The sequence below is a fragment of the Sphingomonas sp. CV7422 genome, assembly GCF_027945725.1.
GTDB lineage: Bacteria > Pseudomonadota > Alphaproteobacteria > Sphingomonadales > Sphingomonadaceae > Sphingomonas > Sphingomonas kyungheensis.
Window position 1 is genome coordinate 283,877 of sequence record NZ_CP115900.1, and the last position, 57,671, is coordinate 341,547.

47 protein-coding genes (1 of these 47 cut by a window edge) are annotated in these 57,671 nt (G+C 68.0%); 21 read left to right on the forward strand and 26 right to left on the reverse strand.

What is annotated here, in order from left to right; genetic code table 11:
* The 4 genes from PBN85_RS01440 to recQ form a co-directional block, all read right to left on the reverse strand.
* Positions 1–504, reverse strand: the 5' portion of a protein-coding gene (locus tag PBN85_RS01440; protein WP_235199500.1) for a DUF1800 domain-containing protein. It extends 1,167 nt beyond the left edge of the window; the window shows 504 of its 1,671 coding nt (coding positions 1–504); its start codon is at positions 502–504; the stop codon falls past the left edge of the window.
* 143 nt (positions 505–647) lie between these two features.
* On the reverse strand, positions 648–1,082 hold the full coding sequence (locus PBN85_RS01445; protein ID WP_037531619.1) for a hypothetical protein: 435 nt from the start codon (positions 1,080–1,082) through the stop codon (positions 648–650).
* Positions 1,079–1,513: a TIGR01244 family sulfur transferase gene (locus PBN85_RS01450; RefSeq protein ID WP_037531621.1), complete on the reverse strand. Its 435-nt coding sequence runs from the start codon at positions 1,511–1,513 to the stop codon at positions 1,079–1,081. Before PBN85_RS01450 ends, PBN85_RS01445 begins: the two co-directional genes overlap by 4 nt.
* An 82-nt stretch (positions 1,514–1,595) precedes the next feature.
* Entirely contained in the window at positions 1,596–3,365 is a 1,770-nt protein-coding gene (gene recQ, locus PBN85_RS01455; RefSeq protein ID WP_037531622.1) for a DNA helicase RecQ, read from the reverse strand.
* A 90-nt stretch (positions 3,366–3,455) separates the two neighbouring features.
* On the opposite strand from recQ, the gene PBN85_RS01460 reads away from it, so the two are divergent.
* Entirely contained in the window at positions 3,456–3,749 is a 294-nt protein-coding gene (locus PBN85_RS01460) for a metalloregulator ArsR/SmtB family transcription factor (RefSeq protein WP_037531624.1), read from the forward strand.
* Positions 3,746–4,405, forward strand: coding sequence for an SdpI family protein (locus PBN85_RS01465; RefSeq protein WP_037531626.1), 660 nt, complete (start codon positions 3,746–3,748; stop codon positions 4,403–4,405). The genes PBN85_RS01460 and PBN85_RS01465 overlap by 4 nt, the downstream gene beginning before the upstream one ends.
* Before the next feature lie 3 nt (positions 4,406–4,408).
* Here the strand turns inward: PBN85_RS01465 and PBN85_RS01470 are convergent, their stop codons facing one another.
* The gene (locus PBN85_RS01470) at positions 4,409–6,250 is read right to left on the reverse strand and encodes an ABCB family ABC transporter ATP-binding protein/permease (RefSeq protein WP_271299917.1); all 1,842 of its coding nucleotides are present in this window, start codon (positions 6,248–6,250) and stop codon (positions 4,409–4,411) included.
* Between the two features lie 97 nt (positions 6,251–6,347).
* On the opposite strand from PBN85_RS01470, the gene PBN85_RS01475 reads away from it, so the two are divergent.
* Positions 6,348–6,578, forward strand: a complete 231-nt coding sequence (locus PBN85_RS01475; RefSeq protein ID WP_271299918.1) for a hypothetical protein — start codon at positions 6,348–6,350, stop codon at positions 6,576–6,578.
* Between the two features lie 162 nt (positions 6,579–6,740).
* On the opposite strand, the gene PBN85_RS01480 is transcribed toward PBN85_RS01475, so the two are convergent.
* From PBN85_RS01480 to PBN85_RS01490, 3 genes are all read right to left on the reverse strand, one after another.
* Entirely contained in the window at positions 6,741–7,688 is a 948-nt protein-coding gene (locus tag PBN85_RS01480) for a phytoene/squalene synthase family protein (RefSeq protein WP_271300818.1), read from the reverse strand.
* Positions 7,678–8,259: a TIGR00730 family Rossman fold protein gene (locus PBN85_RS01485; RefSeq protein ID WP_271299919.1), complete on the reverse strand. Its 582-nt coding sequence runs from the start codon at positions 8,257–8,259 to the stop codon at positions 7,678–7,680. Before PBN85_RS01485 ends, PBN85_RS01480 begins: the two co-directional genes overlap by 11 nt.
* A 79-nt stretch (positions 8,260–8,338) precedes the next feature.
* Positions 8,339–8,812 (reverse strand): winged helix-turn-helix transcriptional regulator, encoded by a 474-nt coding sequence (locus PBN85_RS01490; RefSeq protein ID WP_037531634.1) that lies wholly within the window; start codon positions 8,810–8,812, stop codon positions 8,339–8,341.
* Positions 8,813–8,938: 126 nt separating this feature from the next.
* On the opposite strand from PBN85_RS01490, the gene PBN85_RS01495 reads away from it, so the two are divergent.
* Positions 8,939–11,041, forward strand: coding sequence for a RelA/SpoT family protein (locus PBN85_RS01495; RefSeq protein ID WP_037531698.1), 2,103 nt, complete (start codon positions 8,939–8,941; stop codon positions 11,039–11,041).
* A 41-nt stretch (positions 11,042–11,082) separates the two neighbouring features.
* Here the strand turns inward: PBN85_RS01495 and PBN85_RS01500 are convergent, their stop codons facing one another.
* From PBN85_RS01500 to PBN85_RS01510, 3 genes are all read right to left on the reverse strand, one after another.
* Entirely contained in the window at positions 11,083–11,589 is a 507-nt protein-coding gene (locus tag PBN85_RS01500) for a hypothetical protein (protein ID WP_152542102.1), read from the reverse strand.
* 13 nt (positions 11,590–11,602) lie between these two features.
* Entirely contained in the window at positions 11,603–12,865 is a 1,263-nt protein-coding gene (locus PBN85_RS01505) for a pentapeptide repeat-containing protein (protein ID WP_271299920.1), read from the reverse strand.
* A gap of 343 nt (positions 12,866–13,208) precedes the next feature.
* The gene (locus PBN85_RS01510) at positions 13,209–14,462 is read right to left on the reverse strand and encodes a pentapeptide repeat-containing protein (RefSeq protein ID WP_271299921.1); all 1,254 of its coding nucleotides are present in this window, start codon (positions 14,460–14,462) and stop codon (positions 13,209–13,211) included.
* A 363-nt stretch (positions 14,463–14,825) separates the two neighbouring features.
* Between PBN85_RS01510 and PBN85_RS01515 the strand changes: the two genes are divergently transcribed.
* The 3 genes from PBN85_RS01515 to PBN85_RS01525 are packed head-to-tail and all read left to right on the forward strand — an operon-like array spanning position 14,826 to position 16,524.
* On the forward strand, positions 14,826–15,719 hold the full coding sequence (locus tag PBN85_RS01515; RefSeq protein ID WP_037531638.1) for a tetratricopeptide repeat protein: 894 nt from the start codon (positions 14,826–14,828) through the stop codon (positions 15,717–15,719).
* The gene (locus PBN85_RS01520; protein ID WP_037531640.1) at positions 15,716–16,339 is read left to right on the forward strand and encodes an LON peptidase substrate-binding domain-containing protein; all 624 of its coding nucleotides are present in this window, start codon (positions 15,716–15,718) and stop codon (positions 16,337–16,339) included. Before PBN85_RS01515 ends, PBN85_RS01520 begins: the two co-directional genes overlap by 4 nt.
* Entirely contained in the window at positions 16,336–16,524 is a 189-nt protein-coding gene (locus PBN85_RS01525) for a Trm112 family protein (protein ID WP_271299922.1), read from the forward strand. The genes PBN85_RS01520 and PBN85_RS01525 overlap by 4 nt, the downstream gene beginning before the upstream one ends.
* A gap of 146 nt (positions 16,525–16,670) precedes the next feature.
* Here PBN85_RS01525 and PBN85_RS01530 read toward each other — a convergent pair whose 3' ends face one another.
* The 7 genes from PBN85_RS01530 to PBN85_RS01560 form a co-directional block, all read right to left on the reverse strand.
* Positions 16,671–18,776 (reverse strand): acetyl-CoA carboxylase biotin carboxylase subunit, encoded by a 2,106-nt coding sequence (locus tag PBN85_RS01530; protein WP_271299923.1) that lies wholly within the window; start codon positions 18,774–18,776, stop codon positions 16,671–16,673.
* A gap of 81 nt (positions 18,777–18,857) precedes the next feature.
* Positions 18,858–19,865, reverse strand: a complete 1,008-nt coding sequence (gene bioB, locus PBN85_RS01535; protein WP_271299924.1) for a biotin synthase BioB — start codon at positions 19,863–19,865, stop codon at positions 18,858–18,860.
* 228 nt (positions 19,866–20,093) lie between these two features.
* Complete coding sequence (gene scpA, locus PBN85_RS01540; RefSeq protein WP_271299925.1) at positions 20,094–22,430, reverse strand: methylmalonyl-CoA mutase; 2,337 nt, start codon at positions 22,428–22,430, stop codon at positions 20,094–20,096.
* Positions 22,417–22,836, reverse strand: a complete 420-nt coding sequence (gene mce, locus PBN85_RS01545) for a methylmalonyl-CoA epimerase (protein ID WP_271300819.1) — start codon at positions 22,834–22,836, stop codon at positions 22,417–22,419. The genes scpA and mce overlap by 14 nt, the downstream gene beginning before the upstream one ends.
* Before the next feature lie 8 nt (positions 22,837–22,844).
* Positions 22,845–23,057, reverse strand: a complete 213-nt coding sequence (locus PBN85_RS01550) for a hypothetical protein (protein WP_037531646.1) — start codon at positions 23,055–23,057, stop codon at positions 22,845–22,847.
* Complete coding sequence (locus PBN85_RS01555) at positions 23,054–23,341, reverse strand: hypothetical protein (protein ID WP_037531649.1); 288 nt, start codon at positions 23,339–23,341, stop codon at positions 23,054–23,056. The genes PBN85_RS01550 and PBN85_RS01555 overlap by 4 nt, the downstream gene beginning before the upstream one ends.
* A 44-nt stretch (positions 23,342–23,385) precedes the next feature.
* Positions 23,386–24,912, reverse strand: coding sequence for an acyl-CoA carboxylase subunit beta (locus PBN85_RS01560; RefSeq protein WP_271299926.1), 1,527 nt, complete (start codon positions 24,910–24,912; stop codon positions 23,386–23,388).
* Between the two features lie 96 nt (positions 24,913–25,008).
* On the opposite strand from PBN85_RS01560, the gene PBN85_RS01565 reads away from it, so the two are divergent.
* Complete coding sequence (locus tag PBN85_RS01565) at positions 25,009–26,412, forward strand: helix-turn-helix domain-containing protein (protein WP_271299927.1); 1,404 nt, start codon at positions 25,009–25,011, stop codon at positions 26,410–26,412.
* Here PBN85_RS01565 and PBN85_RS01570 read toward each other — a convergent pair.
* A complete protein-coding gene (locus tag PBN85_RS01570) occupies positions 26,397–27,707 on the reverse strand; it encodes a glycosyltransferase (protein WP_271299928.1) in 1,311 nt (436 codons plus the stop codon). The two genes, PBN85_RS01565 and PBN85_RS01570, sit on opposite strands and share 16 nt — an antisense overlap.
* On the opposite strand from PBN85_RS01570, the gene PBN85_RS01575 reads away from it, so the two are divergent.
* Positions 27,706–28,497, forward strand: coding sequence for a DUF72 domain-containing protein (locus tag PBN85_RS01575; RefSeq protein WP_271299929.1), 792 nt, complete (start codon positions 27,706–27,708; stop codon positions 28,495–28,497). The two genes, PBN85_RS01570 and PBN85_RS01575, sit on opposite strands and share 2 nt — an antisense overlap.
* Positions 28,498–28,500: 3 nt before the next feature.
* Here the strand turns inward: PBN85_RS01575 and PBN85_RS01580 are convergent, their stop codons facing one another.
* Genes PBN85_RS01580 through hemC form a run of 3 tightly spaced genes read right to left on the reverse strand, consistent with a single transcriptional unit; the run spans position 28,501 to position 31,036 of the window.
* On the reverse strand, positions 28,501–29,430 hold the full coding sequence (locus tag PBN85_RS01580) for a hypothetical protein (RefSeq protein ID WP_271299930.1): 930 nt from the start codon (positions 29,428–29,430) through the stop codon (positions 28,501–28,503).
* Positions 29,427–30,125 carry a uroporphyrinogen-III synthase gene (locus PBN85_RS01585; protein WP_271299931.1) on the reverse strand — a complete coding sequence of 233 codons (699 nt, stop codon included), beginning with the start codon at positions 30,123–30,125 and terminating at the stop codon, positions 29,427–29,429. Before PBN85_RS01585 ends, PBN85_RS01580 begins: the two co-directional genes overlap by 4 nt.
* Positions 30,122–31,036 carry a hydroxymethylbilane synthase gene (hemC, locus tag PBN85_RS01590; protein ID WP_037531659.1) on the reverse strand — a complete coding sequence of 305 codons (915 nt, stop codon included), beginning with the start codon at positions 31,034–31,036 and terminating at the stop codon, positions 30,122–30,124. Before hemC ends, PBN85_RS01585 begins: the two co-directional genes overlap by 4 nt.
* Positions 31,037–31,121: 85 nt before the next feature.
* Here hemC and tsaD point away from each other — a divergent pair, with 85 nt between their 5' ends.
* The 3 genes from tsaD (at position 31,122) to PBN85_RS01605 (ending at position 36,331) form a co-directional block, all read left to right on the forward strand.
* Positions 31,122–32,150: a tRNA (adenosine(37)-N6)-threonylcarbamoyltransferase complex transferase subunit TsaD gene (gene tsaD / locus PBN85_RS01595; RefSeq protein WP_037531662.1), complete on the forward strand. Its 1,029-nt coding sequence runs from the start codon at positions 31,122–31,124 to the stop codon at positions 32,148–32,150.
* Positions 32,147–33,124, forward strand: coding sequence for an NAD(P)H-dependent glycerol-3-phosphate dehydrogenase (locus tag PBN85_RS01600; RefSeq protein WP_271299932.1), 978 nt, complete (start codon positions 32,147–32,149; stop codon positions 33,122–33,124). Before tsaD ends, PBN85_RS01600 begins: the two co-directional genes overlap by 4 nt.
* A 153-nt stretch (positions 33,125–33,277) precedes the next feature.
* Entirely contained in the window at positions 33,278–36,331 is a 3,054-nt protein-coding gene (locus tag PBN85_RS01605; protein WP_271299933.1) for a TonB-dependent receptor plug domain-containing protein, read from the forward strand.
* 59 nt (positions 36,332–36,390) lie between these two features.
* Here the strand turns inward: PBN85_RS01605 and purD are convergent, their stop codons facing one another.
* The gene (gene purD, locus PBN85_RS01610) at positions 36,391–37,650 is read right to left on the reverse strand and encodes a phosphoribosylamine--glycine ligase (RefSeq protein WP_271299934.1); all 1,260 of its coding nucleotides are present in this window, start codon (positions 37,648–37,650) and stop codon (positions 36,391–36,393) included.
* Here purD and xseA point away from each other — a divergent pair.
* The 5 genes from xseA to PBN85_RS01635 all read left to right on the forward strand — a co-directional run bounded on the left by xseA (position 37,649) and on the right by PBN85_RS01635 (position 47,097).
* Positions 37,649–39,070 (forward strand): exodeoxyribonuclease VII large subunit, encoded by a 1,422-nt coding sequence (gene xseA / locus PBN85_RS01615; RefSeq protein ID WP_271299935.1) that lies wholly within the window; start codon positions 37,649–37,651, stop codon positions 39,068–39,070. The genes purD and xseA overlap by 2 nt on opposite strands.
* A 12-nt stretch (positions 39,071–39,082) precedes the next feature.
* Positions 39,083–39,283, forward strand: a complete 201-nt coding sequence (locus PBN85_RS01620) for a DUF2093 domain-containing protein (protein ID WP_037531669.1) — start codon at positions 39,083–39,085, stop codon at positions 39,281–39,283.
* Positions 39,280–40,119 (forward strand): M23 family metallopeptidase, encoded by an 840-nt coding sequence (locus PBN85_RS01625; RefSeq protein WP_271299936.1) that lies wholly within the window; start codon positions 39,280–39,282, stop codon positions 40,117–40,119. Before PBN85_RS01620 ends, PBN85_RS01625 begins: the two co-directional genes overlap by 4 nt.
* Positions 40,120–40,398: 279 nt before the next feature.
* Positions 40,399–43,383 carry a TonB-dependent receptor domain-containing protein gene (locus PBN85_RS01630; protein WP_271299937.1) on the forward strand — a complete coding sequence of 995 codons (2,985 nt, stop codon included), beginning with the start codon at positions 40,399–40,401 and terminating at the stop codon, positions 43,381–43,383.
* 432 nt (positions 43,384–43,815) lie between these two features.
* Positions 43,816–47,097: a TonB-dependent receptor gene (locus PBN85_RS01635; protein ID WP_271299938.1), complete on the forward strand. Its 3,282-nt coding sequence runs from the start codon at positions 43,816–43,818 to the stop codon at positions 47,095–47,097.
* A gap of 51 nt (positions 47,098–47,148) precedes the next feature.
* Here the strand turns inward: PBN85_RS01635 and clpB are convergent, their stop codons facing one another.
* Positions 47,149–49,728 carry an ATP-dependent chaperone ClpB gene (gene clpB, locus PBN85_RS01640; RefSeq protein ID WP_271299939.1) on the reverse strand — a complete coding sequence of 860 codons (2,580 nt, stop codon included), beginning with the start codon at positions 49,726–49,728 and terminating at the stop codon, positions 47,149–47,151.
* A 185-nt stretch (positions 49,729–49,913) separates the two neighbouring features.
* On the opposite strand from clpB, the gene PBN85_RS01645 reads away from it, so the two are divergent.
* The 4 genes from PBN85_RS01645 (at position 49,914) to PBN85_RS01660 (ending at position 55,896) form a co-directional block, all read left to right on the forward strand.
* Positions 49,914–52,766 (forward strand): M16 family metallopeptidase, encoded by a 2,853-nt coding sequence (locus PBN85_RS01645; RefSeq protein ID WP_271299940.1) that lies wholly within the window; start codon positions 49,914–49,916, stop codon positions 52,764–52,766.
* A gap of 10 nt (positions 52,767–52,776) precedes the next feature.
* On the forward strand, positions 52,777–53,076 hold the full coding sequence (locus PBN85_RS01650) for a hypothetical protein (protein WP_037531706.1): 300 nt from the start codon (positions 52,777–52,779) through the stop codon (positions 53,074–53,076).
* A gap of 113 nt (positions 53,077–53,189) precedes the next feature.
* On the forward strand, positions 53,190–55,088 hold the full coding sequence (locus PBN85_RS01655) for a CocE/NonD family hydrolase (protein WP_271299941.1): 1,899 nt from the start codon (positions 53,190–53,192) through the stop codon (positions 55,086–55,088).
* A gap of 10 nt (positions 55,089–55,098) precedes the next feature.
* Complete coding sequence (locus tag PBN85_RS01660; RefSeq protein ID WP_271299942.1) at positions 55,099–55,896, forward strand: TonB family protein; 798 nt, start codon at positions 55,099–55,101, stop codon at positions 55,894–55,896.
* Positions 55,897–55,906: 10 nt separating this feature from the next.
* On the opposite strand, the gene PBN85_RS01665 is transcribed toward PBN85_RS01660, so the two are convergent.
* Entirely contained in the window at positions 55,907–56,962 is a 1,056-nt protein-coding gene (locus PBN85_RS01665) for a 5-(carboxyamino)imidazole ribonucleotide synthase (protein WP_271299943.1), read from the reverse strand.
* The gene (purE, locus tag PBN85_RS01670) at positions 56,962–57,438 is read right to left on the reverse strand and encodes a 5-(carboxyamino)imidazole ribonucleotide mutase (protein WP_271299944.1); all 477 of its coding nucleotides are present in this window, start codon (positions 57,436–57,438) and stop codon (positions 56,962–56,964) included. The genes PBN85_RS01665 and purE overlap by 1 nt, the downstream gene beginning before the upstream one ends.
* Between the last annotated feature and the right edge of the window lie 233 nt (positions 57,439–57,671).

Sequence of the window (57,671 nt, forward strand, 5' to 3'; positions counted from 1 at the left end):
GTCGACATAGGCGCCGACCGCGAACGGCCGCCAGCTGAGATTGACGCCGCCGATACCGACGACGAGCAGGTCGAGCAGCGCCATGCCGACGCGCTGGCGCAGCTGATCGGGCTCGACGATCATCTGCCGCCACAGGCTCGCGTCGAACCCCGCCTCGCTGTTGATGTTGGCGGAGGCGTTGTAGCCGTTGGCGACGAGCCAGTCCCAGTGGCTGGTCGCGCGCGGCATGGCGAACTGGTCGTCGATCCAGCCTTCGTAGCGCCGGCTGATCACACTATCGATCATCGCGCGGGTGCCGCCCATCGTCGCCTGGGCGAGGAACCGGCTCGCCTGCGTCGCGGTGATCGCGGCGGGAAGGACGGTGACGGGGGCGCTCGCCGTCGGGGTGCCGCCGCCGTCGCCGCTGCCGCCAGCGCAGGCGGCGAGCAGCAGCGCCGGTACCGCGGCCGCGCCCGCCTGCCATGGCGTCGCGGCGGCGATCGGCGCCGCGTCGTCGGCGGACACGCGGTCCACCCTGTCATCCAGCACTGGAACGGTCCCCCCTGCCACGCTCCCCACAAGCGTTAACGGCCATACGAGGGATATAGCCGATACGGTCTTAACGAAGAGGCTTAACGCGCTTCGCTTCGCCGCATCCCGGCCGGCGTCTATCGCCCGAGGTGCGAGACCAATCGCTTGAGATCGGCGGGTGCGAGGCGCCGGACGTCGAGCGCGTCGACGCCGGCGACGAGCACCGCGCCGAGCCGGCGTTCGCCGGTGTCGATCAGGATGCCGTCGGCGGTCGAGCGCAACGCGCCCCACGGTACCTCGCGCACCGCGATGCTCGCGCCCTGGCGGATCATCACCGCGACGCGCCCGGCGCGGTCGACCGCGAGCGCGCCGCCGCCGTCGGCACCGACCACCGCACCCTGCGTGTCGAATCCGGCGAGCGACCGTTCCGCCGCCTCCGCCGCCTCTTCGGGGCTGCCGATCCGCTTCGGCCGGCGGCGGCGCAGCACCATGACGATGGCGATCACGAGCAGCACCGCCACCACCGCGGCGGCGGCCGCGATCACGATCGTCTGGTCGGCAGGCGCGCTCATTGGCCGGCGGCGAGCGCGTCCAGCGTCGGCCGCATCGCGCCGAGATCATAGCCCGCCCCGCGCGCCTGCGCGACGAGCAGCGCCGGGTCGCGCCCCGCCTTGGCCGCGGCGAGCGCCCACAGGTTGCAGCTGCGCGTCCCCGAGCGGCAATAGGCGAGCACCGGCCCGTCGGCGGCGGTCAGCGCGGCGGCCATCGCATCGATCTGCGGGTGCGAGAAGCCGGCATGCGTGACCGGGATCGCGCTATAGGCGAGACCCGCCGCCTCGGCCGCGGCACGGATCGCGTCACCGGCCGGCTGGCCGCCCTCTTCGTCGTCGGGACGGTTGTTGACGATCGCGACGAACCCGGCTGCCTTGATCGCCGCCATATCGTCGGCGGTGATCTGCGGGGCGACGCTGATCCGGTCGTTGATGGTGCGAATGTCGGCCATCCGGTCTTATTAGGCGATCGGCGGAGATTCGTCAGCCTTTTTGGATGCATTTCCGCTTGGATGTGACGATTTCGCCGCCGGTCTAGCCGGCCGCGCGGATCACCTCGACGAAGGCGTCGCCATAGGCCTCCAGCTTGCGCGCGCCGATCCCCGACAGGTGCATCAGCTCGGCGCGGCTGGTCGGCCGCTGCGCCGCCATCTCGCGCAGCACCGAATCGTGGAAGATGACATAGGGCGGCACCCCCGCCGCCTTGGCGAGATCGCGGCGGCAGACGCGCAGCGCCTCGAACAGCGGATCGTCGGCCGGATTGGTGGCGATGCCCGCGTCGCGCTTGCGGCTGCGCGTCCGCTTCGGCGGCACGACCAGCGTCAGCCGCGCGCCTTCCTTGAGGATCGGCCGTGCGCCCGGCCCGAATTCGAGCCCGCCGTGCGCATTGGTGCGCAGCGCGTCGCGCAGCAGCAGCGCGCGCGCCACCGGCTTGATCAGCGCCGCCTCTTCGCCGTCGACGATCCCCCAGACCGACAGCGATTCATGGCCGCGATCGACGCTGCGTTCGGTCGACTGGCCGAGCAGCACCTGCTCGACATAGCCGGCGCCGAACATCTGCCCGGTGCGGAACACCGCGGAGAGGAATTTCATCGCGGTCTGCGTCGCGTCGACCGCATCGGGCGAGCCGAGGCAATTGTCGCAATTGCCGCAATCCTCCTGCCGGTCCTCGCCGAAATGCTTGAGCAGGATGCGGCGGCGGCAGCCTGCGGTCTCGACCAATGCGCCGAGCGCGGCGAGCCGCGCGCGCTCGCCCGCCTGCCGCTCGGGCTCGACCTCGCCGATCCGCTGGCGGGCGCGGGCGAAATCCTCCGCACCCCAGAACAGATGCGCCACCGCCGGGTCGCCGTCGCGCCCGGCGCGGCCGGTCTCCTGATAATAGGCCTCGATCGATTTGGGCAGGCCGGCATGCGCGACGAAGCGGACGTCGGGCTTGTCGATCCCCATGCCGAACGCCACCGTCGCGCAGATCACCATGTCTTCGGACGCGACGAAATCGGCCTGGTTCTTCTGGCGGATGTGCGTCTCGAGCCCGGCATGATAGGCGCGCGTCGGCCGGCCGGTGCGGGCGAGCGCCTCGGCGAGCTTCTCGGTGGCGGCGCGGGTCTGGGCATAGACGATGCCGGGGCCGGGCGTCGCGGCGATGACGTCGGCGATCTGCTTGGTGGTGTTCGCCTTGGGGGTGATCGCATAGCGGATGTTGGGCCGGTCGAAGCCGGAGACGATCAGCCCGTCCGCCGGAATGCCGAGCTGCTGGAGGATGTCGCTGCGGGTATGCGCGTCGGCGGTGGCGGTCAGTGCCAGCCGCGGCACCTCCGGAAACGCATCCATCAGCGGCGCGAGCAGGCGATAATCGGGGCGGAAATCATGGCCCCATTCGCTGACGCAATGCGCCTCGTCGATCGCGAACAGGCTCAGCTTGGCGCTCGCCAGCAGCTCGCGGAAATGCCCGGTCGAGGCGCGTTCGGGCGCGATATACAGCAGGTCCAGCTCGCCGGCGCGGAAGCGCGCGATCGACTCGGCACGGTTCTGATCGGCGCTGGTCAGCGTCGCGGCGCGGATGCCGACCGCCTCGGCGGCACGCAGCTGGTCGTGCATCAGCGCGATCAGCGGCGAGACGACGACGCACGTCCCCTCCATCATCACCGACGGCAATTGGTAGCACAGCGACTTGCCCGCGCCGGTCGGCATCACCCCCAGCGTCCGCTCACCGGCGAGCACGCGTTCGACGACCTGCTGCTGCACGCCGCGGAATCCGGGAAAGCCGAAGACGCGCGACAGGGTGGGCAGGGGATCGGGGATCATCATCGCGCCATGTAGGCGTGGGGGCGGTCGGCGTCGAGGCGCGGCTTTATTAGCCTTGAAGCTAATTAGCGGATCGGCTAAATAAGGCGCGTGGACAAGGTATTCGACGCCCTCGCGCATCCGACGCGCCGCCGTATCCTCGAACTGCTCAAGGCGGGCGGGATGACGGCGGGCGATCTGGCGGAGGCCTTTGCGGTTTCGAAGCCGACGATGTCGGGGCATTTCGCGCGGCTGCGCGACGCCGGGCTGATCCAGGGCGAAACCCGCGGCACCAGCATGGTCTACACGCTCAACCTCTCGGCGCTCGAAGAGGTGATGATGGCGTTCATGGGCCGGCTGCGCGTCGGCGGCGACGCTGACGATGATCGGGAGGAACACGCATGAGCTATCGACGCATCACGCTCGCATCGCTGCTGACCGTCGCCGGGCTGGGGTTGATCGCCGCGACCGCGTTACAGCGGCTGCCGACCGGCACGAGCCTGCCGGTACATTGGAACGGCGCGGGACAGGCGAATGGCTTTGCGTCCGCCGACCGCGCCCTGTTCATGCCGGTGGTATCGGCGGCCGTGATCAGCCTTGTCATGGCGATACTGCCGCGGATCGAGCCGATGCAGCATCGCCTGCAGCAAAGCGCGCCGCTCTACCGGACGGCGTGGGCGGGACTGCTCGGCATGATGATCCTGACCGAGATCGTCATCGCCGCACCGGCGTTCGGCCTGTGGCTGCCGGCGACGCTGCATCTCGCGGCCTGCGGCCTGCTGCTGATCGTCCTCGGCAACGCCCTGCCCAAGTCCCGCCCCGGTTTCTTCGTCGGCATCCGCACGCCCTGGACCCTGACGGACCCAGAGAACTGGATCGCGACCCACCGGCTCGGCGCCCGGACGATGATCCTCGGCGGCGTGATGATCGTCATGGCGGCCGTGCTGCCGATCGAAGCCGGTATGCGGCAGGCCTGCGTCATCGCCGGGATCATCGTGGCGGTCGCCCCGCCGGTCATCTATTCCTGGTGGTTCTGGCACCGCCGCACGGTTCGCCGTTAGGCGTTACTCCGCCGCCAGCGCGCCTTCGCTCGCCCCGGCGACGTCGTCGTCATCCTGCGCCTGGCGCGCCCACATCTCGGCATAGGTGCCGCCGAGCCGGAGCAGTTCGGCATGGGTGCCGCGCTCGGCGACGCGGCCGCCGTCGAGGACGACGATCTGGTCGGCGTGGACCACCGTCGACAGGCGGTGGGCGATGACGATCGTCGTGCGGCCGCGCTCGATCGCCTCGAGCGTATCGAGGATCTCCGCCTCGGTACGGCTGTCGAGCGCGCTGGTCGCCTCGTCGAGGATCAGGATCGGCGGGTTCTTGAGCAAGGTGCGCGCGATCGCGACGCGCTGCTTCTCGCCGCCCGACAGTTTGAGGCCGCGTTCGCCGACGCGGGCGTCATAGCCGTCGGGCTGGCGCTCGATGAAGCCGGCGATCACCGCGCCCGCCGCGGCGGCCTCCACCTCGGCGCGGCTCGCGCCTTCGCGGCCGTAGGCGATGTTGTACCCGATCGTGTCGTTGAACAGTACCGTATCCTGCGGCACGATGCCGATCGCGGCGCGCAGGCTCGCCTGCTGGACGTCGCGGATGTCCTGCCCGTCGATCATGATGCGGCCGGCGGCGACGTCGTAGAAACGGTACATCAGCCGCGCGAGCGTCGACTTGCCCGCGCCCGACGGCCCGACCACCGCGAGCGTGCTGCCCGCCGGCACGTCGAGGTTGAGTCCTTTCAGGATCTCGCGATCGGGATCATAGCCGAAGCGCACGTCCTCGAAACGGACATGGCCCTGCGCGACGGCGAGCGCCGCGGCGCCGGGTGCATCGACCACCTCGGCGGGGGTGTCGATCAGCGCGAACATGCTCGCCATGTCGATCACGCCCTGGCGGATCGTGCGATAGACCATGCCGAGCAGGTCGAGCGGCCGGAACAGCTGCGCGAGCAAGGTCGAGACGAAGACGACGTCACCTGCCGAGAAGCTGCCGCGGCTCCAGCCCCAGGCGACATAGGCCATGCCGCCGCCGAGCATCAGATTGGTGATCAGCGCCTGACCGACGTTGAGCCAGGCGAGGCTGTTCTCCGACTTGGTCGCGGCGGCGGCATAAGCGGAGATGGCGGCATCGTAACGGCGCGCCTCGCGCTCCTCGGCGCCGAAATATTTGACCGTCTCGAAGTTGAGCAGCGAATCGACCGCATGCGCGACCGCGCCGGTATCGAGGTCGTTCATCTGCGCGCGCAGCGCATTGCGCCAGTCGGTCACCTTCTGTGTGAACAGGATGTAGACCACGACCATCGCCACCGTCGCGACGACCAGCGGCCAGCCGAAGCTGTGCCAGAAGATGCCGAGCACCAGCGCCAGCTCGAGCACCGTCGGCGCGATGTTGAACAGCAGGAAGTAGAGCATCGTATCGATGCTCTTGGTGCCGCGTTCGACCACCTTGGTCACCGCGCCGGTGCGCCGTTCGAGGTGGAAGCGCAGCGACAGGCCGTGCAGGTGGCGGAAGACGTTGGCGGCGAGGCGGCGGGTCGCATCCTGGCCGACGCGCTCGAACACCGCGTTGCGCAGGTTGTCGAACAAGGTCGTCGAGAAACGCGACGCGGCATAGCCGACGACGAGCAGGATCACGATCGTCGCGACGCCGCGATCGCCCACCGCCATCCGGTCGACGGCATATTTCAGCGTATAGGCGGCGCCGAACACCTGGACGAGCTTGCTCATCACGACGAGCATCATCGCGCCGACGATCCGCGCCTTCAGCGCCGGCTGCCCCGCCGGCCACAGATAGGGCAGGAAGCGGCACAGCGTCGGCAGCAGCGGCTGGTCGGCACGGGTGTGGCTGGTCGGATCGGTCGGCGGCATTGCCACCCATGTAAGTGCTGACGGGGCCATGCGAAAGCGACGCGGCGGAACATAAGGCCACCGTCGCGGATTTTAGCGGTCAGACAGCGAGGCTTTTATGGAACCGCTCTTCTACGTCATGGCGATCATGGGCTGCGCGGACGGCAACGTCCAGTGCACCGAGGCGCGTATCGTGCCGACGCATTATACGTCGATGGCGCAATGCCGCGCGGCGCTGACTGATCAGCTCGCCCGGAATACCGACGTGCCCTATCCGATGATCGGTGCCGCCTGCCGGACCGCCGGCGCGCAGATCGCCAAGGTCGAGGGCAAGGCGAAGCGGTCGTAAGGGTGCACCTGGGGGGGGGGGCGTGGCGCAACCGGCCCTCATCCGTTAGGGCTGAGCCCGCCGAAGCCCGGGCCTCCTCAAGCGAGTTATCTGCGGATATCCGCCCTTCGACAGGCTCGGGGCTAACGGCTTCTCACGGATGCAGATCCGAGGCGCCAGTCGTCACCGCGGCCGCTGCCACAATCCCGGATCGCGCGGTACCGCCGCGATCGTCAGCCGCTGCCGCGCATCGATCGCCGCCTGCACGATGAAGCCGAGCTTCTCGCCCTTGCCCGTCGTCACCCGCGCGTCCCACGCCCGTTCGCCGCGCTCCGCCACCTTGCGGCCGATCGCGCCATAGATGCGCGCCGCGGCGAGCACCGCCCAGGCGGAGCGGAACGACAGCGCGCGCGTGCCGATGCGCGCGCTCGCCTCGAACTGTGCGGCGCGGGTGGTCAGGCGGCGGGCGAGCGCGGCGAGTGCCGGGCGGTTGGCCGGCGCCATCACCGCATCGGACGCGATCCCCGCCTCGGCGAGCCAGTCGGTCGGCAGATAGCAGCGCCCCGCCGCGGCATCCTCGTCGAGATCGCGCGCGATATTGGCGAGCTGGAAGGCGAGGCCGAGGTCGCAGGCACGGTCGAGTACGGCGTCGTCGTCGGGCGATACGCCCATGATCACCGCCATCATGCAGCCGACGACACCGGCGACGTGATAGCAATAGCGCAGCAGATCGTCCTCGGTGCGCGGCCGCCAGCCGTCCGCGTCGAGCCGGAAGCCTTGGATCAGGTCGTGCGCGAAGCGCGGCGGCAGGCCCGTCTCGCCCGCGACGAGGCGCAGCGCGTCGAACGCGGGCACGCCGATGACGTCGCCGGCAAGCGCCGCATCGGTGAGCATCGCCATCGCCGCGATCCGCGCCGGCGCATCCTCGACCACCGACATGACGTGGCCGTGATCCTGCCCGTCGGCGATATCGTCGCAGGCGCGGCACCAGGCGTAGAGCAGCCACGCCCGCTCGCGCGTCCGCCGGTCGAACAACAGGCTTGCGGCCGCGAAGCTCTTCGACCCGCGCGCGATCGATTCGTGCGCGGTGGCGACGATCGCGTCGCGGCTCGGGCCGGCGCTAGAGGTCAGACGTCTTCATCCGCACGATCGGCTGCGTCGGCTGATGCGCCGCCATCTGCGCGAGCAGCCCGTCGAGCGTGTCGTCGACGATCAGCAGGTCGCGATGTTGCGGGCGCAGGAAGCCGACCTCGGCCGATTTGTGCCAGAAGGCGATGAGATCGTCATAATAGCCGGCGACGTTGAGCAGCCCGACCGGATCGGCATGATAGCCGAGCTGCGCCCAGCTCAGCGCCTCCCACAATTCGTCCATCGTGCCGGTGCCGCCGGGGATGGTGACGAAGCCGTCCGACAGGTCGGTGAACAGCGCCTTGCGCGCGTGCATGCCCGCGACGACGTGCAGCTCGGTGAGGCCGCGATGCGCCACTTCGGCATCGACCAGCGCCTGCGGGATGACGCCGATCACCTCGCCCCCCGCCGCCAGCGCACCATCGGCGACCGCGCCCATCAATCCGAGCCGGCCGCCGCCATAGACGAGGCCGATGCCGCGCTCGGCGAGCGTGCGACCGACCGAGCGGGCGGAGTCGAGATAGACGGGGTCGGCGGGCGTCGCGGAGCCGCAATAGATAGCGAGGCGTTTCATGCTCCTGCCGCTACGCGACCGCGCGCCGGGCGACAAGCGGCGCGGGGCATCGGAGGGCATCCTCTTCCGCGCCGCACCCTCATTCCGCCGCCTGCACGTCCTCGGGCAGCGCCCAGATCAGGTCGCCGGGGCCGAGCGTGCGGCCGTCGTGCGCATGTACCGCCACCGGCGCGATCGGCCGCTGGTCGCGCGCGTCGACGAGGACGGGGAAGGCCGGCTCGCCCAATTCCCAGCGCTCGCCCCATTGGCGCAGCGCGACCATCGTCGGCAGCAACGCATGCCCCTTGTCGGTCAGCGTATAGCGGATCCTGCGCCGGTCCTTGGGCAGCGGCTCGCGTTGCAGGATGCCGTGATCGACCAGCCGCGCCAGCCGGTTGGCGAGGATGTTGCGCGCGATGCCGAGCTCCGCCTGGAACGCCTCGAAATGATGCAGGCCGTTGAACGCGGCGCGCAGGATCAGGAACGACCAGCGTTCCCCCATCGCCTCGAGCGCTGCGGGCAGGCTGCAGCCGCGCAGCGATTCGCGTAAGGGTGGGGGCTTGGCCGTCGTCATGCCGGCGCAGCCTAGCCCATCGCGCGGCGGCCGGCGACCGGCGTGCCGCGGTCTGCTCATCGAAATCGTACCCGTATCCGCAACAAGATGTTGCAAAGCACCATCGGCCTCCCCCATGTGGTCGACGTGCTACGGCAATATGAACTGGTCGACCGCGTGCTCGACTATGACCCGGATGCGGACGAGGCGCTGCTCAACCGCGCCTACGTCTTCTCGATGCAGGCGCACGGCAGCCAGAAGCGCGCGAGCGGCGATCCCTATTTCAGCCATCCGATCGAGGTGGCGGGCATCCTCACCGACCTCAGGCTCGACGACGAGACGATCGCCACCGCGATCCTGCACGATACGATCGAGGATACGGTCGCGACGCCCGAGGAGATCACCCGGTTGTTCGGCGGCAATGTCGCGCGGCTGGTCGACGGCGTGACCAAATTGAGCAAGATCGAGGCGCAGACCGAGAACGAACGCGCCGCCGAGAATCTGCGCAAGTTCCTGCTCGCCATGTCGGACGACATCCGCGTGTTGCTCGTCAAGCTCGCCGACCGGCTGCACAACATGCGCACGCTCCATCACATCGCCAAGCCCGAGAAGCGGCGGCGGATCGCGAAGGAGACGATGGACATCTACGCGCCGCTCGCCGAGCGGATCGGGATGTACGAGTTCATGAAGGAGATGCAGACGCTCGCCTTCGAACAGCTCGAGCCGGAAGCGTTCGAATCAATCAGCAAGCGGCTCGAACAGCTCAAGACCGGCGGCGGCGACCGGATCGCGCGCATCGCCTCCGGCCTCAAGCTGCTGCTCGGCCGCGCCGGCGTCGAGGCCGAGGTGACGGGGCGCGAGAAACACCCTTATTCGATCTGGCGCAAGATGAGCGAGCGCCACATCAGCTTCGAGCAGCTCTCCGACGTGATGGCGTTCCGCGCGATCGTGCCGACGGTGGAGGATTGCTATCGCACGCTCGGCATCATCCATCGCCGCTGGCCGATGGTGCCGGGGCGGTTCAAGGACTATATCTCGACGCCCAAGCGCAACGGCTATCGCTCGCTGCACACCAGCGTCATCCATGCCGACAATGCGCGCATCGAAATCCAGATCCGCACCGCCGACATGCATGCCGAGGCCGAATTTGGCCTCGCCGCGCACTGGGCGTACAAGGAAAAGAAGGTTCGCGCCGACAGCCAGCACAGCTGGATCGCCGATCTGGTCGAGATCCTCGAAACCGCGGGCAGCCCCGAAGAGCTGCTCGAACATACCCGCATGGCGATGTATCAGGATCGCATCTTCGCCTTCACGCCGAAGGGCGAGCTGATCCAGCTGCCCAAGGGCGCGACGCCGATCGATTTCGCCTATGCGGTGCACACCGATCTCGGCGACCAGGCGGTCGGTGCCAAGATCAACGGCCGCGTCGTGCCGCTGTCGACGGTGATCGAGAACGGCGATCAGGTGCAGGTGCTGCGCTCCAAGGGGCAGGTGCCGCAGCCCGGCTGGCTCAACTTTGCGATCACCGGCAAGGCGCTCGCCGGTATCCGCCGCTACCTGCGCAACCGCGAGCGCGACGAGCTGATTGCACTCGGCCGCAAGCTGTACGACGATATCGTCCGCCGCCTGCCCGCGCAGCTCGGCAGCGACGCGCTCGACCATGCGCTGTCGCGGCTCAACCTCGGCGACGAGGCGGCGCTGATGGCGGCGATCGCGCGACGCACCCTGTCCGACCATGCGGTGATGGAGGCTCTGATGCCGGGATCGGCGGGCGCCGACGTCGCGCCGCTCGCGCCGCAGTCCACCGCGATCTCGATCAAGGGGCTGACGCCGGGCGTCGCCTTCGACCTCGCCGAATGCTGCCATCCGGTGCCGGGCGACCGGATCGTCGGGCTGCGCCGCCCCGATGCGGGGATCGAGGTCCATGCGATCGACTGCCCGGTGCTCGCCGAACTCGCCGAGCGCGGCACCGACGAGACCGACTGGGTCGACGTCGACTGGGGCGACAAGAGCGACGGCGCGGTGGCGCGGATCAGCGTGCAGGTGAAGAACGAACCCGGCGCACTCGGCATCGTCTCGACGATCATCGGCGCGCATCGCGCGAACATCATCGCACTGCGGCTCGATACGCGCGATTCGATGTTCCACACCAACGTCATCGACGTCGAGGTGCATGACGTGCAGCAACTGATGCGGCTGATCGCGGCGCTGCGCGCGGCGGATGCGGTGAATGCGGTGGAGCGGGTGTGATGCCGGCGGCGGCATTGCTGCGCCGCCGGCGATGAGAGAGTTTAATTCGGGCTTGGATGATCGTTGCTTGTCTCGATATTGAAATAGTATCTGTCGAAGCCATTGCCGGTGACGGAACATTTCGGTAGCGGATCGCCGTCGTAGCGGGAGGCGGATGCCGATACGAATTCACCGGTTGACGTCTTGTACGTGATGCCGAACATGCAAACCGGGGTATTGGTTTTTTTGGTATCGCGGTCTTCGTAGCTATACGACGCCTTGAACCAGACTTCGGTATAATAGGCTACATCCAGCATGCGGATTCTGCCCATCTTGCTTTTGCCGGCCTCGATCGTACCGTCTATCCGATCGGTCACGGTGCCGTCATCATGGCCGGTGCCGTAGCGAGCACTATTCTCTATATCATAGATTGTAACTAGATAGGGGGTATTGTTCGTTAAGGTTATCCAATAGTTATGATCTGAGACCTGAGCGTTTGCCGTTGCTGAAGCGCCGACTGTTACGGCGAAAAGGAGAGCGGCGGTAATTAGACGAAGGGGATTTTTCATTGACGTTCTCCGATCAACGAATTGAACGACTGTTGCGGACGGCATATTCATGCCAGAAATCCTTGAAGAGTTCGGTTAAGTAATAATTGCTGCTGGTGACGTGGATGGGCTGATCAAGCCAGTTTGAAATAGTCGCGCCGACAAATGCGCCGGGACTTACGAGTGATTTTCGCATATCATAATTGACAAAATGCGTGCCGGTGAATTTTGCACCACGAAAGTCAGTATCGCTGACTACATCTTGGTAACTCTGGCTGCTGCCAGTCAAATATGATGATCCCGCGCTGGAACTGTAGCTCCTAAATTCCGCGTTCGAAAAATCGCATCCGGAGAAATCCATCCCGGTCATGACACAGTCAATAAACTGCGCACTTCGAAAACTCTTATTTTTAACCTCTAAATTCATATTCCTGAGGTCGAGACTGGATAGAATCAATCTCGTACTGCTATCTTTAAAAGATACCCCGTCAACTTTGCTATTTTCGAGTAAAACGTAACCGCCCTCGATATGGCTGAAATCGGCATTCGTCGCGTCGAGGCGGCAAGCGATTATATTTCCTTTGATGTGCTGAAAATTAGCGTTCTCGATTGACCCCGTTATAAACTTCGAGTTGGTTATCGTTGCACTATCAAAGTTTGCGTTTGAGAAATTACAATCACGTGCATATAATTCGTGTTGAAATACGGCGTTCGAAAAATCACATTTTGAAAAGTTACACCTTCCAACGCCATAGCTCTTGAAATCGTAATTTCTGTTGTGTTTGACGGCCTCTTCATCCTCGAAATTGAATGAAAACGTCGCCCCTGCAAACGAACTGTCGCTGAAATTAGAATCGTCTATATCGGTGTGGTCGAAGCTCGCTTTGGTGAAGCTGGTGCCGACCGCGGTAACGCCGCGCAGGTTCGACTTGCTGAATGTCGCGCCGTCGAACTTCGCGCCACTCAGCGTGGCGCCGCTGAAGTCGACCCCGGTCAGGTCCTTGCCCGTCAGGTCGGCGCCGCTGAGGTCGGCGCCGCGCAGGTCGAGCTTCGACAGGTCGGTGCTGCGCAGATCCTGACCGTGCAGATCGAGCTTGGGCGGCGGCGGCGTGTCGGGTGCCTTGCCCTGTTCGGTCAGCACCACGGCGGCGGCGTCGCCAGACAGCTTCTGGATGCCTTGCGCACCCGGCTTGGTTTCCGCTGCCGCTGGCTTGGGGTCCGTGGCGGGTGCGGTGGTCTCCGATCGGGGCGGTTCGCTCGCCTGAACCGGAGCGGCTGATACGGTCGTGACGTTCATCGCTTACTCCTTTCTTGCTTGGTCCAGGCTCATTGTAGCAAGAAAAGGGGAAGGCATCGTGACTCATCCCGGGTTATCAAATAACCTTATCGTTCCATTTGACTCTTTCTGCATGGTGTCAAACATTCAAACAGTAGTTTCGTTTGCAAACGATCGCGCGCGTGACTCGGTAGCCAGGTGAAGACATCTGTAATATCACCGACATGCCGGCGTGACGGGTGACGGATACCGATTACGCAACGATGTTGGGTGCGATCGCTGGCCGGCACCGGCGCGACGTCGAGATCCCGCCCGCGGGTTCCGGCCGGGCGGGATCGGATTCGTCTTGCCGGAAGGCGGGCGATCAGCCGAAATGCTGCCTGCGCGCACTGTCCCGCGGCCATGCATCCCGGAACACGGTCTTGATGTCATAACGGTCGCTCGACACGAACGTCGGCGTATCGTCGCCATAGCCGATCGTCGTCCCGCGCAGCGCGCCGGCGTCGAGTTGCGCCTTGCGCAGGTCGAAGTCGCGGAAGGACGCACCGTCGAACCGCGCATTGTGGAAGTTGACGCCGGATACGATGCTCGCGCTCTGCCGGCCCGTCGAGCTGAGATAGGGGCTGGCGATCACCGGCCCGGTGCTGCGGAACGTCGCGCCGCGGAAGTCGAAGCCCGAGAAGTCCATCCCCGTCATCACGCAATCGGTGAATGCGGCGTTGCGCAGGTCCTTGTGCGCGACGGAGAGGTCGACATGCCGCAGATCGATCGCGGTGGCGGTCAATTGCACGTTGCTGTCGGCGAAGCTGGCACCATCGACCTTGCTCGTCCGGAGGCGGATGGTCGCGCCGTCGATATGCCGGAAATCGGCGTTGGTCGCATCCATATGGTCGGTGGTCAGTATGCCGGCGATCCGTTCGAAGCTCGCGCCCCGCATGCTGCCCTGGGCGAACGTCACAGTCCCGAGCCTCGCACCATCGAAGGTCGCGCCGTCGATGGTGGACCCGACGATCGTCGCGCCGGCCTCGAACACCGCGCGGGAGAAATCGGCGTTGGTGAACTTGCTCTTCCTGATGACATAGCCGGCACCGATCGTCGTGCCGTCGTCGCCTGCCATATCGTCGACGAAGCCGCCGAAACGGGCATCGGCGAACCTGGCCCCGGTGAAATCGGCCTCGCTGAGATCGCTCAGGTCGAAATGCGCCTTGGTGAAGCTGGCGCCGGTCGCCTTGACGCCGTGAAGGTTGGTGCCGACCAGCGTCGCCCCGTCGAGCCTGGCACCCGCGAGATTGGCGCCGCTGAGATCGAGTCCGGACAGATCCTTGCCGGGCAGGTCGACGCCGCTGAGGTCGGCGCCGCGCAGGTCGAGCGTCTTGAGGTCGACGTCGCGCAGATCCTGGCCATGGAGGTCGAGCCGCCCCGACGCTCCGCGCCGGAAGCCCTGCTGGCTGAGCACCACCGCCGCGGCGAGCGGGGCCAGCCGCCGGATGCCGGTCGTCCCGGTGGCGACGGTCACCGCGACCGGATCGGGGGCCGGGATGCCGGCCGGCGGCGTTACCGCGATCGGGTCGTCGCCGCCTGCCGGCGACACGGTGAGCGCCGTTCGTGCAGTCATCATCGTATGTCTCCGGTAGGATGTACTTCTCCGTCATTGTAGAGAGGCATCACCGACCGATCCGTCATAAAGCCGGGACGACGCGGTTAAGTCATGGCGGGCAACACGTTATTTATTTTGTTGGTACATCGACTCGGTTGCGGTCGTTTCGAGACCATATCGGGACAATAGAGACGCCAATCGGCGCACGGCGGATCCGGTGTCGCGGCGGGCGGTATCCCGCACCGGGCGCCACCCCCGCCCCCCGCAATCGCCTTCGACAAGCCCCCTGCCGAGCGGCTAGGGTGATGTCACACCTTGGCGGCGGCGCGGCGCTGCCCCACATGGGCAACGGACACGAAGGAGCATGACTTGGCCACCTTAGGTATGGCGCCCGCCGAGAAGCAGGCGATCGAGGATTTCCGCCGCGACGTCGTCGAACCATCGATGACCAGCCTCGTCATCATCGATTTTTGGGCGGAATGGTGCGGGCCGTGCAAGGCGCTGGGACCGGTGCTGGAGAAGGTCGCCGCGGCCTATGCCGACAAGGGTGTCGTGCTCGCCAAGATCGACACCGACAAGAACCAGTTCATCGCCGCGCAATTCCAGATCAAGTCGATCCCCACCGTCTATGCGATGTTCCAGGGCCAGCTCGTCGCCGACCTGACCAGCGCGCGCACCGAATCGCAGTTGCGCGTCATCCTCGACCAGTTGCTCAAGCAATTGCCGGTCACCGGCCCCGGCGCCGAGGCGGAGGCGGAGATCGAGCCGCTGATCGCGATGGGCGAGGAGGTGCTGGCGAGCGGCGATGCCGAGCGTGCGGTGGCGATCTTCGCGCAACTGATCGAGATGGCGCCGGAGAATCCGGCGGTGCTGTCGGGCCATATCCGCGCGCTGCTCGCCGCCGGCGACGGCGAGGCGGCGCAGGCGGCGATCGACGCGCTGCCCGCCGACATCAAGGATGCCGGCATCGACCGCGCCCGCGCGGCGCTGGCGCTGGCGCAGAGCGCGCCGCCGGCCGCCGACCATGCCGCGCTCGCCGCCGAGGTCGCGGCGCACCCCGACGATCACGAGCGCCGCTTCGCGCTCGCCAATGCGCAGATGGCGGCGGGGGATCGCGACGGCGCCGCGGACAATCTGCTGCATATCGTCGCCGCCGACCGCGGCTGGAACGAGGGCGCGGCGCGTCAGCAGCTGCTCAAGGTGTTCGAGGCGGTCGGACTGGAAGACCCCTGGGTCGCGGCGCAGCGTCGCCGCCTGTCCGCGATCCTGTTCGGATGAGCGCGCCGGCGACCCTCGCCCGGCTGTCGATCTTCCCACTGCCGGGGGCGTTGCTCTTCCCCGGCATGCACCTGCCGCTGCACATCTTCGAACCGCGCTACCGCGCGATGGTGAGCGATGCGATGGCGCGCGACCGGCGGATCGGCATGATCCAGCCGATGCAGCAGGCGGGCGGCGACACGCTCTACGACATCGGCTGCGTCGGCAAGATCGCCGAGGTCGAGGCGCTGGACGACGGTCGGTACAATCTGGTGCTGGAGGGGATCGCGCTGTTCCGCGTCGTGCGCGAGCTCGACGTGACGACGCCGTTCCGCCAGATCGAGGCAGAACTGCTGCCGCTGGTCGCGGACGACAGCCTGTCGCTCGGCCGGCGGTCCTCGCTGGAAATCGAATCGCGGCGGTTTGCCGAGGCGCATGGCTATAGCGTCGACTGGGAGGCGGTCGGCCGGCTCGACGACGAGAGCCTGGTCAACGGCATCGCACAGATCGCGCCGTTCGACGCGGCGGCGAAACAGGCGTTGCTCGAAGCGCCGGATATCGAGACGCGCGCCGAGCTGATCATCCAGCTGATGCAATTCTTCGGCCGGCACGACGGCGACGAGCGGGTGACGCTGCAATGAGCGGCCTCGACCCCTGGCTGCTCGAACGGCTGGTCTGCCCGGTGACGCGCCAGCCGCTGCGCTATGACGAGGCCGCGCAGGAGCTGGTGTCGGAGGCGGCGGGGCTCGCCTATCCGATCCGCGACGGCGTGCCGGTGATGCTGCCCGACGACGCGCGGCGGATCGATACGGGGTCTTCGGCGTAACGCTGCGGAGTGCGTTCGGATCGGTGGGCTTCGACAGGCTCGGCCCGTTCGGTGGAGGGGGGCCTTCTCCTCAACGGTTCGCCCTGAGCGCGTCGATGGCTAACCGGCAGGCGCGCAGTCCCTGACGCGCGTCTGCCGATGACCCATCATTCCATCTCGAGAATCACCTGATCGACCGCGAGGCTGTCGCCCGCCGCGGCGGCGACCGATTTGACCCGGCCGGCTTTCTCGGCGCGCAGGATATTCTCCATCTTCATCGCCTCGACCACCGCGAGCGGCTGTCCCGCCTCGACCGCATCGCCCGCCGCGACGTCGAGCCGGACGAGCAGCCCCGGCATCGGTGCGATCAGGAAGCGCGACAGGTCGGGCGGTACCTTTTCGAGGAGATGCGCGGCATAGGGTGCGACATGCGCCGGCAGCACACGCGCGACGTGGCTGGCACCGCGCGTCGTCAGACGGAAGCCCGCGCGCGTCGGCGCGATGCGAACCGACAGCACCCGCTCGTCCGCCAGCTCCGCCTCGATCAGCCGGTCGCCGGGCGTATATTCGACGCCGATGTCGAGCGGCGTGCCGTCGACGGTGATCGCGTCGGGCGAGACGTGGACGACATGGTCGGCGTCGCCGATCCGCACCACCCAGTCGGCGGGCGGGTGGAGGCGGTGACCGAGCTGGCCGTCGATACGGCGGGCGCGATCGGCGTGCGCGGTCGCGGCGAAGGCGGCGATGGCGGCGAGTTCGCGCAACAATCCGGATGATGCGGGTGCACCGTGGAAGCCGTCAGGATATTCCTCCGCGATGAAGCCGGTGGTCAGCCGCCCCTCGCGGAAGCGCGGGTGCTGCATCAGCGCCGAGAGGAAGTCGATGTTGGTGCCCGGACCCTCGATCTCGAAGGCGTCGAGCGCGGCGACCTGCGCATCGATCGCCGCCTCGCGCGTCGGCGCCCAGGTGATCAGCTTGGCGATCATCGGATCGTAGAACATGCTGACCTCGCCGCCCTCGGCGACGCCGTCGTCGACGCGGGTGCGGGGCAAATCCTCCCCGTGCCGGGGAGGGGGACCATCCGAAGGATGGTGGAGGGGGGGCTCCGCATACGTTGTGCCGTGTGGAAAGCCCCCTCCACCACCCGGCTGCGCCGGGCGGTCCCCCTCCCCGTGCCGGGGAGGATTGTAGCGCACCAGCCGCCCGATGCTCGGCAGGAAGCCGCGGTACGGGTCCTCGGCATAGACGCGGTTCTCGATCGACCAGCCGTCGATGCCGACGTCGCTTTGCCCGAACGCCAGCGGCTCGCCGGCCGCGACGCGGATCATCTGCTCGACCAGATCCAGCCCGGTGATCTCCTCGGTCACCGGATGCTCGACCTGGAGCCGCGTGTTCATCTCGAGGAAGTAGAAGCTCTCCCCGGTCGTGTCCGCACCGGAGACGATCAGCTCCACCGTGCCCGCGCTGTAATAGCCGACCGCCCGTGCCAGCGCGACCGCCTGCTCGCCCATCGCGGCGCGCATCTTGGGCGTGACGAAGGGCGACGGCGCCTCCTCGACCACCTTCTGGTGGCGGCGCTGCACCGAACATTCGCGCTCGTTGAGGTAGACGATGTTGCCGTGCTGGTCGCCGAGCACCTGGATCTCGATATGGCGCGGGCTCTCGATGAACTTCTCGATGAAGACGCGGTCGTCCCCGAAGCTCGCCAGCCCCTCGCGCTTGGTCGCCTCGAAGCCCTCGCGCACGTCCTGCTCGCTCCAGGCGAGCCGCATGCCCTTGCCGCCGCCGCCCGCCGACGCCTTCATCATCACCGGATAGCCGATCTCGCCCGCGATCCGCACCGCCTCGTCGGTATCGGCGATCTCGCCGAGATAGCCCGGGACGACGTTGACGCCCGCCTGCTTGGCCAGCTTCTTCGACTCGATCTTGTCGCCCATCGCCGCGATCGCGTTCGGCGGCGGGCCGACGAAGGCGATCCCCGCCTCGGCGCAGGCACGCGCGAAGCTCTCGCGCTCGGACAGAAAGCCGTAGCCGGGGTGGATACAGTCGGCCCCGGTCTCCTTCGCCGCCAGCAGGATCAGCTCGGCCTTGAGATAGCTCTCCGCCGCCGGCGCCGGCCCGAGCCGCACCGCCTCGTCCGCCATCAGCACGTGCGGCGCGCGCGCGTCGGCGTCGGAATAGACCGCGACCGTCTTGATCCCCATCCGCTTGGCGGTGCGGAACACGCGGCAGGCGATCTCGCCGCGATTGGCGACCAGGATTTTCTTGAACACTCGACTCTCCTGCTGTCCCGCCGCCGCGATCAAGTCGACGGCGGACGCGTCTCTCGTCCGGCCGGCTGCTGCCGTTGCCGCTTATTCCGCCGCTTGCGCCAATCGGCATTCCGCCGCCATCGGCGTCACGCCCAGCTTGGCGAACAGCGCCGCATCCTTGTCGTCGCCGGCATTGCCCGCGGTGAGCAACTTGTCGCCGGTGAAGATCGAATTGGCGCCCGCCATGAAGCACAAGGCCTGGGCCGAGTCCGACATGCTCTCGCGCCCCGCCGACAGGCGCACCATGCTCGCCGGCATGGTGATGCGCGCCACCGCGACGGTGCGGACGAACTCAATCTCGTCGATCCTGGCGAGCGGCGTGTCCGCCAACATGTCGCCGAGCACGGTGCCCTTCACCGGCACCAGCGCGTTGACCGGCACGCTGCCGGGATGCTCGGGCAGCGTCGCCAGCGCGTGGACGAAACCGACGCGATCCTCTCGCGTCTCGCCCATGCCGACGATGCCGCCGCAGCAGACGTTGATCCCCGCGCCGCGCACCGCGTCGAGCGTGTCGAGCCGCGCCTGGAAGGTGCGGGTGGTGATCACGTCGCCGTATCGCTCGGGCGAGGTGTCGATATTGTGGTTGTAATAGTCGAGCCCCGCCGCCGCGAGCCGATCGGCCTGGTGCGGCTCGAGCATGCCGAGCGTCATGCAGGTCTCCATGCCCATGCCGCGCACGCCCTCGACCATCGCGACGATCGCGTCCATGTCGCGGTCCTTGGGATTGCGCCACGCCGCGCCCATGCAGAAGCGGGTCGAGCCATTGTCCTTGGCCTGCGCCGCCGCCTGCAGCACCGCGCGCACGTCCATCAGCTTGGTCGCCTTGACGCCGCTTTCCGCGCTGACCGACTGCGAGCAATAGCCGCAATCCTCCGGGCAGCCGCCGGTCTTGATCGACAGCAATGTGGAGAGCTGCACCTGCCCGGGCGCGTGATGCGCGCGGTGGACGGTCTGCGCCCGCCACATCAGCTCGTCGAACGGCAGGTCGAACAGCGCCGCGATCTCGTCGCGCGTCCAGTCGTTGCGTACCGCGTTCGTCACTTCGTCCACGTCATTCCCTTCCACCTGCTGCGTCCGAGCGTCCGTCACCTTCGCAAGCCATTGCCGCTGCGCCATTGTCCGAGCGCTCCGCCCGCGCGTTCGCCACTCTCTAGCACGCATTGCGGGTCGCGAAACCGGCGCCACGCCCGCCGGCGCGTGCCGTCGCATCATGCGGCGCCGAGATAGCGCCGGTGTGGCGGCGGCGGATCATGTCCTCATGGCGGTCCGGGGCGCCCATTACGCGGCCTCCTCATCGGGCGGCATATTGTGGCCGAGCAGGCGCAGCACCTCCTCCGCCGCCTTGATGAGATTGGTGCCCGGACCGAAGATCGCCTGCACACCGGCATCGCGCAGCGCCTGATAGTCCTGCGCGGGGATGACGCCGCCGGCGATCACCTTGATGTCGGGCCGACCGGCGTCTTTCAGATGGCCGATCAGCTCGGGGATCAGGGTCTTGTGCCCGGCGGCGAGGCTGGACGCGCCGACCACGTCGACATCGCTGTCGAGCGCGAGCGTCGCGGCTTCCTTCGGCGTCTGGAACAGGGGGCCGGGCACCACCTCGAAGCCGAGATCGCCGAACATGCTGCTGACGAGATTGGCGCCGCGGTCATGGCCGTCCTGCCCCATCTTCGCGACCAGCATGCGCGGCTTGCGGCCGAGCCGGCGCTCGGTCGCCTCGACGCCGCGCACCAGCCGCGCCCAGCGCTCGTCGTCGGTATAGGCGCCGCCGTAGACGCCCTTCACCGGCTTCGGATGCGTGCCGAACCGGCCGAACACGTCCTCCATCGCGGCGGAGATCTCGCCGAGCGTGGCGCGCGCGCGGGCGGCGTCGACCGCGAGGGCGAGGAGATTGGTCTCCGCAAATCCTCCCCGGGACGGGGAGGTGGCAGCCGCAGGCTGACGGAGGGGGGCTTCCACGAGCGGTGCCGTTTGAGGCGAGCCCCCTCCACCATGCTGCGCATGGTCCCCCTCCCCGTCCCGGGGAGGATTGCGCGCGCCCTCGCGCAGCGCGTCGAGCGCGCGCCGGCACGCCGCCTCGTCGCGCGACGCCTTCACCGCGGCGATGCGCCGCACCTGCGCCTCGCGCACCGCGACATTGTCGACGTCGAGGATGTCGATCGGCGCCTCGCCCGCCAGCCGGTATTTGTTGACGCCGACGATCACGTCCTCGCCGCGGTCGACCCGCGCCGCGCGCGCCGCGGCGGCCTCCTCGATCATCGCCTTGGGCCAGCCGGCGGCGACCGCCTTGGCCATGCCCCCCTCGCGCTCGACCCGCTCGATGATCTCCCAGGCGCCGTCGACCAGGCTCTTGGTCAGGCTCTCGACGTAATAGCTGCCGCCGAGCGGGTCGACGACCTTCGTCATCCCCGTCTCTTCCTGCAGCACGATCTGCGTGTTGCGTGCGATTCGCGCGGAGAAGTCGGTGGGCAGCGCGATCGCCTCGTCGAGCGCGTTGGTGTGGAGCGACTGGGTGCCGCCCAGCATCGCCGCCATCGCCTCGATCGTCGTGCGCATGACGTTGTTGTACGGGTCCTGCTCGGTCAGCGACACGCCGCTGGTCTGGCAGTGGGTGCGCAGCATCTTGGAGCGCTCGTCCTTGGCGCCGAGCTGCGTCATTGCGCGATGCCACAGCACCCGCGCGGCGCGCAGCTTGGCCACTTCCATGAAGAAGTTCATCCCGATCGCGAAGAAGAAGCTCAGCCGACCCGCGAATCTGTCGATGTCCAGCCCGCTGGCGACGCCGTATTTCACGTAGTCGATGCCGTCGGCGATGGTGAAGGCGAGCTCGTGGAGCTGCGTCGCCCCCGCCTCCTGCATGTGATAGCCGCTGATCGAGATGCTGTTGAACTTGGGCATCTCGCGCGACGTATAGGCGAAGATGTCCGAGATGATCCGCATGCTCGGCTCGGGCGGGTAGATATAGGTGTTGCGGACCATGAACTCCTTGAGGATATCGTTCTGGATGGTCCCGTCGAGCAGCTTGCGATCGACGCCCTGTTCCTCGCCCGCGACGATGAAGAAGGCGAGGATCGGGATCACCGCACCGTTCATCGTCATGCTGACCGACATCTGATCGAGCGGGATGCCGTCGAACAGGATCTTCATGTCCTCGACGCTGTCGATCGCGACGCCCGCCTTGCCGACGTCGCCGGTGACGCGCGGGTGGTCGCTGTCATAGCCGCGGTGGGTGGCAAGATCGAAGGCGACCGAGAGGCCCTTCTGCCCGGCGGCGAGGTTGCGGCGGTAGAAGGCGTTCGATTCCTCCGCGGTCGAAAAGCCGGCATACTGGCGGATCGTCCACGGCCGGCCGGCGTACATCGACGCGCGCACGCCGCGCGTAAAGGGCGCGAAGCCGGGCAGACCGGGATCCCAGCCGGCGACATCGCCCGCGGTGTAGAGCGGCTTGACGTCGATTCCTTCGGGCGTGTGCCAGATCAGGTCCTTGCCCTTCACCTCCCGGGCGGCGGCGGCCTGCCAGTCGGCATGGACCGGCTGCGGCGTCGGCTCGGGTACGGCGGCGGAAGCGGGCGCGGCGCCGCTGTCCTCGCCGGTGTTGACCTCAATGTCCGGCAACGGGCGTCTCCATCAATTCGATCAGCACGCCGCCCATGTCCTTCGGATGGACGAAGACGATCGGCGTGCCATGCGCCCCGATGCGCGGAGCGCCGAGCACGCGCGCGCCCTTCGCGGTCAGCTCGGCGACCGCGGCATGAATGTCGGCCACCTCGAAACAGAGGTGATGCTGGCCGCCGGCGGGATTGACGCGCAGGAAACCGGCGATCGGCGAGGTATCGTCATACGGTTCGATCAGTTCGATCTGCGTATTGGGCGTATCGATGAAGCATACCTTCACGCCCTGCGCCGGCAGGTCGAACGGCTCGCCGATCACAGTGGCGCCGAGCAGATGGCGGTAGCTCTCGACCGCCCGCGCGATCGACGGCGTCGCGACGCCGACGTGGTTGAGGCGGCCGAGGGTCATCATGTCCGTCAATCCTCGATCCGCCGCTGCCGCGTCGCCATGACGGCGCCCTCGATCACACCTTCGAGCCGGCTGATCCGATCGCGCAAGGTGGAAAGCGCATCCGTCAGGCCGTCGATGTCGCCCGCCATGCGGCTGATCCGGCCATCGAGCTGGTCGAGGCGCGATTGCATCAGGATGACCTGCCGCAGCGCATTGAAGGCATCGCCTACCATGCTCATCGCCGGACCCCCATCTCACGCAGAAATCTGTCGACCCGGCTATGACTTGCGTCGAGTGTCGCGATCATGTGATCAATCGAAGCCGCCATTTTGGGAATGGCGTCATTGGCCTCCGCGACGAGCGCGGCCAGCTCCGCGTCTTCGACAGCCTCTGGACGGGAAAGATATTCTACGGTCGCCTCGCGCACGACATGTCCCACGGACATGCCGTTGTCGCGCGCGAAGGCGTCGAGCGACGCCTTATGTTCGGGGGTGGTCAGAAAGGTCACGCGTTCGGTCTGCATGCGACGTCTCCTTCACATGACCTTATAATGTGCAGGGAAAGGGCTCACAACGGAATGTTGTCGTGCTTCTTCCAGGGGTTTTCCAACGCCTTGCCCTTCAGCTTGCGCAGCCCGAGCGCGATGCGGCGGCGGGTCGAATGCGGCTGGATCACCTCGTCAATAAAGCCCTTGCTCGCCGCGACGAACGGGTTGGCGAAGCGCGCCTCATATTCGGCGGTGCGCTCGGCGATCTCCTCGGGCGTGCGGCCGCGGAAGATGATCTCGACCGCGCCCTTGGCGCCCATCACCGCGATCTCGGCGGTCGGCCAGGCGTAATTGAGGTCGCCGCGCAGATGCTTGGACGCCATCACGTCATAGGCGCCGCCATAGGCCTTGCGGGTGATGACGGTGATCTTGGGCACGGTCGCCTCGGCATAGGCGAAGAGCAATTTGGCGCCGTGCTTGATGATGCCGTTATGCTCCTGCGCGGTACCGGGCAGGAAGCCGGGCACGTCGACGAAGGTGACGATCGGGATGTCGAAGGCGTCGCAGAAGCGGACGAAGCGCGCGGCCTTCTTCGAGCTGTTGATGTCGAGTACGCCCGCCAGCACCATCGGCTGGTTGGCGACGACGCCGACGGTGCGCCCCTCGATCCGGCCGAAGCCGGTGATGATGTTGGCGGCATGCGTCGGCTGCGTCTCGAAGAAGTCGCCCTCGTCGACCACCTTCCGGATCAGCTCGTGCATGTCATACGGCTGGTTGGCGGAGGCGGGGACGAGTGTGTCGAGGCTCGGCTCGATCCGGTCCCAGGCATCGGCGGTCGGGCGTTCGGGAACGCCCTCGCGGTTCGACAGCGGCAGCAGGTCGATGAAATCGCGCGCGGCGAGCAACGCCTCGATGTCGTTATCAAAGGCATTGTCGGCGACGCTGGTCTTGGTGGTGTGCGTTACCGCGCCGCCGAGCGCTTCCTGCGTCACCACCTCGTTCGTCACCGTCTTGACCACGTCGGGGCCGGTGACGAACATGTAGCTCGAATCCTTCACCATGAAGATGAAGTCGGTCATCGCCGGCGAATAGACCGCGCCGCCCGCGCACGGCCCCATGATCAGGCTGAGCTGCGGCACGACGCCGCTCGCCAGCGCATTGCGCTGGAACACCTCGGCATAGCCGCCGAGGCTCGCCACGCCCTCCTGGATGCGCGCGCCGCCGCTGTCGTTGAGGCCGATCACGGGCGCGCCGACCTTCATCGCCATGTCCATGATCTTGCAGATCTTCTGCGCGTGCCGTTCGGACAGCGAACCGCCGAAGACGGTGAAGTCCTGGCTGAACACGAAGACCAGACGGCCGTTGATCGTGCCCGATCCGGTGACGACGCCGTCGCCGGGAATGACCTGCTCCGCCATGCCGAAGTCGACGCAATTATGCTCGACGTACATGTCGACCTCTTCGAAACTGCCCTCGTCGAGCAGGATCTCGAGCCGTTCGCGGGCGGTCAACTTGCCCTTGGCGTGTTGCGCTGCGACCCGTTTTTCGCCGCCGCCCGCTCTGGCGGCGGATCGGCGGCGTTCGAGCTCGTTCAGCGTCGATGACATACACTCTCCTGTTCGCGTCTTTGCCAGCCTAGCGCGCCGTCGCAACTGTGGTTTTGCAAAATTGCAATCGGCAGGTTTGCAAACTAGGGGAGGGGGATGACCCGCCCGGCGCCCCGCCCCCGTCTGTTCGCCGGCGATCGCGTCCGCGCGCTGCGCGCCCGCCTCGCGCTCAGCCAGATGCAGCTCAGCCAGCGGATCGGTATTTCGACCAGCTACCTGTCGCAGATCGAGAGCGGCGACCGGCCGGTGACCGGCGGCGTGCTCGCCGCGCTGGCGCGGGCCTTTCCGCTCGACTGGGTCGACGTCGCGCCGGAGGACGACAGTGCGATGCTGGTCGGCGCGGTCGAGGCGGGGACCGACCCCTCCGTGCCCGCCGCGCTGCTCGACGAGGCCGAGGTGGTCCGCGCGCTCCAGCAGCAGCCGGCGCTGGCGCGGCGGATGATCGCGCTCCACGCCGCCCTGCGCCGCTCGGAGGAACAGTTGCGCGTGCTCGACGATCGCGTCGATGCGCAGGCGACGCCGACGCTGCTTCCTTGGGAAGAGGTGCGCGACTGGTTCCAGGCGAGCGGCAATTACATCGATCCGCTCGACCGCTGCGCCGAGGCGCTCGCCGACGCCTTGCCGCAGGGCCGCGCGCTGATCGAGCGGCTGCAGGCCGCGCACGCGGTGCGGGTGATCGACGACGGCATCGCCGCGCCCTTGCGCGCCTATGACGCCGCGGCAGGCACGCTGACGATCGACGGCGCGCAGCCGATCGAGACGCGGCATTTCCAGCTCGCGCATCAGCTGATCCGGCTCGAGGCGGCCGACCTGATCGAAGGGATCGTCGCCGGCGCGCCGCTGCGGTCGGAGGCGGCGCGCGAATTGCTGCGCGTCGGCCTCGCCAATTACGGCGCGGGGGCGCTGCTGATGCCCTATGCACGCTTCCGTGCCGCGGCGCGCGCGGTCCGCCATGATGTCGATGCGTTGCGGCGGCAGTTCGGCGTCAGCTTCGAACAGGTCTGTCACCGGCTGTCGACCCTGCAGCGGCCGGGCCTGCCTGGCGTGCCCTTCTATTTCTGCCGGATCGACATGGCGGGCAATATCACCAAGCGGCATTCGGCGACGCGGCTGCAATTCGCGCAATATGGCGGCGCCTGCCCCTTGTGGGTGGCGCATGAGGCGGTGGCGATCTCCGACCGCATCCTCGTCCAGGTCGCCGAAATGCCCGATGGCGCGCGCTACGTGTCGATGGCCAAGGGGCTGGTCAAGGCGACGTCGAGCTACCGCCAGGTGCCGCGCCGCTATGCGGTGGTGCTGGGCTGTGAGATCGAACATGCGGCGAGCTTCGTCTATGGCGACGGGCTCGACCTTGCCGGCGCGGACGGCGCGACGCCGATCGGCCCGTCGTGCCGCATCTGCCCGCGCCGCGACTGCGACCAGCGCGCCTTTCCGCCGGCCGGGCGCGCGCTGCTCGTCGATCCGGACCGGCGCGCGATCGTCCCCTATCGCTTCGAATGAGCGGCGCGCGCGACGATCCGGTCGGCGGCGATCTCGGCCGGGCGTTCGCGGCGCACCTCGGTGGCGAGGGCAGCGGCGCGTGCCGCCATCGACTGGTCGGCGAGCAGACGCGCCAGCATCGCCGCCGCGGCGCGGCCGTGGAACGCCGCCGGGCGCATCGTCGCGCCGATGCCGAGCCGGGCGACGCGGGCGCCATTGTCGAACTGATCGCCGAAGAAGGGCAGCACGAGCTGCGGCACGCCGGCGCGCATCGCCTGCCCGGTCGTGCCGATGCCGCCATGGTGGACGACCAGCGCGGCGCGCGCGAACAGCGCCGAATGCGGCGCATAGCCGAACCGCAGCACCGCGCCCTCCTGCACTCGCGCCGCGCCGCCGGTGAGCAGCACCGCGCGCCGGCCGAGCGCGACGGCGGCGGCAGCAGCCTCGGCATAGAAGGTCCCCGGCGCGCGGACGAGGAACGAGCCGAGCGTGAAGACGATCGGCGGCGGCCCTGCGTCGAGGAAGGCGGCGAGCTGCGGATCGTCCGCTTCTTCGGCCCCGTCGTAGAGCGGAAAGCCGATCGCCTCGCTCGCCGGCGGCGCGTCGGGCTGCACCGGGGCGAGCAGAGGGGAGTAGCAGCAGAGGGTCGCGCATTGCGCCGGCACCGGATCGAACACCGGCGCGAGCTTGGCGGCGTCGAGGCCGTGCGCGCGGCGGACCCGGTCGACGGCGCCGCCATAGCGCAACCGCACCGCCCCTTTGACCGCGCCGATCAGCGCGCCGTTCCAGCCGCGGCCGAGGGGGCCGCGCGGCGTCGGGATCAGTGCCGCGCAATCGGGCGCCCGCGGCGGGTCCCAGGCGGAGAATAGCGCCATCGGCTGGAGGTTGATCGCGACCAGCGGCAGCCGGCGCTTCTCGGCGATGATGCCGGCGGCGAGGGCGAACGGCGAGCCGACGACGATGTCCGCATCCGCCGCCAGACCGTCGAGCCGCGCGCTGCTGTCGGCGAGCGAGGGCAGGATCACCGCATCGAGCACGAAGCGCCGCCGGGTGATGACCCGCCGCGCCGCGCTCGCCTCATCGATGCCGAGCCGCGCGCAGATGTCGGCGAAGCTCGGCAGGATCGCGTCCGCCGCCAGCCCGGCGGCCCGCACCGTCGCGACATGATCGGCGGGCACCGCCAGCTGCACCGCGACGCCGCGCGCCGCCAGCGCCCGCCCGATCGCGATAAAGGGGTAGAGATCGCCGAGCGATCCGATCGTCACCAGCACGGCCTTCATCGTCACGCCTGTGCCGCTCTGGTATGATGATGCCATGACAGTGCGAATCGGCATCGGCGGCTGGACCTATGCGCCGTGGCGCGACAGCTTCTATCCCGCCAAATGGCCGCAGAAGCGCGAGCTCGATTATGCCGCGGCGCGCCTGACCGCGATCGAGATCAACGGCACCTATTATTCGAGCTTCAAGCCGGCGAGCTTTGCCGGCTGGGCGGCGGCGGTGCCGGACGGCTTCGTCTTCACGCTCAAGGCGTCGCGGTACTGCACCAACCGCAAGGTGCTGGCGGACGCGGGCGAATCGATCGAACGCTTCGTCGGACAGGGGATTGTCGAGCTCGGCGACCGGCTCGGGCCGATCCTGTGGCAGTTCATGGCGACGAAGAGATTCGATCCCGACGACATGGCGGCGTTCCTTGCCTTGCTGCCCGCCGCGCACGCCGGCGTGCCGCTGCGCCATGCGATCCAGGTGCGCCACGACAGCTTTGCCGACCCCGCCTTCATCGCCATGGCGCGCCAGGCGAAGGTCGCGATCGTCTATGCCGATTCGACCGATTATCCGGCGATCGCCGACGTCACCGGCGATTTCGTCTACGCCCGGCTCGAGGCGGCGGAGGAGGCGAATCCTGCCGGCTATAGCGATGCGGCGCTCGACGATTGGGCCGCGGCGGCGCAGGTCTGGGCGGCGGGCGGCCAGCCCGACGGCCTGCCCTATGTGATCGCCGAACCACCGGCGAAGACGCCGCGCGAGACCTTCGTCTTCTTCATCAACGGTGCGAAGGTACGGGCGCCGCACGGCGCGATGGCGCTGATCGACCGCGTGCGGGGCTGACGGTCACATTCCGACCGAGGTCGTCGCTTCCTCGTTCGCCAGTGCCTCGCTCGCCGCCGGCACGTCGGCCGGGGCGGCGGTGACGGTGGGCTTGGCCGGGGCGACGACCAGCGCGGCATTCTCGATCTGGTCGAGCGCATGGCGGGCATCGACGTAGCGATTCGCCGCCTGCATCCAATTGCCCGCATCGCCCGCCCCCGGCAGCCGCGCGACCTCGGCGCGTGCCGCCTCGACCTGGCCGCCTTCGAGCAGGCGACGTGCGCGGGCGAGGCGGTCGGCGGGGCGCGGCGACGGCGTTCCCGCCTTGCGCAGCACGACGAGGCTGCCGAGTTCGCGGCGCAGGCGCGCCCACCAATTGTCACCGCTCACCGTCGCGATCTCGGACGCGATCGCATCGAGCCCCTGGCGGAGGTCTTCCAGCGTCACCGGCTGGCGTGCGGCGTCGATGACGGTGGCGACGGCGCGCGGCTGGGCGGTGCCGAAGCGGTTGCGGAGCTGCTCTTCGAGATAGCCGAGCCCGGTGCCGCGATCGAGCGCGCGGCGTGCCGCCACCGCCACCAGCAGCCCTTCGGCGCGCCCGGCCTGCACGCCGGCCGCGGCGGCGTCGCTGGTCACCGCCGCGGTCCGCGCCTCGAGCGCGGTCAGCTGGCCGGCGAGCGTCGCCTCGCGCGAGGCGAGCGCAGTCGGGTCGAGCGCCACATTGGTCGCCTGGCCATTAGCGTTGAGCGGCTGCGCGGGATTGAAATTGGCGGGATCGGGCGCGGTGCGCTGACCGGTGGTCGTCACAGCCGTGCCGCCGAGCCAGCCGACGCGCTTCATCAGATAGCCGGTGAGCATCGCACCGGCGACGAAGGCGAGGGCGATGATCGCCAGGAACAGGCCGGTACGGGCGCCGCGCGGGGGCCTGGCGTCGATCGGCTCATAGTCGGTCATGACCTCTTATCCCCGCCCCCTGCCGCACGGTCAATCATAGACAGTGCGAGCGTGCAGACCGACGTGTCGTCGGGGCTCGCGGCAGTGGCGGCGGCGGCCCAGCCGGTGCCCGCGGCGGCGCATACCGCGGGGCTGAGCGCGGCGATCGCACTGCGCGCGCGTCGATCGGCGAGCAGATCGGCGACGCGGCGCGCGGCGCGTACCGAATGGAGCAGCACGACACGGTCCGTCGCGGCGGCGGCGAAGGCGGCGGCATCGACCGGCAGCGCGACGCTGGCATAGACGATCGCCGTCGGATGTCCGCTCGCGACGTGATCGCGGCCGGCAAGGTGCAGCGGCCGGCGCAGCCCTGCCGCATCCGCTGCGGCGAGCGCGGCGGCGACGCCGCCTGCGCCGGTCACCGCGACGTCGAGGCCGGCCGCCGCGGCGACGCGCGCGGTCTGCGACCCGACCGCGATCACCGGCAGCGCGGCGAATACGGCGAGGCCGTCGCCGGCGTGGCGGATCGCATTGGTGCTGGTCAGCAGCAGGCTGTCGAAGCCCGCGGCGGCGGGCGGCGTCCAGGCGACGCCGGTCGCGGCGAACAGCGGCCAGCCGATCGCATCGCCGCCACCGGCGTGGAGGCGGGCGAGGCTGCGCGCATCGCCCGGCGCCGGCCGCACCACCAGCGCGCCCGGCCAGACGTGCGGCCTCACGGCTGGAACAGCTGCCGCACCACCGCGGGCGCGCGCGCCAGAAGGTCGGCGGCGAGTTCGGCGGCGACGAGCGCACCGTCGGTACCTTCGCCGCTGCCCTCGACCCAGGCGCTGCCGTCCTCGGCGATCAGCTCGGCGCGCAGCGTCAGCATCGCGCCCGACAGCGCGGCGAGCGCCGCGACCGGCGAATGGCAATCCGCACCGAGGTGCGCGAGCAGCGCCCGCTCGGCGGCGACGCAGGCGCTGGTCGCCGGATCGTCGATCGCCGCGACGATCAGCGCGGCACGATGATCGGCATGGCGCACCTCGATCCCGACCGCGCCCTGCGCCGGGGCGGGCAGCATGTCGTCGGTCGCGATCGGCCGGCCGACACCGTCGCGACCGAGCCGGTCGAGCCCCGCCGCGGCGAGCAAGGTCGCCTGCGCCTCGCCCGCCGCCAGCTTGGCGAGGCGCGTATCGACATTGCCGCGGAAGGTGACGACCGACAGGTCTGGCCGCAGCCGCAGCAGTTGCGCGCGCCGTCGCGGCGAGCTGGTGCCGACCACCGCCCCCGCCGGTAGTGCCGCGACAGTGTCCGCGCCGATCAGCCGGTCGCGGACGTCGGCGCGCGGCAGCATCGCGGCGATCCGGATCGCCGCCGGGCGGATCGTCTCGACGTCTTTCATCGAATGGACCGCGGCATCGATCTCCTCCTCGAGCAGCGCGCGGTCGAGTTCCTTAGTCCACAGCGCCTTGCCGCCGATCTCAGCGAGCGGCCGGTCCTGCACCCGGTCGCCGGTGGTGCGGATGACGACCAATGCCACCGTCTCCGCCGCCCAGCCGTGCGCCGCGCACAATGCATCGCGCACCATCGCCGCCTGCGTCAGCGCGAGCGGCGATCCGCGCGTGCCCAGCCTGAAGTTGATCGCCATGCTCGCTCCCGCATCGTCCGCGCCTGCCTTGGCCGAAATCGCCACCCTTCGACAACCTCCGGCAACGCGGGTAAGACGCCTCGCCATGTCGGAACGCATTATCCTCGGGCTGGAATCGTCGTGCGACGAGACCGCCGCGGCCATCGTCACCAGCGATCGGCGCGTGCTCAGCCACCGCCTGCTCGGGCAGGAGAGCGCGCATGCGCCGTTCGGCGGCGTGGTGCCCGAGATCGCGGCGCGCGCGCATGTCGAGGCGCTCGATCCCCTGGTCCGCGCCGCGCTCGCCGATGCCGGGCTGCGGCTCGATCAGGTCGACGCGGTCGCCGCGACCGCCGGCCCCGGGCTGATCGGCGGGGTGATGGTCGCGCTCGTCACCGGCAAGGCGCTGGCGCATGCCGCGGGCAAGCCGCTGATCGCGGTCAATCATCTCGAAGGCCATGCGCTCAGCCCGCGCCTGTCCGATCCCGATCTGGACTTCCCCTATCTGCTGCTGCTCGTATCGGGCGGGCATTGCCAGTTGCTGCTGGTCGAGGGCGTCGCGCGCTATCGCCGGATCGCGACGACGATCGACGATGCCGCGGGCGAGGCGTTCGACAAGACGGCGAAGCTGCTCGGGCTCGGCTTTCCGGGCGGACCGATGGTCGAACAGGCGGCGGCGCGCGGGCGGCCGATCGTGCCGCTGCCGCGCCCGCTCAAGGGCTCGGCCGAGCCGCATTTCTCCTTCGCCGGGCTGAAGAGCGCGGTGGCGCGCGCGGTCGGGCAGCATGAGGCGGACGATATCGCCGCCTCGTTCCAGGCGGCGGTGGTCGACTGTCTGATCGACCGCACCCGTCGCGGCATCGCCGGGGTCGCGGCGACCGCGCTGGTCGTCGCGGGCGGTGTCGCCGCCAATGGCGCGGTGCGCGCCGCCTTGCAGGATCTGGCGGCGGAACGCGGGCTGCGCTTCGTCGCGCCGCCTTTGTGGCTGTGTACCGACAATGCGGCGATGATCGCCTGGGCGGGGGCGGAGCGGTTCGCGGCGGGGCTGACCGACCCGCTCGACGTGCCGGCGCGGGCGCGCTGGCCGCTCGATCCGGATGCGGCGGCGGTGCGGGGTGCAGGAGTGAAGGCATGAGGATCGGGGTGATCGGCGGCGGCGCCTGGGGCACCGCGCTGGCGCAGGTGGCGGCGCATCGCGGTGCGCCGGTGACCTTATGGGCGCGCGAGTCCGAGGTGGTCGCAGCGATCAACACGGCGCAGGAGAACCGGCTGTTCCTCGCCGGCGTGCCGCTGTCGGCGTCGATCCGCGCCACCGGCGACCTTGCCGATCTCGCCGATCGCGACGCCCTGCTCGTCGTCGCGCCGGCGCAGCACGTCCGCGGCGTGCTGAGCCAGCTCGCGCCACGCGGCCAGCCGCTGGTGCTCTGCGCCAAGGGGATCGAGGCGGGGACGCAATTGCTCGTCGGCGAGGTCGCGCGTGCGGTGCAGCCGCAATCACCGGTCGCGGTCCTGTCCGGCCCGACCTTCGCGCATGAGGTCGCCGCCGGCCTGCCGACCGCGGTGACGCTGGCGGCGGCGGACGCGGCACTCGGGCGGGCGCTGTCCGACCGGCTCGCCGCACCGCATTTCCGTCCCTATGCGAGCGACGACGTGATCGGCGCGGAGATCGGCGGCGCGGTCAAGAACGTGCTGGCGATCGCCTGCGGCGTCGTCGACGGCGCCGGGCTCGGCCAGAATGCGCGCGCCGCGCTGATCGCGCGCGGCTTCGCCGAGATGACGCGCTTCGGCCTCGCCCGCGGGGCACGCGCCGAGACGCTCGCCGGCCTGTCCGGCCTCGGCGATCTGGTGCTGACCTGTTCGTCGACGAGCAGCCGCAACTTCTCGCTCGGCGTCGGCCTGGGACAGGGACGTGCCGCGGCGGAGCTGCTCGCCGACCGGCGGACGGTGGCGGAGGGCGCGTTCACCGCCCCGGTGCTGCGCGAGGCGGCGCTGGCGGCAGCGGTCGACATGCCGGTGACGCAGGCGGTCTGCCGCCTGCTGGAGGGTGCGCCGGTCGATGCGGTGGTCGGCGCGTTGCTGGCGCGGCCGTTACGACAGGAAGCGCGGTAACGCCGTCACGATAGAGCCGAACTGGTGCAATATAGCCACAATCGCGCAACATTGTAATCAATAGGTCATAGTTCGGTATTGACGGCGAACGCGGGCTGGCGAAGTTCGTATACGGGCTAGCGAATGATCGCAGCCCGTTAAGGGGCCGTATCAATGAACTGGAGAACGCACGTATCTTGTCTCGCCCTGGTCGGCGGGATGATGGTCGCCGCGCCGGCGATCGCGCAGACCGCCGACAATACCAATGCGGCGCCGCCGCAGACCGATACCGCCGCCGACAGCAGCGACACCAAGGCCGCGACGATCAGCGGCACGGCGCCGGACAGCAGCGGCAGCGGCGAGATCGTCGTCACCGGCACGCGCATCGTGCGCCCCAACATCACCGCTGCGGCGCCGATCACCTCGGTCACCTCCGCCGACATCCGCGCGCAGGCGCCGATCAACGTCGAAGAGGTGCTCAACCGCCTGCCGCAGATCTCGCCGGACAGTCAGCAGAATTATCAGGATTCGGACGGACGCCAGCGGATCAAGCTGCGCAGCCTCGGCTTCGAGCGCACGTTGGTCCTCGTCGACGGCAAGCGCCTCGGCACGCAGAACGGGCAGGATACCAACATCATCCCGGTGTCGCTGATCGAGCGCGTCGACGTGCTGACCGGCGGTGCGTCGTCGGTCTACGGCTCCGACGCGATCGCCGGCGTGGTCAACTTCGTCCTCAAGCAGAATTTCACCGGCGTGCGGATCGACGCCAATTACAATTTCTATAATCACAACAACACGTCGAACATTGTCACCAGCGCCGCCCAGGCATCGGGCTTCTCGCCGCGGCTCGGTCAGGTCAATGACGGCGGCCGTTCCGACATCGCGCTGACCGCGGGTACGTCGCTGTTCGACGGCAAGCTCAACCTGTCGGGCTTCGTCAATTATCGCCACGCCGATCTGGTGCCCTATGACGCGCGCTCGATCTCGGCCTGCCAGCTCAATCAGGCGACCAAGGACGGCCCGCTGTCTTGCCAGATCTCGACCTATTCGGTGAGCGGCTATGTCTCACCGAGCACCGGTACCAACGCCGGCCGGCAATATGTCAACGATCCCGCCGGCACGCGCACCTTCGTTCCCTATGGCACCGGCGCGGGCAAGGCCGCCAATCCCTATGACGGCTATTCCTACCAGCGGCAGGACAATCGGGTGAATGCGGGCGGCTTCGTCACGCTGAAGCTCGCCCCCGAGTTCGAGGTCTATGGCTCGGCGCTATGGTTCCGCGACCGCTCGATCAACCGCTATCCGACGCGCGTCTTCGCCGCGGCGAACTACGGGTCCGATCCGTTCCTGGTCAATTGCAACAACCCGTTCCTGTCGACGCAGCAGGCGGGCATCCTGTGCGGCGCGGCCGCAGGCACCGCGACGCAGGTGCCGGTCGACATCCGCTATCGGTTCAACGCGCCGTTCATGACCGATACCTATACCAACACCGGCATCCGCGCGACCGCGGGCGTGCGCGGCAAGGTCGGCGATGCCTGGACCTATGACGTCGGCGGCGTCTTCTCACGCAACCAGCAGATCTGGGATTCGTCGCGCCTGCCGAGCTTCGACCGGGTCAACAACGCGCTCAACGTCGTCAACGTCAACGGCGTGCCGACCTGCGCGAGCGGTGCGGCGGGCTGCGTGCCGTTTGACGCGTTCAGCGCCGGCAACAGCAACCAGGCGTTGATCAACTATCTGTACGGCGACCTCGCCCCGGCGATCCAGAAGCAGGTCGGCCTGCTCTACGACGTGCAGGCGAACATGACCGGCGACCTCGGCACATACGGCATCACCTCGCCGCTCGCCACCGACGGCGTCGCCTTCGCGCTCGGCACGGAATTCCGCAAGGACCGCCAGTTCTCGCAGCTGACGCCGGGCTTCATCGAGGATTACGGCGGCTCGCCGTCCGATCTCGCCCAGCATGTCTGGGAGTCCAATATCGAGGTGCAGGCGCCGCTGATCCAGGATCGCCCGTTCGCGCATCTGCTGCAGGCCAATGGTGCCTACCGCCTGTCCAAGTACAGCAGCAACCCGAACAAATTCACCACCTGGAAGATCGAGGGCCTGTACGCGCCGGTCGCCGACCTGACGCTGCGCGCCTCGTTCAACAAGGCGCAGCGTGCGCCGACCGTGGTCGAGGCCTATCAGGCGTCGAACATCAGCTATACGCGGCAGGGCGGTTCGCAGAACGATTTCTGCGCGCCGACGGTGACGACCGTCAACGGCGTCACCACCTACGGCGCGCCGATCGCCTCGCGGGAGGTGTGCCGCGCCACCGGCCTGTCGGATACGCTGTACGGCAGCACGACGTTGCTCTGCCCCAACGACCAGTGCACGGTGCGTTCGGGCGGCTTCACCGCCGATCCGGAGACCGCCTACACCCAGACCTACGGTCTGGTGGTCAAGCCGCGCTTCGTGAAGGGTCTGGTGTTTTCGGTCGATCGCTACCGGATCAAGATCAACAACTCGCTCGGCTATAACGATTACAGCTATTACACCGACGGCTGCCTGCGCTCGGGCGGCGATTCCTTCTTCTGTTCGGGGATCGTCCGCGACGCCAACGGCACGCTGTATGCGGCGGCGGCGAACAATCCGACCAGCGGCTTCATCCGTCAGGGTACGACCAATTACTATCTCTCGATCGCCCGCGGCTGGGACTTCCAGGGCAGCTATGCGCTCGGCCTCGGCGGCGCCGGGCGGCTCGATTTCGACTTCAACGGCTCGCTGACCACCTTTGCCGGCGGGCAGGATTCGCCGGTCCAGCCGCAGCGCAATTGCACCGGCTATTTCGGCAACGGGTGCAGCCAGTTGCTGCCGAAGTGGTCGCATGGCCTGCGCACCACCTATTCGACCGCGGACAATGTCTTCAACGCCTCGTTCAACTGGCGCTACGTCGGTTCGCTGACCAGCGCCAACAATTCGGGCGACGAAGCGATCGGCGGCACACCGGACCGGGCGCAGACGACCTTCTACCGGATCGCACCGACCAGCTATTTCGACCTCGCGCTGACCTTCAACATCGCGCGGCAGTTCGCCTTCCGCGTGATCGCGAACAACCTGTTCGACAAGAACCCGCCGATCCTGGCGAATTCGTACAGCATCAGCCTCGCGCGCAACAATACGATCCCGCAGCGCTACGACGCGCTCGGGCGCAACATCGCGATCGGCACGACGATCACCTTCTGATCGGCGCCACCGACCATGACGACGAGGCCCGCCGGAGCGATCCGGCGGGCCTTTGCGTATCAGCGCGCCAGTTCGCGCCAGCCGATGTCGCGGCGGTGGAAACCGTCAGCATAATCGATCGCCGCGACGCCGCGGTACGCCGCGTCGCGCGCCGCGCGGATGTCGGTGCCGGTGGCGGTCACCGCGAGAACCCGCCCACCCGACGCGACCAGCCTATCGCCGTCCTGCCGCGTGCCGGCCTGGAAGACGATCGCGCCGGTCGCCTCCGCCGCGTCGATGCCGCGGATCGCGCCGCCGGGCGCCGGCGTGCCGGGATAGCCCGCCGCCGCGATCACCACCGTCATCGCCGCCTCGTCCCGGAAGGCGGCGGGCGACAGTTCGCCGAGCCGGCCCTGCGCCACCGCCAGCATCGTCTCAAGAAGATCGCCGGCGAAGCGCGGCATCAGCACCTGGCATTCGGGATCGCCGAACCGCGCATTATATTCGATCAGCTTGGGGCCGGTCGCGGTCAGCATCAGCCCGGCGTAGAGGACGCCGCTGAACGGCGTGCCGCGCTCGGCGAGCGCCTTCACCGTCGGTGCGACGATCTCGTCGAGCGCGCGCCGTTCCAGCGCCGGCGTCAGCACCGGGGCGGGGCTGTAGGCGCCCATGCCGCCGGTATTGGGGCCGGTATCGCCCTCGCCGACGCGCTTGTGGTCCTGCGCGCTGCCGAACGGCAGCAGCGCGACGCCGTCGGTGAGCACGAACAGGCTCGCCTCCTCGCCGTCGAGGAACTCCTCGATCACCACCAGCGCATCGCCGCCGTCGAACATCGTGTCGAACGCCGCGGCCGCCTCCGCCTCGCTGGTCGCGATCACCACGCCCTTGCCCGCGGCGAGTCCGTCCGCCTTGATCACGACGGGATAGGAGAAGGTGCTCGCCAGCGCCGCCTCCGCCTCGGTGCGATTGCCGACCCGGACATAGCCTGCGGTCGGGATGTCCGCCTCGCGGCACAAATCCTTGGTGAAGCCCTTCGATCCTTCCAGCTGCGCGGCGGCCCTGTCCGGCCCGAACACCGGCACGCCCGCGGCGCGCAGGCTATCGGCAAGACCATCGACCAGCGGCGCCTCCGGCCCGATCACGACGAGACCAACGTCATGGTCCGCCACGAAATCCACCACCGCGGCGTGATCGGTCGCATCGAGCGCGACGCAGGTCGCATGGCGCGCGACGCCGGGGTTGCCAGGCGCGGCATAGAGCGTATCGAGGAGGGCCGATTGCGCCAGTTTCCAAGCGAGTGCGTGCTCGCGGCCACCTGAGCCCAACAGCAGGACGTTCATGCCAGAGTTCCTATCCGATACCGACGACGCCCGGCTGCTAGCCGAGGAGCGCCCCGGCGACAACGCGCTCGCCCTGTCGGTCGGCGAACTCAGCTTCAAACTCAAGCGGCTGGTCGAGGGTGAGTTCGGCCACGTCCGCGTCCGCGGCGAAATCTCGGGCTATAAGCGCGCCGCCTCGGGGCACGTCTATCTCGCGCTCAAGGACGATGCCGCGGTGATCGACGGCGTGATGTGGAAGGGGCAGGTCAATGCGCTCGCCTTCGCGCCGCAGGACGGGATCGAGGTGATCGCGACCGGCAAGCTCACCACTTATCCCGGCCGCTCCAAATATCAGATCGTCATCGAACGGATGGAGCTCGCCGGCGCCGGCGCGCTGATGGCCCTGTTCGAGAAACTCAAGGCGAAGCTCGCCGGCGAGGGCCTGTTCGAGGGCGCGCGCAAGCGGCGGCTGCCCTATCTGCCGCGGACGATCGGCGTCGTCACCTCGCCGACCGGCGCGGTGATCCGCGACATCCTGCACCGGCTCGAGGATCGCTGCCCGAGCCACGTCCTGGTCTGGCCGGTCAAGGTGCAGGGGCAGGGGGCGGCCGAAGAGGTCGCCGCGGCGGTGCGAGGGTTCGACGCGATGCCGGCGGACGGCCCGGTGCCGCGCCCCGATCTCGTCATCGTCGCGCGCGGCGGCGGTTCGATCGAGGATCTGTGGGCATTCAACGAGGAAGCGGTGGTCCGCGCGGTCGCCGACTGCACGATCCCGATCATCTCCGCGGTCGGGCACGAGACCGACACGACCTTGTGCGACTTCGCCGCCGACCTGCGCGCGCCGACGCCGACCGCGGCGGCGGAACTGGCGGTGCCGGTGCTCGCCGATCTGCGGCATACGATCCAGAGCCATGCCGCGCGCACGCAGCGCTGCGCCCACCGCTATGTCGAGCGCGGGCGCGAGCGGATGACCGCGCTTGCGCGGCTGCTGCCGAAGCGCGACGCCTTGCTCGGCCCGCAGCGCCAGCGCGCCGACGACGCCGGCCAGCGGCTCGACCGCGGGTTGGAGCGGCGGGTGACGCTGGCGCGCGGCCAGCTCGATCGGGCGGGCGGCGCCTTGCGTCCGGCGGCGTTGCAGCAGCAGCTCGACCGCCAGCATGACCGGCTCGCCGCGACATGGCGGCTGGTGCAGTCGCTCAACCCCGATGCGGTGCTCGATCGCGGCTATGCCCGCGTCACCGCGCGCCGGGAGGATGGGGCAGGGGAAACGCTTGCCTCCGCCGCGGCGGTGCGCGCGGCGGGCGCGGTGACGCTGCGCTTCCGCGACGGCAGCGTCGATGCGACGGTTGACGATGCCGCGCCGGACCGCCCCGGCGAGCGCAAGGTTGAGCGCAAGCCCGCCAAGACCTATCCCCGCGCCGACCAGCCGACGCTGTTTTGACAGGACCCTGACATGCTCGTTTCGAATTCGGACCGCCCGGCGCGGCTTCATTATATGGCCAACGGCTTTCGCGTCCTGACCCCCGGCGACCATGTCGTCTGCGCGGTGAGCGGCGCGCGCATTCCGATCGACAGCCTGCGCTATTGGAGCGTCGACCGCCAGCACGCCTATGCGAGTGCGCATCTCGCCAGCGAGGCGCTGCGCCCGCAATGAGGCTTGCCGCGCTGCTGCTGCTCGCCGCGATCGCACCCGCCGCGGCGGCGATGCCGCAGGCGGCGCCGCTTGCCGCTCCTGCTTGCCGCTGGACCGGCGTGCCGACGCAGGGCGGGCTGATCAGCGGCACCGCACCCGCGGGCAGCGTCTCGGTGACGCTCGACGGCCAGCCGGTCGAGCTCACCGATGGACGCTTCATCGCCGGCTTCGACCGCGACGCTGCGCCGCAGGCGATGCTGGTCGCGACGCTCGCCGACGGCCGGCGGATCAGCCAGACACTGTCGGTCGCGCCGCGCGCGTGGCGGATCGAGCGGCTCGACCGGCTCGCCAAGTTTCCCGCCCCCGACCCGGTGATGGCGCGACTGCGCCCGCCCGAGCTCGCGCGGATCGTCGCCGCCCGCGCGCGCGTCACCGATGCCGAGGGCTGGCGGCAGACGTTCCGCTGGCCGGCGACCGGCCGCATCTCCGGCCTGTTCGGCGCGCAACGCATCTATCGCGGCGAGCCGGGCAGCTATCATTCGGGGATCGACATCGCCAAGCCGACCGGTGCGCCGGTGACCGCGCCCGCCGACGGCGTCGTCATCCTCGCCGCCAACCAGCCGTTCACGCTCGAAGGGCATCTGCTGATGCTCGACCATGGCCATGGCCTCAACAGCGCCTTCCTGCATCTCTCGCGGATCGACGTCCGCGTCGGCGATCATGTCCGCCAGGGCGAGCCGATCGGCCTGGTCGGCGCGACCGGACGCGCGACGGGGCCGCATCTCCACTGGAGCCTGCGCTGGCACGACGCGCGGCTCGACCCGCTGCTCGTCGCGGGGCCAATGCCGGGCGCGTAGCGCTGCCTGCTTAAACGACATTTCCGTACATTATGCTGCGTTTGCGAGCAGCCGGAACGTTGCAGCGGCCTCTTGGGGGCGCAAATTGTGTCATTTGGGCGACACATTGCAGCAAAGCTGACCCTTATTGGACATGCGGGTTTACACGAAAAAAATCCCCCTGCATTTCAGGCGCATGTCTCTTGACGGTCGCCCCCCGCGGCCAAGGGGGGCTTGGCAAATACCCGCGCCGGCACCGCCATAGCGGGCCGGCCCGTTAGGGTCAGGCAAGGGAAACTCATGTCCACGTTCCATCGTAATTCGCGCAAGGCCGCGCTGCTCGCAGCGGTGACGCCGTTCGCGATGCTTTATGCCGGTACCGTCTCGGCACAGACGAGCACCGCGCCGACGCAGCCCGCCGCGACGCAGGATAACCTGCCCGCCGCCGAGCAGGATGCCGCCGCCCAGGCCGATGCCGGACGCCAGCTCCAGAGCGCCTCCGGCGACTCGAGCACCGGCGGCGCCGACATCGTCGTCACCGGCTCGCTGTTCCGCCAGGCGATCACGCCGTCGCCGGTCACCACGCTGTCGGCCGAGTCGCTCGATCAGCGCGGCATCGCCACCGTGCAGGACGCGGTGCAGCGCCTGTCGTCGAACAACGGCGCCGCGCTGACCAACTCGTTCACCGCCAACGGCGCCTTCGCCGGCGGTGCGTCGGCGGTGTCGCTGCGCGGCCTGTCGAGCAGCTCGACGCTGGTGCTGTTCGACGGTCTGCGTGCGGCCTATTATCCGCTCGCCGACGACGCGACGCGCAACTTCGTCGACCTCAACACCATCCCCGACGATATCGTCGAGCGGATCGAAGTGCTGCGTGACGGCGCCTCGTCGAGCTACGGCGCGGATGCGATCGCGGGCGTGGTCAACATCATCACCAAGCGCAGCTTCAACGGCGTATCGGGTCGCGCCGAGGCGGGCATCTCGCAGAGCGGCATCGCGCCGACGCAGCGCCTGACGCTGACCGCGGGTACCGGCGATCTCGATGAGAAGGGCTATAACGCCTATATCAGCGGCTTCTATTATCACAGCGGCGGCGTCCGCAATTCGGACCTGCCCTATCCGTTCAATTCGTCGAACCAGACCGGTATCGGCGGCCCGGACAACACGCTCAATGCGGGCACCTTCGGCGCGAGCAACGCTGGCGCCAACATCTATGTGCGGCCGACCGGCGGGACGCAGTACAGCCTGCTCAACAGCCAGTGCCAGACCGGTCAGCCGATCGCCACCGGCGCGACCGGCGCGACGGTCCTCCCCGCGACGATCTGCTCTCAGGACACGGTCAACCAATATGGCACCGTCGCGCCCGAGATCGAGCGGTTCGGTGGTTCGGCCAAGTTCACCGCCAAGATCGGCGATACGTCCGAGGCCTATGCGGAGTTCAACTTCCAGCAGAGCCGCAGCAGCTATTCGGGCACGCCGACGCAGATCTACGCCAACGGTCCGGCAGGCATCTACTTCCAGCCCTATTCGAGCCGGTCGAACTCCGCGTCCTATGCGCCGGGTTCGCAGGCGCTGACGCTGCCGGTGTTCCTGAGCAACGGCCAGCTCAACCCGAACAACCCCTATGCCGCCTCGGGTCAGACCGCGCAGGTGATCGGTCTGCTGCCGACCTCGGTCGAGCGCAACGAGACGCGCAGCCGGGTCTATCGCGGCGCGCTGGGCATCCACGGCACCGTGCTCGGGGACTGGGACTATCGCGTCGACGCGACCGCGATGCACACCGATCTGCGTCGTACCGCCGACGGTTATGTCTACATCCAGCACCTGCTCGATGTGATCGCCGACGGCAGCTACAACTTCCTCAATCCGTCGGCGACCAGCCAGTCGACGCTCAACTATCTGACGCCGACCAACATCACCGACTCCAGCTCCGACCTGTACCAGTTGCAGGCGAGCGTCAGCAAATCGCTGATGCAGCTGCCGGGCGGCGATCTGCAGCTCGGCTTCGGCGGATCGGTCTATTACGAAGCGGTCGACTCGCCCAGCGCCAACTCGGACATCAACGGTCCGACGCAGCGTTACTTCCGCATCAACGCCTTCGGCACCTCGGGCCATCGCACCGTCTCGTCGGCGTTCGGCGAGCTCAACGCGCCGGTGCTCGAGCAGCTGACGCTCAACGCTTCGGGCCGCTATGACCATTATTCGACCGGTCAGAGCAATTTCTCGCCCAAGTTCGGCGCCAAGTTCACGCCGTTCCGCCAGCTGACGCTGCGCGGCACCTATTCGCGCGGCTTCCGCATCCCGAGCTTCGCCGAGGCGAACGCCTTGCCGACCACCGGTTATGTGACCAACTCGGCGGGCCTGTTCAATGATGCGTATCTCGCGCAATATGGGTGCACCACAGCCAACTTCAGCACCGCGTGCCCGACCTACATCCGCTCGGGCAGCTATGGCGCGACGACGCTCGCCACGCCGGACCTGAAGCCCGAAAAGTCGCGCAGCTTCACCGGCGGCGTGGTGTTCGAGCCGCTCCGCAACGTCACGCTGACGGTCGATTACTTCAACATCAAGAAGACCGGGGCGATCACTTCGCTGACCTCGGGTGACGCGCTCCGCGCCTATTATGCCGGCCAGACGATCCCGACCGGCTTCACCATCACGGAGGACGCCGCCGATCCGGCCTTCCCGAACGCCAAGCCGCGCGTGCTCTATGTCTCGTCGGCACTGGTCAACGCCAATACGTTGAAGTCGGAGGGCATCGATTTCGGCGCCAACGCCCGCTTCAACTTCGGCGATGTCACCTGGATCAGCAACCTTGACGCGACGTTGCAGCTTGAGCTCAGCACGACCTTCCCGGACGGTCACAAGGAAAGCTATGTCGACACGCTCGGCAACTACAACCTGACCGCTGGTTCGGGCACCTTCCGGTGGCATGGCAACTGGCAGAACACGCTGCTCGTCGGGCCGTATTCAGTGACCGGAACGGTCAACTACACGTCGGGCTACGACCTGTCGGCGGAGGATCAGGGCGGCGTCGCCGGCGATTGCAGCCTTGCGCCGAGCCCGGCCTATACCGGCTGCCGCGTCAAGAGCTACATCACCTTCGATCTCAACACGACGGTCAAGGTCAACGACCAGTTCAGCTTCTACGTCAACGCGCTGAACCTGTTCAATCGCCTGCCCGGCCTCGATCCGGTCACCTACGGCGCCTATCTCTACAACCCGGTGCAGGCCGGCGATGGCATCTACGGCCGCTACTTCCGCGCTGGCGTGAAGTTCAGCCTCTAAGACGGACGACACTGCAAACGCCTTGGGGGCGGCCTCGTGAGGGGCCGCCCCTTTTTTGTTGTCAAAAGCAAGATAACCGCGGCCTTATCGTCGTAATTGCAAGCACTTAGATGGAAGGGCAGTGTTTACCGAGCAAATGGATGAAAACATCATGGACGGGGGAAAGCTATTATTATCAGATAATAAGCCGGTATTCTGGCCCGCCTGCGTTTTGGATTCCTATGCCTTCACGGTTTGAAGGCGGAGTGACATAAAAACCACGCTATATACCGAAACGGACATATTAATACTGATCTCTCTTTACATGTCCAATATGGATATGCCTTCTTCTCCCACTGACCCGTCACTTCGACCTGCGGAGGATGGGCGAGGCCAGCCCGAGCATAATGAGGCGGCAAATGTCGCGGCTCCGGGACAAAACAGGGGAAGAGCATGTTGAAGATGTCAAAGATCACCCGCACGGCCTTGCGCAGCAGCGCGGCCCTTACGGCATTGGCGTTGCTTGGTGCCGGTATCGGTATGGTAGGACTTGCTGCTCCCGCAATGGCGCAGGATTATACCCAGGTGAACGCGACCGGCCGGGTGCGTGGGACCGACGGTAAAGCTATTGCCGGAGCGAAGGTCGAGGTAAGGTCAACAGCGCAAGGCTTTACTCGGACAGCGGTGACTGATCAGGACGGCGCCTACGTCATCTCCGCACTGCCACAGGGCACCTATGACTTTACGGTATCCGCCGATGGGTACGAAACATTCACCGACCCTGCCGTTCGGCTGATCCAGGGGCGGGCAGCCAACCAATTCAATCTCCAGCCTAGTGATGCAGGTGCAGCAAGCGACATCGTCGTCACAGCCGGGCGGGTCCAGGTCGTCGATTTCAGCAGCAACACCATCGGCCAGACCGTCGATGTCGCCGATGTCGCGACGCGGGTGCCGGTCGCCCGTGATCTCACCTCCGTGGTGTTGTTGGCGCCCGGTACGACCGGAGGCGACAACCGCTTCGGTTCGGTGCGCGACAACGGTCTGCCCTCGGTCAACGGTTCGTCCGTGTCGGAGAACGTCTATTACGTCAACGGATTGAATATTACCCAATTCCGCAACGGGTTGGGTGCCGTGGCAATTCCGTTCGACTTCTACCAGACCGTTCAGACAAAAACGGGTGGTATCCCCGCCGAATTCGGCCGTTTCACCGGCGGCATGATCAACGCCACGACCAAATCGGGCTCCAATGAGTGGCACGGCGGCATTACCTTCAACTGGCAGCCGAACACGTTGATTTCCAAGACGAAGAATACATTCGCGGCAGATAACGATTCGGCTTATCTCAAGCGCAGCGACTTCATTGCGCAGCTGTCGGGTCCGATCATCAAGGACCATTTGTTCTTCTACGGTATCTACGATGCCGTCGATCTTCGTTGGGGGCAGGGCTATACCGGAAGCGCGTCGGCGACACAGACGGGACCGGCAGGATGTGCCAGCAATCCCACGATGTGCGCCGATTACGCCGATCTCCGCAAGGCGGGTCAGCAATTGGTCGGCACGTCCTACAGCCGTAACGCGAATACCAGCCCGTTCTGGGGCGGCAAGGTGGATGCCGTCATCGTCGATGGTCAGCGGCTGGAGGCGACCTATTGGAACACGAGCGGAAAACAGATCGAGGAAATTTACGGAACCAGTCAATACACGCTGGCAAGCGGCCAGCGTTATAATCCGAACACGAACGCTCCCGGCGGGTATGTGACGAGCAACGTCTACCGCTCGGGCGGCGAGAATTATGTGTTTCGTTATACGGGTAGCTTCACCAACTGGCTGACGTTGTCGGCTGCCTATGGCGTCAACAAGAACAGCGAAACGACGGAGTCTGGCGCGCCCGATCTGCCCTACGTACTCGATCAGCGTAACGGCGCAAACAGCAGCATCGGCAACACCGTATCGAATGCGTCGCTGAATTTCGACAAGCGGACTTTCTATCGCGCAGACGCCGACCTGCGTTTCTCTCTACTCGGGTCCCATCATATTCGCGGCGGCTATGACCGTGAGGATCTCGACGAAACGTCGACGACGATTGCCAATGGTGGCGCGCAATATACGCTCCTCACCGCGTCTGGCGACGCTACGACGATCGATCCCACGGTCGGTTTGCCGGGTGGCACGCCTTACGCCGTGGCTCGCGCATTTAAGACGGGTGGGCAGTTCGCAACCCGCAATACCGCTTTCTATGCGCAGGATGAGTGGCGATTGTTCCAGGAGCGGATCAACCTCAACTTCGGCGTTCGCAACGACCGGTTCGAAAATCGCAATGCCGCCGGACAGACGTTCTTCCTCGCCAAGAATCAATGGTCGCCACGTCTTGGCGGCAGCATCGATCCTTTGGGTGACGGGCGGACCAAATTCTTCGGGTCATTCAGCCGCTATTATTTGCCGGTCGCGGTGAACACCAATGTCCGGCTTGCCGGCAGCGAACTCGACTATAACGCCTATTACGTGCTGAACGGTCTGTCGGCAACGAACGTACCGATCCTCGGCGCGCCGATCACCACGGGAGCGGGGTTCACAGCCTGTCCTGGCAACTCACCCGCGGGAACCGCGTGCGTCGTCAGCCACGACGGCACGGTGCCGAGCACCGCTTCCGTCGTGGCTGCCAATCTGAAACCGCAATCGGTCGACGAGATCGTGTTCGGTATCGAACGGCGCCTGGGTCACCGTATCCGGCTCGCCTTCAATTTCACACAGGCGAAGCTCAACAACTCGCTGGAAGACGCATCACTCGATCAGGCGATCGTCCCCTATTGCATTGCGCAGGGTAAGGCTGCGTCCGACTGTCGGTCGATCTGGAGCGGGGTCGAGCAATTCGCGCTGATCAACCCGGGCCGTGATGTCGTCGTGACCCTGAGCGATCCGCTGCCCGGCGAGACATCGGCCAGAACGGTTACGCTATCATCCGCGGCCCTCCAATACCCGCTGGCGCAACGGACCTATCGCGGTGTGACGTTCGCACTGGATCGGGAGTCGGATGGCAAGTGGGAGCTGCACGCCAACTATACCTATTCCAAGCTGGTCGGAAATATCGAAGGAGGCGTCCGTTCCGACAACGGCCAGAGCGACTCCGGCTTGACGACGGCGTTCGATCTCCCGGCGCTGGTCGACGGCACTTATGGATATCTGCCCAACGATCGCCGTCACAACCTGAAGGTCTGGGGGTCATACAAGTTTGCCGACTGGCTGACGCTCGGGGTCAATGCCAACGTGATGTCACCGCGCAAATTCGGCTGCTACGGTCGTGCGCCGGCCAGTCGCGATTTCGATGCGACCGCGCCCGGCGGCATCACGGGCCTGTATTACAAGACCAGCGGTGCCTATTGCGACGTGGCGAACGGCAAAGTCGTTCGGGATCCCACCGGCTTCACGGTCATCAACGATCGATTTGACCGGGTGGGCGGCGTGCGGCCGACGACGCTCGGCCTCGTGCCCCGCGGTTCGCAATTGACGGCCGCCTGGCTGGCGCAAGTCAACCTCGATGCGACGGTGGCGTTGCCGACCGACGCATTCAATGGTTTCCTGCGTCTTTCGGTATTCAACGTCTTCAATGCCCAACCGGCGCTGCGTCTGTCGGAGACGGGGACGACATCGGCAGGCGCACCGTTACCGACCTATTCCCTGCCGGTTCAGTACAATCTGGGGCGTGCGGCCCGGATCCAGCTGGGCGTCGCATTCTGACGCGATCCGGGGATGACAAGAAGGGGCCGGCGATCACCGGCCCCTTTTCCATCACCCCGCCCGCAGCACCAGCGCCCCGTCGCCCTCGTCTACCCGCACGGTCATGCCGTCCTTGACCTCGCCGCGCAGGATCATCTCGGCGAGCGGGTCCTGCAGGTAGCGCTGTACCGCGCGTTTGAGGGGGCGGGCGCCGTAGACCGGGTCGTAGCCGACCCGTCCCAGCCAGGTGCGTGCCGCGTCGGTGAGGTCGAGCGTCACCTTGCGGTCGGCGAGCAGCTTGCCGACGCGGGCGACCTGGATGTCGACGATCGGTGCCATATGGCTCTGCCCCAGCCGGTGGAACAGGATCACCTCGTCGAGCCGGTTGAGGAATTCGGGGCGGAAATGCGCGCGCACCACCTCCATCACCTGCGGCTCGACGCTCTCGACATCCTGCCCGTCCTCGACCGCGGCGAGATAATGCGAGCCGAGGTTGGAGGTGAGGATGATCAGCGTGTTGCTGAAATCCACCGTCCGCCCCTGGCCGTCGGTCAGCCGCCCGTCGTCGAGTACCTGGAGCAGCACGTTGAACACGTCGCCATGCGCCTTCTCGACCTCGTCGAACAGCACGACCTGATAGGGCCGGCGCCGCACCGCCTCGGTCAGCACGCCGCCTTCCTCATAGCCGACATAGCCCGGCGGTGCGCCGATCAGCCGGGCGACCGCATGCTTCTCCATGAATTCGCTCATGTCGATCCGCAACATCGCCGACGGGTCGTCGAACAGGAATTCGGCGAGCGCCTTGGTCAGCTCGGTCTTGCCGACGCCGGTCGGGCCGAGGAACAGGAAGCTGCCGAGCGGCCGGTTCGGGTCCTGCAAACCGGCGCGCGCGCGCCGCACCGCGGTGGAGACCGCGCGCACCGCCTGCGCCTGGCCGATCACGCGCTGGCCGATCACCTCTTCCATGCGGAGCAATTTGTCGCGCTCGCCCTGCAGCATCCGGTCGACCGGAATACCGGTCCAGCGGCTGACCACGCCAGCGATATCGTCGGCGGTGACCTCCTCGCGCAGCATCGCGCCCTGCGTCGCGCCCTGCGCCTCGGCAAGCTGCTTCTCTAGCGTCGGGATGCGTCCGTAGGCGAGCTCGCCCGCCTTGGCGAGGTCGCCCTGGCGCTGCGCCTGCTCGAGTTCGAGCCGCGCGGCGTCGAGCTGCTCCTTGAGCCTTGCCTCGCCGGCAATCTTGTCCTTCTCCGCCTGCCAGCGGCGGGTCAGCTCGCCGGACTGCTCCTCGAGATTGGCGAGTTCCTCCTCCAGCGCGGCATATCGCTCGCGCGACGCCTCGTCGGTCTCGCGGCGCAGCCCCTCCCGCTCGATCTTGAGGCGCAGGATGCGGCGGTCGAGCGCCTCGATCTCCTCGGGCTTGCTCTCCACCTCCATGCGGATGCGGCTGGCGGCCTCGTCCATCAGGTCGATCGCCTTGTCGGGAAGGAAACGGTCGGTGATGTAGCGGTTGGACAGCGTCGCCGCGGCGACCAGCGCGCCGTCGGTGATCCGCACGCCATGGTGCAGCTCGTATTTCTCCTTGAGCCCGCGCAGGATGCTGATCGTATCCTCGACCGTCGGCTCGCCGACGAAGACGGGCTGGAACCGCCGCTGGAGCGCCGGGTCCTTCTCGACATATTTGCGATATTCGTCGAGCGTCGTCGCGCCGACGCAGTGCAGCTCGCCACGCGCCAGCGCGGGCTTGAGCAGATTGCCCGCATCCATCGCGCCTTCGGATTTGCCCGCGCCGATCAATTGATGCATCTCGTCGATGAACAGGACGATCTGCCCCTCGGCCTGCTTGACCTCGTCGATCACGCCCTTGAGGCGCTCCTCGAACTCGCCGCGATATTTGGCGCCGGCGATCAGCGCGCCCATGTCGAGCGCCATCAGCGTCTTGTCCTTGAGGCCGTCGGGCACGTCGCCATTGGCGATGCGCAGCGCCAGCCCCTCGACGATCGCGGTCTTGCCGACGCCGGGCTCGCCGATCAGCACCGGATTGTTCTTGGTGCGGCGGGCGAGCACCTGGATCGTGCGGCGGATCTCCTCGTCCCGGCCGATCACGGGATCGAGCTTGCCGTCGCGCGCCGCCTGGGTCAGGTCGCGGGCGAACTTCTTGAGCGCGTCGTAGCGATCCTCGGCACCGGCGGTATCGGCGGTGCGGCCGCCGCGCAGCTGGTTGATCGCGCCGTTGAGCGCATCGGCGGTGACCCCCGCAGCGGCGAGCGCCCGGCCCGCGGCGGTGGTCGTCGCCAGCGTCAGCGCGAGCAGCAGCCGCTCGACGGTGACGAAGCTGTCGCCTGCCTTCTGCGCGATCTGCTCGGCCTGGTCGAGCACGCGTACCGTGTCATTGTCGAGGCCCGGCGTCGTCTGCGCCCCCGATCCCGACACCGCCGGGATTTTGGCGAGCGCCGCATCGATCTCGCTGGTGGCGCGGCGCGCGTCGCCGCCCGCTGCGGTGATCAGGCCTGCCGCCATGCCCTGCTCGTCCTCGAGCAAGGCCTTGGCGATATGTTCGGGCGCGATCCGCTGGTGGTTCATGCGGATCGCAACTGTCTGCGCCGATTGGAGAAATCCTTTGGCGCGGTCTGTAAATCGTTCGAGGTTCATACCATCCCCTTCCATCTCTGCACCGCGATGTAGTGTTGCTTTTGTGCAACACAAGGGTATCGCGGCGGTCAGTCGGCACAAAACGACCAGACGCGAAAAAGCGCGGCACGTCGCTTGCCAGTGTTCGCCGCCCGTCTATGCTCGACCCCAACACACAAAGTGACCGACTGGGGGATTCTATTCTGATGACGAAGCTTATCGCACTTGCCGGCGTCGCGTCGATCGCATGGCTCGCGCCGCTCCAGGCGCAGACGCCCGCCGCAGCCGCACCCGCGATCAAGGCCGCGCCGGTCGCCGCGCTCGTCCGCTCGGTCGATATCCCGTATCAGCAGTTCACGCTCGCCAACGGGTTGCGCGTCGTCGTCCATACCGATCGCAAGGCGCCGGTCGTCGCAGTCAGCGTCTGGTATGACGTCGGCTCGAAGCACGAGCCCAAGGGCTCGACCGGCTTCGCGCATCTGTTCGAGCATCTGATGTTCAACGGGTCGGAGAATGCGCCCGGCGATTTCTTCGCGCCGCTCAAGCAGGTCGGCGCGACCGACTTCAACGGCACGACCTATTACGATCGCACCAACTATTTCGAGACGGTGCCGACCGCGGCGCTGGAGCGGGCGCTGTTCCTCGAATCGGACCGGATGGGCTATCTGACCGGTGCGATCACCCAGGGCGTGCTCGACGAGCAGCGCGGCGTCGTCCAGAACGAGAAGCGGCAGGGCGACAACCGTCCCTATGGCCTCGAAGGCTATGCGGTGACGGAAAATTTGTTCCCGGCGACGCACCCCTATGGCCATGACACGATCGGTTCGATGGCCGATCTCGACGCGGCCAGCCTCGACACGGTGAAAAATTGGTTCCGCAGCCATTACGGCCCCAACAATGCGGTGCTGGTGCTCGCCGGCGACATCGATGCCGCCACCGCGCGGCCGCTGGTCGAGAAATATTTCGGGGGGATCAAGGCCGGGCCGAAGAGCGTGCTGCCTGCCGCGCCGGTCGTCACGCTGCCGGCGGCGAAGACGGTGACGCTCAAGGATCGCGTCGCCGCGACGATGATTACGCGCAACTGGGTGGTGCCCGGGCTCAACGACAAGGATGCCGCGCCGCTCGAGGTCGCGGCCGGCGTGCTCGGCGGCATGGCCTCATCGCGCCTGACCAATGTGCTGATCCGGCAGGAGAAGCTGTTCACCTCCGTGGCGGCGGACAACAGTGCCTTCGCGCAGGTCGGCACCTTCTCGATCGAGGGGCTGGTGCGGCCGGGCGTCGATCCGGCGATGGCGGCGCAGCGGCTCGACGCGGTGGTCGCCGACTTCCTGCGCACCGGGCCGACGCAGGACGAGGTGTCGCGCTTCGTCACCACCCGCGTCGCCGGCCGCATCCGCGGGCTCGAGGCGGTCGGCGGCTTCGGCGGCAAGGCGGTCGCGCTCGCCGAGGGGGCGCTCTATTCGAACGATCCGGGCTTCTACAAGAAGCAGCTAGCCGATCTCGCCAGGCAGACGCCGGCGAGCGTCAAGGCGGCGGCGGACAAGTGGCTGAGCCGTCCGGTGCTCGCGGTCAACGTCGTTCCCGGCGCGCGCGATGCCTATGCCGAGGCGAAGGTGCCGCCAAAGGTCGATGTCGCCGCCGCGCTCGAACAGCCCGCCAAGGGCACGCGCGGGGCGATCCCGCCGGTCGGCGCGACGCCGGAGCTCGCCTTCCCCAAGGTCGCGCGCAGCCGCCTGTCGAACGGCATCGAACTGGTCTACGCGCAGCGCACCGCGGTGCCGGTGACCCAGGCGGTGCTGAGCTTCGATGCCGGCTATGCCGCCGACGTCGACGGCAAGCTCGGCACGCAGCTCGTCGCGCTCAACATGCTTGACGAGGGCACGGAGCATTATGACGTCAACGCGCTCGCCGAAGCGCGCGAACGGCTCGGCATGCAGCTGTCCGCCGGCGCCGGCAACGACCGCAGCACCGTTTCGATGGGCGTGCCGAGCGCCAACCTCGGCCCGGCGCTCGACCTGTTCGCCGAAGTCGCGCGGCGGCCGGCCTATCGCGACGCCGATGTCGCGCGCTTCAAGGCGCAGCAGGTCGCGCAGATCCAGCAGGAGCTGACCAACCCCGGTTCGCTCGCGCAGCGGATGTCGACGCGCATCCTTGCCGCCGGCACGCCTTATGCCAAGGCGCAGGGCAGCGGTGACCCGGTCGCGGTGGCGAGCCTCACCCCCGCCGACCTGCGCCGCTTCCAGCAGGCGTGGCTGCGTCCCGACAAGGCGAAGATCTTCGTCGTCTCCGACCGTCCGCTCGCCGAGGTGCAGGCGGCGCTCGAAGCCCGCTTCGGCGACTGGACCGGAACCGGACCGGCCGGCAGCAAGACGTTCGGCGGCACCGTCGCGGCGCTCAAGCCCGGCATCGTCCTAGTCGATCGCCCGGACAGCCCGCAGTCGATCCTCGTCGGCGGCCAGCGTACCGGGCTCAAGGGCACCGACGACCTGCTCGTGCTCAACACGGTCAACGACGCGCTCGGCGGCAGCTTCCTCAGCCGGCTCAACATGGATCTGCGCGAGGAGAAGCATTGGTCCTATGGCGCCGGCGGCCGCTTCCAGCCGTCCGAATTCGCCGCGCCCTATCTGCTCCAGGCCGGCGTGCAGGCGGACAAGACCGGCCCGGCGCTCGCCTCGGCCCGCGACGACGTCGCGCAGTTCGTCACCAGCAAGCCGATGAGCGAGGCCGAATTCGATCTCGCGATCAAGGGCGCGACGCTGCAGCTGCCGGGGCAGTTCGAAACGTCGCAGGCGGTGCTCGGCGCGATGCAGGCGAACGACCTGTTCAAGCGGCCCGACGATTATTACGCGACGGTGGCGACCCGCTATCGCGCGATGACGCTGCCGCAGCTGCGCGCCGCCGCGGCGCAGACGATCGATCCCGCCAAGCTGACCTGGATCGTCGTCGGCGATGCCGCCAAGGTCAAGCCGCAGCTTGACAGTCTCGGCCTGCCGGTCGAGGTCGTCCCGGCACGTGCCGTCGCCGGCGTCCCCGCCGGCACCACCACCGCGGCGCGATGAGGAGAGAATAATGGCTGAGGTCGATGGCAGCTGGGATTGCACCGTTAAGTCGCCGCTGGGCGACCAGAACCTGACGCTGACCGTGACCAGCGACGGCGCCGGCTTCACCGGCACCGCCTCGGGCGCGATGGGATCGAGCGATGTCTCGGGCGAGGTCGACGGCAACACCCTCCGCTGGAAGCAGCAGATGACCGTGCCGATGCCGATGACGCTCGACTGCGAGGCGACTGCCGAGGGCGACACGCTGACCGGCACGGTGGGTGCGGGCGCGTTCGGCAGCTTCCCGCTGTCGGGCAAGCGCAGCGCCTGAGTCGACGGGCGGGCGGCGCGAATCCGCGCGCTTGCTTTGCCGGCAATAATCGCGACACATTACGGCCCGCCTTCCACCCGGAGGCGGGCCGTTTCGTGCCGAGGTTGCCGCTTATGATCCGTTCGCTGTTCGCCGCCTGCGCCCTGTCCGCACTCGCCACCGCCGCCGTGGCCGGCGCGCAGAGTTACGACGAGCGCCCCGCCAAGCTGGCGCCGCGCGACACCCATTACGAATACGTCCGCCGCGCGGTCGACATCCCGATGCGCGACGGCGTCAAGCTCCACACCGTCATCGTCATCCGCAAGGGCACGCGCGATGCGGGGATCCTGCTCACCCGCACCCCCTATGACGCCGACGAGCAGACCAAGGCGGACAGCGGCACCTTCGCCGGCATCCTGGCGCATGGCGACGGCCCGTGGGACGTGATCGCCGCCGACGGCTATATCCGCGTCATCCAAGACGTACGCGGCATGCACGGCAGCCAGGGCATCACGCTGATGAACCCGACGCCGGCGGGATCGCCCAACAATCCGACCAAGACCGACGATTCGACCGACACGTACGACACGATCGCCTGGCTGGTGAAGAACGTGCCGGAGAGCAACGGCCGGGTCGGGATCAGCGGCATCAGCTATGACGGGTTCCTGCCGCTGATGGCGCTGATCAACCCGCATCCGGCGCTCAAGGTGTCGGTGCCGATGAACCCGATGGTCGACGGCTGGCGCGGCGACGACTGGTTCCACAATGGCGCGTTCCGCCAGATCGGCCTGTCCTATATGCTCGGCCAGCAGGGTACGCGCGATGCCAGCACGCCTTGGGTGACCGACACCGCCGACGATTACGACTATTGGCTGCGCAACGTCTCGGCGGGGGCGGTCGCCAAGGCGCAGGGGGTCGACCAGGCATCGGGCTTCTATCGCAAGGTCGCCGCGCATCCCGCCTATGACACCTATTGGTCGAGCGCGGCGATGGACAAGATCCTCGCCGCGCAGCCGCTCAAGGTGCCGACGATGCTGGTCGCCGGGCTGTGGGACCAGGAGGATATCTACGGCGCGCCCGCGGTCTATCGCGCGCTCGAGCCCAAGGACACGCGGAACGACATGGTCTTCCTGACGCTCGGTCCCTGGTATCATGGCCAGGAGATCGGCGACGGCAGCAACCTCGGCGCGATCAAATGGGATCAGGACACCGCCAAATGGTGGCGCTGGCATGTGCTGCGGCCGTTCCTCGCGCATTATCTGAAGAGCGACCAGCCGGCGATGGACGTCGCGCCGGTCACCGCCTTCCGCACCGGCACCAACGAATGGCAGCGGATGCAGGCGTGGACGCAGCCGACCCCGACGCCGCTCTACCTCAAGCCCGGCGGAGCGCTCGGCTTCGACGCGGCGGCCGGCGCGGCGCAGACGGTCGATTACATCAGCGATCCGGCGCATCCGGTGTCGTATCGCGTCCGCCCGACCAAGCCGATGTATGCCGAAGGCTCGACGTGGAAGAACTGGTTGGTCGACGATCAGCGCGGCGTCTCCGGGCGGCCCGATGTCGTCACCTTCACCACCGACGTGCTGACCCAGCCGGTGACGATCGCCGGCACGCCCGAGGTGCATCTGACCGCCGCGACCAGCGGCACGGACAGCGACTGGGTGGTCAAGCTGGTCGACGTCTATCCCGAAGAGATGCCCAAGCATGAGGAGATGGCCGGCTATCAGCTCGCCGTCGCGATGGACATCTTCCGCGGTCGCTATCGCGAGGACCTTGCCGTCGCCAAGCCGATCGCCGCGAACACGCCGCTGCCCTATCGCTTCGCTTTGCCCGAGACCAATCACGTCTTCCTGCCCGGGCATCGCATCATGGTGCAGGTGCAGTCGAGCTGGTTCCCGCTCTACGACCGCAATCCGCAGACCTTCGTCCCCAACATCTTCTTTGCGCAGCCGAAGGACTATGTGACGGCGACGCAGAAGATCACCGTCAGCGGGCCGGACGCGAGCTATATCGCGCTGCCGGTGGTTAAATGACGGCGGGCCGGTGAGCCATCGCCATGCCCCTGACCGCAGCGCGCTGGCGCTGGCGATCGGGGTGCATGGCGCGCTGGTCCTGCTCTGGCTGATGACGGCGCGGCCCCCGCCCGGCGTGCCGCCGCGGCCGGAGGCGGCGCTGACGCTGTTCGACGTCGCGCCACCACCACCACCGCCTCCGCCGCCCCCGGTCCGCCCGCCGCCGCCGCCGCCGCCGCCGCCGCCGCCGCCGCCGCCGCCGCCGCCGGTACGTGCCGCGCCGCCGCCCCGTGCCGCGCCCGCGGGCGGATCACCACCGGCAGCAGCGCCGGCGCCGCGGGTCGATACGACGCCGGACGTGCTCGCCCCGACGATGCCGCCGCCGCCGAGCCTCGTCTCCCCCTTCGGCAGTGATTCGGCGGTCGCGCAGCTCGCCGGCAGCGGGACGGCGGGCACGGGCGCCGGTGAGGGGAGCGGCGTCGGCCTGGGGGCAGGGAGCGGCGCCGGCGGCGACGGCAAGGCGCATTATGCCAAGGCGTCGTGGATCTATCGGCCGACCGATGCCGAGCTGCGCCGGTTCTGGCCTGCCGAGGCGGTGCGGCGGCATATCTCGGGGCGGGTGATCCTCGCCTGCGCGGTGCCGCGCTCGGGCCGGCCGGAGCGGTGCGCCGTGCTGATCGAAACCCCCGTCGACATGGGGTTCGGCGCCGCGGCGCTGGCGATGCAGCCGCTGTTCCGGATCCGGCCGGTGCTGCGCAACGGCAAGGTCGTCGCGCTGCCGATCCTCGTTCCCGTCGCCTTCGATACGCCGCCGCTGCGCAAGCGATAGCGGTGAGCGGTCAGCGCGTGACGCGGGTGATATGCCCCATCTTGCGACCCGGTCGCGGCGCGCCCTTGCCGTAGAGGTGGACGTGCGCCCCCGCCTCGGCGAGCGCCGGTTGCCAGGGATCGTCGCCGATGAGATTGTCGAGCCGCACCTGCGTCCCGGTCAGCGCGGTGCTGCCGAGCGGCAGGCCGCAGATCGCGCGGATATGGTTCTCGAACTGCGAGGTCTCGGCGCCCTCGATCGTCCAATGGCCCGAATTGTGGACGCGTGGCGCCATTTCGTTGAATACCGGCCCGTCGGCGGTGGCGAAGAATTCGCAGGCGAGCACGCCGACATAGTCGAGCTCGGCGGCGATGCGGCAGGCGAGCGCGGTCGCCGCTTCGGCCTGATCGCGGATCGCCGCCGGCGCGGGGACGGTCGAGCTGCGCAGGATCGCCTCGTGATGGACGTTGTGCGGCGGCGCATAGCGGACGGTCGCGCCATCGGTCCCGCGCGCGATGAGGATCGAGAATTCGTGGCTGAAGGTGACGAATCCTTCGAGCACCGCCGGCCCGCCGATCGCCGCCCAGGCCGATGCGGCGTCTTCGCGGCGGGCGATCACCGCCTGGCCCTTGCCGTCATAGCCGAAGCGCGTCGTCTTGAGGATCGCCGGGCAGCCGATGCGGGCGATCGCGGCGTCGAGATCGGCCTCGCTCGCTACCGCCGCCCAGGGCGCCGGGCGGCCGCCGACCGTCTCGACGAAGCGCTTCTCGGCGATGCGATCCTGCGCGACGCGCAGGCCGGCGGGGGCGGGGTGGACGGCGACCCGCGCCGCCAGCCACTCGACCGGCGCGACGTCGATATTCTCGAACTCATAAGTGACGACGTCGCAGGCGGCGGCGAAGGCGGCGAGCGCGTCGCGGTCGTCATACTCGGCGCGGGTGAGCTGCGAGGCGGTCTGCGCGGCGACGCTCTCGTCGTCGGGGGCGAGGATGTGCGTGGCATAGCCGAGCTGGGCCGCGGCGACGGCGAGCATCCGCCCGAGCTGGCCGCCGCCGAGGATGCCGATCGTGCTGCCGGGGGCGAGCATCAGGCCGGCTCGTCCGCGACCGCCTCGGTCTGCCGCTGCCGCCAGGCCTGCAAGCGTTGCGACAGCGCTTCGTCCTGCGTCGCGAGGATCGCGGCGGCGAGCAGCCCGGCGTTGACCGCGCCCGCCTTGCCGATCGCCAGCGTGCCGACCGGGATGCCGGCGGGCATCTGGACGATCGACAACAGGCTGTCCTGGCCGGACAGCGCCTTGCTCTGCACCGGCACGCCGAGCACCGGCAGATGCGTCATCGCCGCCGCCATGCCGGGCAGATGCGCCGCGCCGCCCGCGCCGGCGATCACCACCTTGAGTCCGCGGCCCGCCGCGCCCTTGGCATAGTCATAGAGCCGGTCCGGGGTGCGATGCGCCGAGACGACCTTGGTCTCGTGCGGCACGTCGAGTTCGGCGAGCACCGCCGCCGTATGCCGCATCGTGTCCCAATCGGACGTCGAACCCATGATGATGCCGACCAAAGTCATCCTCGGCGGTTAGCCGCAGCCGACGGGGAGGGCAACGGTCCGCATCCCGGCCTTGCCTGTATTTTGGGCAACATGGACAAGATGGACACCTTGATCGAAACGATCCGGGCCGATCGTTTCGAATTCGGTGACGATCGGAGCCACGATGAGACAGAGCGGGGTGGGTATAGCGTCGGCGGGACGTGTAGGACAGGGGCTCTGCGTTGGCTTTGGCTCCACTGCCGGGAGCGCGT

Coding starts and splice junctions, on each gene's coding strand:
- PBN85_RS01470 (WP_271299917.1), bottom strand. CDS start 6,250: ATGCCGCCGACCGATCCGACCAGCCACACCCGTGCCGACCAGCCGCTG.
- PBN85_RS01570 (WP_271299928.1), bottom strand. CDS start 27,707: ATGGCATCATCATACCAGAGCGGCACAGGCGTGACGATGAAGGCCGTG.
- PBN85_RS01625 (WP_271299936.1), top strand. CDS start 39,280: ATGAGGCTTGCCGCGCTGCTGCTGCTCGCCGCGATCGCACCCGCCGCG.
- PBN85_RS01650 (WP_037531706.1), top strand. CDS start 52,777: ATGGCTGAGGTCGATGGCAGCTGGGATTGCACCGTTAAGTCGCCGCTG.
- PBN85_RS01445 (WP_037531619.1), bottom strand. CDS start 1,082: ATGAGCGCGCCTGCCGACCAGACGATCGTGATCGCGGCCGCCGCCGCG.
- PBN85_RS01560 (WP_271299926.1), bottom strand. CDS start 24,912: ATGTCATCGACGCTGAACGAGCTCGAACGCCGCCGATCCGCCGCCAGA.
- purE (WP_271299944.1), bottom strand. CDS start 57,438: ATGACTTTGGTCGGCATCATCATGGGTTCGACGTCCGATTGGGACACG.
- PBN85_RS01600 (WP_271299932.1), top strand. CDS start 32,147: ATGAGGATCGGGGTGATCGGCGGCGGCGCCTGGGGCACCGCGCTGGCG.
- PBN85_RS01620 (WP_037531669.1), top strand. CDS start 39,083: ATGCTCGTTTCGAATTCGGACCGCCCGGCGCGGCTTCATTATATGGCC.
- PBN85_RS01500 (WP_152542102.1), bottom strand. CDS start 11,589: ATGAAAAATCCCCTTCGTCTAATTACCGCCGCTCTCCTTTTCGCCGTA.
- PBN85_RS01475 (WP_271299918.1), top strand. CDS start 6,348: ATGGAACCGCTCTTCTACGTCATGGCGATCATGGGCTGCGCGGACGGC.
- PBN85_RS01635 (WP_271299938.1), top strand. CDS start 43,816: ATGTTGAAGATGTCAAAGATCACCCGCACGGCCTTGCGCAGCAGCGCG.
- PBN85_RS01630 (WP_271299937.1), top strand. CDS start 40,399: ATGTCCACGTTCCATCGTAATTCGCGCAAGGCCGCGCTGCTCGCAGCG.
- PBN85_RS01525 (WP_271299922.1), top strand. CDS start 16,336: ATGAGCGGCCTCGACCCCTGGCTGCTCGAACGGCTGGTCTGCCCGGTG.
- PBN85_RS01565 (WP_271299927.1), top strand. CDS start 25,009: ATGACCCGCCCGGCGCCCCGCCCCCGTCTGTTCGCCGGCGATCGCGTC.
- xseA (WP_271299935.1), top strand. CDS start 37,649: ATGCCAGAGTTCCTATCCGATACCGACGACGCCCGGCTGCTAGCCGAG.
- PBN85_RS01450 (WP_037531621.1), bottom strand. CDS start 1,513: ATGGCCGACATTCGCACCATCAACGACCGGATCAGCGTCGCCCCGCAG.
- PBN85_RS01555 (WP_037531649.1), bottom strand. CDS start 23,341: ATGCAGACCGAACGCGTGACCTTTCTGACCACCCCCGAACATAAGGCG.
- PBN85_RS01465 (WP_037531626.1), top strand. CDS start 3,746: ATGAGCTATCGACGCATCACGCTCGCATCGCTGCTGACCGTCGCCGGG.
- PBN85_RS01510 (WP_271299921.1), bottom strand. CDS start 14,462: ATGATGACTGCACGAACGGCGCTCACCGTGTCGCCGGCAGGCGGCGAC.
- PBN85_RS01580 (WP_271299930.1), bottom strand. CDS start 29,430: ATGACCGACTATGAGCCGATCGACGCCAGGCCCCCGCGCGGCGCCCGT.
- hemC (WP_037531659.1), bottom strand. CDS start 31,036: ATGGCGATCAACTTCAGGCTGGGCACGCGCGGATCGCCGCTCGCGCTG.
- PBN85_RS01665 (WP_271299943.1), bottom strand. CDS start 56,962: ATGCTCGCCCCCGGCAGCACGATCGGCATCCTCGGCGGCGGCCAGCTC.
- PBN85_RS01485 (WP_271299919.1), bottom strand. CDS start 8,259: ATGAAACGCCTCGCTATCTATTGCGGCTCCGCGACGCCCGCCGACCCC.
- PBN85_RS01505 (WP_271299920.1), bottom strand. CDS start 12,865: ATGAACGTCACGACCGTATCAGCCGCTCCGGTTCAGGCGAGCGAACCG.
- tsaD (WP_037531662.1), top strand. CDS start 31,122: ATGTCGGAACGCATTATCCTCGGGCTGGAATCGTCGTGCGACGAGACC.
- PBN85_RS01655 (WP_271299941.1), top strand. CDS start 53,190: ATGATCCGTTCGCTGTTCGCCGCCTGCGCCCTGTCCGCACTCGCCACC.
- recQ (WP_037531622.1), bottom strand. CDS start 3,365: ATGATCCCCGATCCCCTGCCCACCCTGTCGCGCGTCTTCGGCTTTCCC.
- purD (WP_271299934.1), bottom strand. CDS start 37,650: ATGAACGTCCTGCTGTTGGGCTCAGGTGGCCGCGAGCACGCACTCGCT.
- mce (WP_271300819.1), bottom strand. CDS start 22,836: ATGACCCTCGGCCGCCTCAACCACGTCGGCGTCGCGACGCCGTCGATC.
- PBN85_RS01605 (WP_271299933.1), top strand. CDS start 33,278: ATGAACTGGAGAACGCACGTATCTTGTCTCGCCCTGGTCGGCGGGATG.
- PBN85_RS01645 (WP_271299940.1), top strand. CDS start 49,914: ATGACGAAGCTTATCGCACTTGCCGGCGTCGCGTCGATCGCATGGCTC.
- PBN85_RS01520 (WP_037531640.1), top strand. CDS start 15,716: ATGAGCGCGCCGGCGACCCTCGCCCGGCTGTCGATCTTCCCACTGCCG.
- PBN85_RS01490 (WP_037531634.1), bottom strand. CDS start 8,812: ATGACGACGGCCAAGCCCCCACCCTTACGCGAATCGCTGCGCGGCTGC.
- PBN85_RS01515 (WP_037531638.1), top strand. CDS start 14,826: ATGGCGCCCGCCGAGAAGCAGGCGATCGAGGATTTCCGCCGCGACGTC.
- PBN85_RS01550 (WP_037531646.1), bottom strand. CDS start 23,057: ATGAGCATGGTAGGCGATGCCTTCAATGCGCTGCGGCAGGTCATCCTG.
- PBN85_RS01575 (WP_271299929.1), top strand. CDS start 27,706: ATGACAGTGCGAATCGGCATCGGCGGCTGGACCTATGCGCCGTGGCGC.
- clpB (WP_271299939.1), bottom strand. CDS start 49,728: ATGAACCTCGAACGATTTACAGACCGCGCCAAAGGATTTCTCCAATCG.